At 55.5% G+C, this 51,305-nt stretch carries 51 protein-coding genes, 1 tRNA gene and 1 pseudogene; 18 read left to right on the forward strand and 35 right to left on the reverse strand.

The annotated features are described in order from the left end of the window. Positions 1–8: 8 nt before the first annotated feature. Positions 9–85 (forward strand) — tRNA-Val (locus tag ACW14G_RS10430). A 48-nt stretch (positions 86–133) separates the two neighbouring features. Here the strand turns inward: ACW14G_RS10430 and ACW14G_RS10435 are convergent. The 5 genes from ACW14G_RS10435 to ACW14G_RS10455 form a co-directional block, all read right to left on the reverse strand. Further along, complete coding sequence (locus tag ACW14G_RS10435; RefSeq protein ID WP_167575961.1) at positions 134–451, reverse strand: putative quinol monooxygenase; 318 nt, start codon at positions 449–451, stop codon at positions 134–136. Positions 452–607: 156 nt separating this feature from the next. Beyond that, positions 608–946 carry a thiosulfate sulfurtransferase PspE gene (gene pspE / locus ACW14G_RS10440; protein WP_249021881.1) on the reverse strand — a complete coding sequence of 113 codons (339 nt, stop codon included), beginning with the start codon at positions 944–946 and terminating at the stop codon, positions 608–610. A 131-nt stretch (positions 947–1,077) separates the two neighbouring features. Continuing rightward, on the reverse strand, positions 1,078–1,707 hold the full coding sequence (locus ACW14G_RS10445; protein ID WP_249021882.1) for a carboxymuconolactone decarboxylase family protein: 630 nt from the start codon (positions 1,705–1,707) through the stop codon (positions 1,078–1,080). A gap of 130 nt (positions 1,708–1,837) precedes the next feature. Next, positions 1,838–2,821, reverse strand: coding sequence for an aldo/keto reductase (locus ACW14G_RS10450; protein WP_249021883.1), 984 nt, complete (start codon positions 2,819–2,821; stop codon positions 1,838–1,840). 16 nt (positions 2,822–2,837) lie between these two features. Further along, the gene (locus ACW14G_RS10455) at positions 2,838–3,365 is read right to left on the reverse strand and encodes an NAD(P)H-dependent oxidoreductase (RefSeq protein WP_163447445.1); all 528 of its coding nucleotides are present in this window, start codon (positions 3,363–3,365) and stop codon (positions 2,838–2,840) included. Positions 3,366–3,507: 142 nt separating this feature from the next. On the opposite strand from ACW14G_RS10455, the gene ACW14G_RS10460 reads away from it, so the two are divergent. Both ACW14G_RS10460 and ACW14G_RS10465 read left to right on the forward strand, forming a co-directional pair. Then, positions 3,508–4,461 carry a LysR family transcriptional regulator gene (locus ACW14G_RS10460; protein ID WP_249021884.1) on the forward strand — a complete coding sequence of 318 codons (954 nt, stop codon included), beginning with the start codon at positions 3,508–3,510 and terminating at the stop codon, positions 4,459–4,461. Positions 4,462–4,606: 145 nt separating this feature from the next. Beyond that, on the forward strand, positions 4,607–5,908 hold the full coding sequence (locus tag ACW14G_RS10465) for a uracil/xanthine transporter (RefSeq protein WP_223802526.1): 1,302 nt from the start codon (positions 4,607–4,609) through the stop codon (positions 5,906–5,908). A gap of 89 nt (positions 5,909–5,997) precedes the next feature. On the opposite strand, the gene ACW14G_RS10470 is transcribed toward ACW14G_RS10465, so the two are convergent. After that, entirely contained in the window at positions 5,998–6,204 is a 207-nt protein-coding gene (locus ACW14G_RS10470; protein WP_163447442.1) for a glycogen synthesis protein GlgS, read from the reverse strand. A gap of 250 nt (positions 6,205–6,454) precedes the next feature. On the opposite strand from ACW14G_RS10470, the gene ACW14G_RS10475 reads away from it, so the two are divergent. After that, complete coding sequence (locus ACW14G_RS10475) at positions 6,455–6,595, forward strand: hypothetical protein (RefSeq protein ID WP_100250004.1); 141 nt, start codon at positions 6,455–6,457, stop codon at positions 6,593–6,595. A gap of 53 nt (positions 6,596–6,648) precedes the next feature. Here the strand turns inward: ACW14G_RS10475 and ACW14G_RS10480 are convergent, their stop codons facing one another. From ACW14G_RS10480 to ACW14G_RS10510, 7 genes and pseudogenes are all read right to left on the reverse strand, one after another. Then, entirely contained in the window at positions 6,649–7,515 is an 867-nt protein-coding gene (locus tag ACW14G_RS10480; protein ID WP_223802525.1) for an oxygenase MpaB family protein, read from the reverse strand. 17 nt (positions 7,516–7,532) lie between these two features. Further along, positions 7,533–8,408 (reverse strand): NAD(P)-dependent oxidoreductase, encoded by an 876-nt coding sequence (locus ACW14G_RS10485; protein WP_249021885.1) that lies wholly within the window; start codon positions 8,406–8,408, stop codon positions 7,533–7,535. Between the two features lie 128 nt (positions 8,409–8,536). After that, positions 8,537–9,467: pseudogene (locus tag ACW14G_RS10490) on the reverse strand (MurR/RpiR family transcriptional regulator). Continuing rightward, positions 9,433–10,383 (reverse strand): ABC transporter substrate-binding protein, encoded by a 951-nt coding sequence (locus ACW14G_RS10495; protein WP_249021886.1) that lies wholly within the window; start codon positions 10,381–10,383, stop codon positions 9,433–9,435. The pseudogene ACW14G_RS10490 and the gene ACW14G_RS10495 overlap by 35 nt, the downstream one beginning before the upstream one ends. Positions 10,384–10,391: 8 nt before the next feature. Further along, a complete protein-coding gene (locus tag ACW14G_RS10500; RefSeq protein WP_249021887.1) occupies positions 10,392–11,444 on the reverse strand; it encodes a FecCD family ABC transporter permease in 1,053 nt (350 codons plus the stop codon). Further along, positions 11,441–12,466 (reverse strand): FecCD family ABC transporter permease, encoded by a 1,026-nt coding sequence (locus ACW14G_RS10505; protein ID WP_249021888.1) that lies wholly within the window; start codon positions 12,464–12,466, stop codon positions 11,441–11,443. The genes ACW14G_RS10500 and ACW14G_RS10505 overlap by 4 nt, the downstream gene beginning before the upstream one ends. Further along, positions 12,466–13,287: an ABC transporter ATP-binding protein gene (locus ACW14G_RS10510; protein ID WP_223802520.1), complete on the reverse strand. Its 822-nt coding sequence runs from the start codon at positions 13,285–13,287 to the stop codon at positions 12,466–12,468. Before ACW14G_RS10510 ends, ACW14G_RS10505 begins: the two co-directional genes overlap by 1 nt. A gap of 513 nt (positions 13,288–13,800) precedes the next feature. Here ACW14G_RS10510 and ACW14G_RS10515 point away from each other — a divergent pair. Together ACW14G_RS10515 and ldtC are read left to right on the forward strand one after the other, a co-directional pair. Next, positions 13,801–15,882 (forward strand): TonB-dependent siderophore receptor, encoded by a 2,082-nt coding sequence (locus tag ACW14G_RS10515; RefSeq protein ID WP_249023325.1) that lies wholly within the window; start codon positions 13,801–13,803, stop codon positions 15,880–15,882. A gap of 146 nt (positions 15,883–16,028) precedes the next feature. Beyond that, the gene (gene ldtC, locus ACW14G_RS10520; protein WP_163447473.1) at positions 16,029–16,988 is read left to right on the forward strand and encodes a L,D-transpeptidase LdtC; all 960 of its coding nucleotides are present in this window, start codon (positions 16,029–16,031) and stop codon (positions 16,986–16,988) included. An 88-nt stretch (positions 16,989–17,076) separates the two neighbouring features. On the opposite strand, the gene bhsA is transcribed toward ldtC, so the two are convergent. After that, on the reverse strand, positions 17,077–17,334 hold the full coding sequence (gene bhsA, locus ACW14G_RS10525; protein ID WP_064545779.1) for a multiple stress resistance protein BhsA: 258 nt from the start codon (positions 17,332–17,334) through the stop codon (positions 17,077–17,079). Between the two features lie 245 nt (positions 17,335–17,579). On the opposite strand from bhsA, the gene ACW14G_RS10530 reads away from it, so the two are divergent. Further along, the gene (locus ACW14G_RS10530) at positions 17,580–18,215 is read left to right on the forward strand and encodes a TetR/AcrR family transcriptional regulator (RefSeq protein WP_163447433.1); all 636 of its coding nucleotides are present in this window, start codon (positions 17,580–17,582) and stop codon (positions 18,213–18,215) included. Positions 18,216–18,271: 56 nt separating this feature from the next. On the opposite strand, the gene ACW14G_RS10535 is transcribed toward ACW14G_RS10530, so the two are convergent. The 11 genes from ACW14G_RS10535 to ACW14G_RS10585 form a co-directional block, all read right to left on the reverse strand. Further along, on the reverse strand, positions 18,272–18,808 hold the full coding sequence (locus ACW14G_RS10535) for a glycine zipper 2TM domain-containing protein (RefSeq protein ID WP_074398785.1): 537 nt from the start codon (positions 18,806–18,808) through the stop codon (positions 18,272–18,274). A 259-nt stretch (positions 18,809–19,067) separates the two neighbouring features. After that, on the reverse strand, positions 19,068–20,372 hold the full coding sequence (locus ACW14G_RS10540) for an NAD(P)/FAD-dependent oxidoreductase (RefSeq protein ID WP_167575976.1): 1,305 nt from the start codon (positions 20,370–20,372) through the stop codon (positions 19,068–19,070). Between the two features lie 273 nt (positions 20,373–20,645). Then, positions 20,646–21,188, reverse strand: coding sequence for an alpha/beta hydrolase YcfP (gene ycfP, locus ACW14G_RS10545; RefSeq protein WP_163447431.1), 543 nt, complete (start codon positions 21,186–21,188; stop codon positions 20,646–20,648). A 38-nt stretch (positions 21,189–21,226) separates the two neighbouring features. Continuing rightward, positions 21,227–22,252 (reverse strand): beta-N-acetylhexosaminidase, encoded by a 1,026-nt coding sequence (gene nagZ, locus ACW14G_RS10550; RefSeq protein WP_455648581.1) that lies wholly within the window; start codon positions 22,250–22,252, stop codon positions 21,227–21,229. After that, positions 22,240–23,082: a thiamine kinase gene (gene thiK, locus ACW14G_RS10555; RefSeq protein ID WP_455648586.1), complete on the reverse strand. Its 843-nt coding sequence runs from the start codon at positions 23,080–23,082 to the stop codon at positions 22,240–22,242. Before thiK ends, nagZ begins: the two co-directional genes overlap by 13 nt. Next, the gene (gene lpoB / locus ACW14G_RS10560; protein WP_249023327.1) at positions 23,063–23,701 is read right to left on the reverse strand and encodes a penicillin-binding protein activator LpoB; all 639 of its coding nucleotides are present in this window, start codon (positions 23,699–23,701) and stop codon (positions 23,063–23,065) included. Before lpoB ends, thiK begins: the two co-directional genes overlap by 20 nt. Positions 23,702–23,723: 22 nt before the next feature. Beyond that, a complete protein-coding gene (locus ACW14G_RS10565) occupies positions 23,724–24,098 on the reverse strand; it encodes a YcfL family protein (protein ID WP_163447428.1) in 375 nt (124 codons plus the stop codon). Positions 24,099–24,101: 3 nt separating this feature from the next. Next, entirely contained in the window at positions 24,102–24,458 is a 357-nt protein-coding gene (gene hinT / locus ACW14G_RS10570) for a purine nucleoside phosphoramidase (RefSeq protein ID WP_163447427.1), read from the reverse strand. A 128-nt stretch (positions 24,459–24,586) separates the two neighbouring features. Continuing rightward, complete coding sequence (locus ACW14G_RS10575; protein ID WP_163447426.1) at positions 24,587–24,910, reverse strand: YdbL family protein; 324 nt, start codon at positions 24,908–24,910, stop codon at positions 24,587–24,589. A gap of 11 nt (positions 24,911–24,921) precedes the next feature. Further along, positions 24,922–25,113, reverse strand: a complete 192-nt coding sequence (locus ACW14G_RS10580; RefSeq protein WP_163447425.1) for a YnbE family lipoprotein — start codon at positions 25,111–25,113, stop codon at positions 24,922–24,924. Then, complete coding sequence (locus tag ACW14G_RS10585; protein ID WP_249021890.1) at positions 25,113–27,752, reverse strand: YdbH family protein; 2,640 nt, start codon at positions 27,750–27,752, stop codon at positions 25,113–25,115. The genes ACW14G_RS10580 and ACW14G_RS10585 overlap by 1 nt, the downstream gene beginning before the upstream one ends. A 310-nt stretch (positions 27,753–28,062) precedes the next feature. Here ACW14G_RS10585 and ACW14G_RS10590 point away from each other — a divergent pair, with 310 nt between their 5' ends. Then, positions 28,063–29,052 carry a 2-hydroxyacid dehydrogenase gene (locus ACW14G_RS10590; RefSeq protein ID WP_163447423.1) on the forward strand — a complete coding sequence of 330 codons (990 nt, stop codon included), beginning with the start codon at positions 28,063–28,065 and terminating at the stop codon, positions 29,050–29,052. Between the two features lie 123 nt (positions 29,053–29,175). Then, positions 29,176–29,616, forward strand: coding sequence for a heat shock protein HslJ (gene hslJ, locus ACW14G_RS10595; RefSeq protein ID WP_249021891.1), 441 nt, complete (start codon positions 29,176–29,178; stop codon positions 29,614–29,616). Positions 29,617–29,619: 3 nt separating this feature from the next. On the opposite strand, the gene ACW14G_RS10600 is transcribed toward hslJ, so the two are convergent. Next, the gene (locus ACW14G_RS10600) at positions 29,620–29,886 is read right to left on the reverse strand and encodes a putative hemolysin (RefSeq protein WP_064545809.1); all 267 of its coding nucleotides are present in this window, start codon (positions 29,884–29,886) and stop codon (positions 29,620–29,622) included. A gap of 308 nt (positions 29,887–30,194) precedes the next feature. Here ACW14G_RS10600 and nifJ point away from each other — a divergent pair, with 308 nt between their 5' ends. Together nifJ and ompC are read left to right on the forward strand one after the other, a co-directional pair. Continuing rightward, entirely contained in the window at positions 30,195–33,722 is a 3,528-nt protein-coding gene (gene nifJ, locus ACW14G_RS10605; protein WP_249021892.1) for a pyruvate:ferredoxin (flavodoxin) oxidoreductase, read from the forward strand. Positions 33,723–34,077: 355 nt separating this feature from the next. Beyond that, complete coding sequence (ompC, locus tag ACW14G_RS10610) at positions 34,078–35,223, forward strand: porin OmpC (RefSeq protein ID WP_455648582.1); 1,146 nt, start codon at positions 34,078–34,080, stop codon at positions 35,221–35,223. Between the two features lie 40 nt (positions 35,224–35,263). Here ompC and ACW14G_RS10615 read toward each other — a convergent pair whose 3' ends face one another. From ACW14G_RS10615 to ACW14G_RS10625, 3 genes are read right to left on the reverse strand one after another with little or no spacing between them, the layout of a single operon-like run. Further along, positions 35,264–35,548 (reverse strand): heavy-metal-associated domain-containing protein, encoded by a 285-nt coding sequence (locus ACW14G_RS10615; RefSeq protein ID WP_064545815.1) that lies wholly within the window; start codon positions 35,546–35,548, stop codon positions 35,264–35,266. Further along, the gene (locus tag ACW14G_RS10620) at positions 35,545–35,901 is read right to left on the reverse strand and encodes a hypothetical protein (RefSeq protein WP_157093548.1); all 357 of its coding nucleotides are present in this window, start codon (positions 35,899–35,901) and stop codon (positions 35,545–35,547) included. Before ACW14G_RS10620 ends, ACW14G_RS10615 begins: the two co-directional genes overlap by 4 nt. Beyond that, positions 35,879–37,024, reverse strand: a complete 1,146-nt coding sequence (locus tag ACW14G_RS10625; RefSeq protein WP_249021895.1) for a transglutaminase-like domain-containing protein — start codon at positions 37,022–37,024, stop codon at positions 35,879–35,881. Before ACW14G_RS10625 ends, ACW14G_RS10620 begins: the two co-directional genes overlap by 23 nt. A gap of 501 nt (positions 37,025–37,525) precedes the next feature. Here ACW14G_RS10625 and ACW14G_RS10630 point away from each other — a divergent pair. Next, positions 37,526–39,226 carry a penicillin-binding transpeptidase domain-containing protein gene (locus tag ACW14G_RS10630; protein WP_411908089.1) on the forward strand — a complete coding sequence of 567 codons (1,701 nt, stop codon included), beginning with the start codon at positions 37,526–37,528 and terminating at the stop codon, positions 39,224–39,226. A gap of 23 nt (positions 39,227–39,249) precedes the next feature. On the opposite strand, the gene ACW14G_RS10635 is transcribed toward ACW14G_RS10630, so the two are convergent. After that, on the reverse strand, positions 39,250–40,155 hold the full coding sequence (locus ACW14G_RS10635; protein WP_455648583.1) for an alpha/beta hydrolase: 906 nt from the start codon (positions 40,153–40,155) through the stop codon (positions 39,250–39,252). A 287-nt stretch (positions 40,156–40,442) separates the two neighbouring features. On the opposite strand from ACW14G_RS10635, the gene ACW14G_RS10640 reads away from it, so the two are divergent. Genes ACW14G_RS10640 through ACW14G_RS10650 form a run of 3 tightly spaced genes read left to right on the forward strand, consistent with a single transcriptional unit; the run spans position 40,443 to position 43,259 of the window. Then, positions 40,443–41,510 carry an ABC transporter substrate-binding protein gene (locus tag ACW14G_RS10640; protein ID WP_455648584.1) on the forward strand — a complete coding sequence of 356 codons (1,068 nt, stop codon included), beginning with the start codon at positions 40,443–40,445 and terminating at the stop codon, positions 41,508–41,510. Then, entirely contained in the window at positions 41,497–42,504 is a 1,008-nt protein-coding gene (locus tag ACW14G_RS10645) for a FecCD family ABC transporter permease (protein WP_249021898.1), read from the forward strand. The genes ACW14G_RS10640 and ACW14G_RS10645 overlap by 14 nt, the downstream gene beginning before the upstream one ends. Then, on the forward strand, positions 42,501–43,259 hold the full coding sequence (locus tag ACW14G_RS10650) for an ABC transporter ATP-binding protein (protein WP_249021899.1): 759 nt from the start codon (positions 42,501–42,503) through the stop codon (positions 43,257–43,259). The genes ACW14G_RS10645 and ACW14G_RS10650 overlap by 4 nt, the downstream gene beginning before the upstream one ends. Here the strand turns inward: ACW14G_RS10650 and ACW14G_RS10655 are convergent. From ACW14G_RS10655 to ACW14G_RS10670, 4 genes are all read right to left on the reverse strand, one after another. Further along, a complete protein-coding gene (locus ACW14G_RS10655; protein WP_249021900.1) occupies positions 43,234–43,974 on the reverse strand; it encodes a substrate-binding domain-containing protein in 741 nt (246 codons plus the stop codon). The genes ACW14G_RS10650 and ACW14G_RS10655 overlap by 26 nt on opposite strands. Positions 43,975–44,041: 67 nt before the next feature. Continuing rightward, a complete protein-coding gene (locus ACW14G_RS10660) occupies positions 44,042–44,878 on the reverse strand; it encodes a shikimate dehydrogenase family protein (RefSeq protein WP_249021901.1) in 837 nt (278 codons plus the stop codon). Next, complete coding sequence (locus ACW14G_RS10665; RefSeq protein ID WP_163447411.1) at positions 44,868–46,217, reverse strand: MFS transporter; 1,350 nt, start codon at positions 46,215–46,217, stop codon at positions 44,868–44,870. The genes ACW14G_RS10660 and ACW14G_RS10665 overlap by 11 nt, the downstream gene beginning before the upstream one ends. Positions 46,218–46,307: 90 nt before the next feature. Beyond that, positions 46,308–48,158: a bifunctional sugar phosphate isomerase/epimerase/4-hydroxyphenylpyruvate dioxygenase family protein gene (locus ACW14G_RS10670; RefSeq protein WP_455648585.1), complete on the reverse strand. Its 1,851-nt coding sequence runs from the start codon at positions 48,156–48,158 to the stop codon at positions 46,308–46,310. A gap of 133 nt (positions 48,159–48,291) precedes the next feature. Between ACW14G_RS10670 and ACW14G_RS10675 the strand changes: the two genes are divergently transcribed. Next, complete coding sequence (locus ACW14G_RS10675; RefSeq protein WP_223802506.1) at positions 48,292–48,930, forward strand: TetR family transcriptional regulator; 639 nt, start codon at positions 48,292–48,294, stop codon at positions 48,928–48,930. Positions 48,931–48,938: 8 nt separating this feature from the next. On the opposite strand, the gene fumD is transcribed toward ACW14G_RS10675, so the two are convergent. Then, positions 48,939–49,154: a fumarate hydratase FumD gene (gene fumD, locus ACW14G_RS10680; RefSeq protein WP_163447408.1), complete on the reverse strand. Its 216-nt coding sequence runs from the start codon at positions 49,152–49,154 to the stop codon at positions 48,939–48,941. Positions 49,155–49,405: 251 nt separating this feature from the next. Here fumD and ynhH point away from each other — a divergent pair, with 251 nt between their 5' ends. Both ynhH and pykF read left to right on the forward strand, forming a co-directional pair. Then, a complete protein-coding gene (ynhH, locus tag ACW14G_RS10685) occupies positions 49,406–49,612 on the forward strand; it encodes a protein YnhH (RefSeq protein WP_425337848.1) in 207 nt (68 codons plus the stop codon). 7 nt (positions 49,613–49,619) lie between these two features. Beyond that, positions 49,620–51,032, forward strand: coding sequence for a pyruvate kinase PykF (gene pykF, locus ACW14G_RS10690; RefSeq protein WP_163447407.1), 1,413 nt, complete (start codon positions 49,620–49,622; stop codon positions 51,030–51,032). The last annotated feature ends 273 nt before the right edge of the window (positions 51,033–51,305 follow it).

Raw genomic sequence — 51,305 nt, forward strand, 5'->3', positions numbered from 1 at the left:
GCAACAATGCGTTCGTAGCTCAGTTGGTTAGAGCACCACCTTGACATGGTGGGGGTCGTTGGTTCGAGTCCAATCGAACGCACCATATCTCCTCGATATGGCGCTTTTCTTCTCTCTCTTCTGCGAATCAATCTTACAGTTTTGTTAATCGCTGTACGTTGATGCTTTCCAGTTTCCCATCCAGAATTGCCAGAAAATCATCATGATAGGGCATCGCTACGTGCTTTTTCAGATCGGCTTCCGACTTCCAACGCTCAATAAAAATAAACGACACACCACCTTCATTTGCCAGTTCGCGGACATCGGGAATCGCCCGGCTTTCATGCAGATCGTACTGTAAGCACCCCGCTTCCTGATGCGTGAGAGGCACCATCGCCTGCGCAGCTTTTCTGATGGTATCGATATGTTCCTGGCGGGGCGTCAGGGTAGCAACAATCTTAACTTCGCTCATGTGAGATCCTTCGTGCGTCAATAACAAAATCGGGTGGTTGCACTGGGGAACCACCCGGATACCTGAACTATTGAGGCTAGCAACGTCGTCTCGATTACGCCAATCTATCTTTTATCAACGGGAAAGCCGCTAGCCTACCGCGAGTGGAGAAAAGCGCTATTTTACCAGGGGCTGTTTTTTCTCGATATCTTTCAGGCCGCCTTCATTAACTGCATTTTTATAGCCCATTTTTTGCAGCAGCGTTTCCGCTTTGCCTGACTGATTACCGGTGTTGCAGTACAGATACAGCGTGTCATTCTTATCCTGCGTCACTTCCCCAATGCGTTCAGCCAGCTGCTTAAGCGGAATATTCACCGCGCCCTGCACGTGCGTCTCCTGATACTGCTCCGGAGTACGCACATCAATCCAGTGTTCCGCAGCCCAGGAGGCAGTGGACGTCAGCAGCACAGCGCCAGCAAGCAGCATGTTTTTCAGTAATCGGGTTGGTTCAGACATGATATTTCCTCATTATTGAATGTCATGTCGAATTATAGCCCTTTGTTTTATATGGAATAGGCGAAAAACTCGGTAAAAGGTGACCTGAGTCGTGGATAGGCCTTTTTACCGACTGCTCGCCGTTATGCCGGCTAATTAAGATACTGCGCCAGCACCGCGCGAGCATTAGCCGCAATATCGGGCGCGCATTTTTCCGCTAGCACGGCGACAAAGGCGTGAAGCTGTTCCGGCGTGATACCGTTGTTGCAGCTAATCGCGTAATGGCTTTTCAACTGACTCTCCGCCCCGGGTATCGCCGCCAGAGCCGAAATGGTTGCCAGCTCGCGCGCGGACCAGCTCAGTACATCGCGCTGGAAGATATCACCAAACAGATGCGCCTTCAGGTAGACATCAATAGCGGGGGCAAAATCGAATAACGGCCCGCTAACCCTCTGCCCCACCAGCCGAGTCTGATTTTCCGTCCCCGCCGCCAGGCTGTCCCAGTTTTCGGGCAGCGGTGTCGCGGTGTTTCCTTCCTGATCCACGATCCCTCTTGCCTGACGGGCTTTGACCACTGACATAAAGCAGCCCAGCGCATTCAGGCTACGCGGGAAGCCACAGTAGGCGTATAGCTGTACCAGAACCTCTTTGATTTCATTTATCGATAAACCGGCATCCAGCCCCTCATTCAATGCCTGCGTCAGTTTGTCTATGTCGCCGCGCGCGGTGAACGCCGCAATTGGGATCATCGCCTGTTGTTGATTATTCAGTGAGTTTTGCATTGTCTTTTCTCCGTGAGGGGGCCGCGTCCCCATTAGCAGGTAAGTGCGAACAGTATAGTGAGCTCATTTGCGCATGATTAGCGCGGATAATCAGAACTGGCCTATGATTCAATTTCATAAATCCAGGTCGTTATTTGCCAGAGAACCGCAGGATTTCAGCCGGATAGCGTTCGCCCTGAATCGTAATATTGGCCCCTGCAATGCGCTGTAAATCCTGTACATCCAGCCGCACATTGAGTGCGCCAATGTTTTCTTCAAAGCGACTCAGACGACGAGTGCCAAACAGCGGGACAATCCACGGTTTTTGCGCCAACAGCCACGCCAGGGCAACCTGCGCGGGAGTGGCTTGATGACGTTCGGCAATTTCGCGAATCAGCACAATCAAACGCTGGTTACTGGCACGCGCCTCCTCGGTAAAGCGAGGCGTTTTGGCACGAATATCATTGCTATCAAATACCGTTTCAGCATCTATTTTTCCGGTTAAAAAACCTTTCCCCAATGGACTGTAAGGCACCAGACCAATACCCAATTCTTGCAGCGTGGGTAGCACCTGTGCTTCAGGCTCGCGAGTCCACAAAGAGTATTCACTCTGTAACGCCGCCAGAGGTTGAACCGCATGAGCGCGGCGAATAGAAGCTTCGCTGGCCTCGGACATTCCGAACCAACGTACTTTTCCCTCCGTTATCATATCTTTTATCGTTCCTGCGACATCCTCCATCGGAACATCAGGGTCGACACGATGCTGATAGCAGAGATCGATATAGTCTGTGCCCAGACGCTTCAGACTGCCCTCCACCGAGCGGCGAATCTGTTCTGGCCGACTGTTTACGCCTCCCCTATGCTCACCGGTTCGTTGATCGATATCCCAGCCAAACTTGGTGGCAATTTTGACCTGGTGGCGCAGCGGCGCAAGCGCCTCGCCTACCATCACCTCATTGGTCCATGGGCCGTACACCTCAGCGGTGTCAAAAAAATCCATCCCGCGAGCCACCGCGCTGCGCAACAGTTCAATCATCTGCCCCCGGTCCGGCAGATCGCGTGCTTTGCCATAGCCCATTGCCCCCAGCGATAGTGCGGAAACCTCCAGTCCTTGCCCCAACTTACGTTTGATCATTTCTCGCTCCTCTGCATTATTTCTCTGCCAGTAGCGTCGCGAAACGGGCCTGAAAATCGGCGACCTTATCTTGATTACCGCTCGCCACCTCATAAAACGCCAGCGGCTTGCAATAGTGCATCCCCACGTAGCGAGCGCTGGCCCTCATCGGCGTCAGTACCTCTTCCATGGTGTTATTCAGCAGACCATCATGCGAGTAAGTAAACTCACTGGCGCCTGCAGTTGTCACTATCTGCAGCTGCTTATTTTTTAACGCCGTACCGCCCGTACCAAACGCCCAGCCGTACGTCCAGACTTCATTGAGATAGGCTTTGAGCATCGGTGTCAGATTAAACCAGTGGGTGGGATAGAGAAAAACCACCCGTTCCGCCTCGCGGTAAGCCGCCTGTTCAGCGACAACATCAATGGTCGCCACTTCATCACCGTATATCGTCTCAAGGTTACGAACCGTCACGTTGTCTGCGTTTTCTGCCGTTCGTTGCAGGGCGCGGATCACCCTTGATTGGGAAAAATAGGGATGGGAAACAATCACCAATGTCTTCATAGCGTCTTCACCTTATCGCGTTCATCTTGAATGACAGGCAGTATGCCGCCGATGATTGATAACCTTAATAGCGTTTATGGTTGAATCGCCTTCAACCTAAAGTTAATAATGGTGAGCCATGAATCCCGTTCAGGAGACGACAATGGAACTCTCGCAACGCGTTCGCGCGATGACATCCTTTATCGATGCTGCCGATGCCGGTAGCTTCGCCGCCGCCGCGCGTCTTCAGGGGGTAAGTACTGCAGCCATAAGCAAAAATATCGCCGGGCTTGAGCAAGCGCTAGGTGTCCGCCTGATGAACCGCACGACACGAAAGCTCAGCCTGACTGAAGAAGGCGCGGCGTTTCTCCAGCAAGCGCGTATCGCTATCGCCGCACTGGATACTGCCGTCGATACGGTAGTGGCAGGCAAAATGGAAACCCGTGGACATGTGCGTATATCCACTAGCGCCGCTTTTGGCCGCGAACAGCTCCTGCCCGCGTTGCCGGGACTACGTCAACTCTACCCCGGGTTATCCGTAGAAGTGGATTTTGACGATCGGGTGACCGATATCGTCCGCGATGGCTACGATCTGGCCATCCGCGGCGGGCGTATCATCGACTCCTCGCTGATTTCGCGCCCGGTATGTCAGCTCAACATGGTGCTGGTCGCCTCTCCGGATTATCTGGCAGAGTACGGCATACCGCAGACACCAGAGGATCTCAAAAAGCACCATCTGATCGCCCGTCGATTTCTCGGCGGACGGGTATCTCCATGGGGATTCAGTGGCAAAGACGGTAGCCTGACCATCCTTGAGCCCGACTCGGCCATTATCACCCTGTCCGCCCCAGAAGCTCAGCTTCAGGCAGCCCGGCTCGGGCTGGGGATTGCGCAGGTGGGGGTCCATCATGCCATCACGCACCTGCAAACCGGTCAGTTGAAAGTATTACTTTTTGGCCAGCATGATCCTGGCAGCTATGAAATGGTGATTCAGTATCCACATCGAGCGCTGATTGCCCCCCGCGTACGGGTAACGATTGAGTATCTGCTGGATACCCTGAGGCAGGATCCCTCGCTGCATTTCCCGCTTTCCAGACTGGCGGAGTTCGCGGTATAGGCAATAATGAATATATTCATCACACAAATAATGCATTTCATGCTGCCTGGGCGGCATTTCATTCCGCTTTTCAGGCCGTTAGTGCTGATTTTTCCCGAGGAGTGACAGAAAAGCATACAGTAGCGTTTATTTACGGATGTGCCCTATGCCGATTTCTCTCTTGTCACGCGAAAACCTGCTGTCCGGTTTTCAATGGTTCTTCTTTATCTTCTGCAATACCGTGGTGGTTCCCCCTACGCTGGTTTCCGCCTTCCACCTCCCGCAAAGCAGCCTACTGATGTTGACGCAGTACGCGTTCCTGACCACCGCCGTTGCCTGTCTGCTGCAAACGTTCTGCGGCCATCGCCGCGCTATTATGGAAGGCCCTACCGGGCTGTGGTGGGGAACGATTCTGACGATTACGCTGGCTGAAGCATCGCGCGGAACGCCGCTAAACGATATCGCCAGCAGTCTGGCGGTAGGTATTGCGATCTCGGCAGTGCTCACCATCCTCATCGGTATCAGCGGGCTGGGAAACCGGCTGGCGAAGTTGTTTACCCCAACGGTGATGGTCACCTTTATGCTTCTGCTCGGGGCACAGCTCACGGCGATTTTCTTTAAGGGCATGTTGGGGCTGCCGTTTGGTATTGCCAGGACTACCGTTAGCCTGTCACTCGCCCCGTTTCTTCTTTCGGTCGCGGTGATGCTGTTTGTGATTGGCCTGATTATTTTCCTGCCGCCGCGTATTTCGCGCTATGCGCTGCTGATAGGTACCGTGGTGGGTTGGGCGGTGTGGCGGATATGTTTTGGCGCCGCAGAGACTGCATTTGGTGAACTGCACTGGCAGTGGTTCCCGCTCGGCAGCCATGGCGCGCTGTCGCCGGGGATTATTCTGACCGCCGTAATGACCGGACTGGTTAACATCAGCAACACCTATGGCGCGATTCGCGGTACCGACGTATTTTACCCATCGGCTACGGCTAGCGGTGCGCACTATCGCCGCAGTTTTATCGTCTCCGGCATCATTACCCTCGTGACCGTGCCATTTGCCGTGATCCCCTTCTCACCCTTTGTTTCTTCCGTCGGATTGTTAACCCAAACTGGCGATAGCTCGCGACGCTCCTTCTTCTACGGTGGAATGCTGTTCCTGTTGGTCGCACTCATCACCCCACTCACCCGCTTCTTCTGCGCCATCCCGTTGGGCGTTAGCAGCGCGGTGATGCTGGTTTCCTATCTGCCGCTGCTCTACTCCAGCCTCGTTTTCAGCCAACAGGTCAAGTTTACCTCGCGGAATATCTATCGCCTCGCCCTGCCGCTGTTTGTTGGGCTATTCCTGATGAGTCTGCCACCCGTGTATCTGCAGGATGTCCCGCTCACTCTCCGCCCGCTGCTCAGCAACGGCCTGCTGGTCGGTATCCTGCTGTCGGTGTTGCTGGATAACATCATTCCGTGGGAGCGTATCAGATAAAGGTTCCAGATAGCGGTGTTATCTGGAAACAACAACGGGCACTGAAAGTGCCCGTTTGAATAAGAACGGGCCATTCGGCCCGCTAATGATTAACACATTTCCAGCGCTTGCGCTTTGGCCCTTTCAGCCTGCTTTCGGTAATGGTCATATCGCGCGCAGAACCAGATTCTCTGCTGCTCGTTCATGTTGCCGGTGATCGTGCTGATGTCGATGGGGTGGCCCACCGCGTACATATGCGCAAAGCTGCGGGCCAGAAAATCAAAATTGTTTAATGCCTGTAGTTCCTGTTTCTGCATTGCATATCCCTCCGATCTGGTACTCGTTTTTAAGGTTATATGCTTTCCTGTTTCCAGTATTCGCCTGTTATCGATATCTCTTTGAACACTGCGTGCGTATTTCAGCAGCGCTACGTCACATTTCGGCAATGAGGCCGGGACAAGGATGACGGTTCGTGCTGAATAGGCGGTCACGTCCATAAGCGGGTACATCAATCAACATTTTTGCAATATACTGTGACAAGTGTAGAACAGAGTGAGTAGATAACGAATGGAAATTGATCTGGATAACCTGGTCTTCGACGGCCTGGAAGAAGCGCAAGAGCGCAATGCGGAACGTCTGGACGATGCAGACAAAAAAGCGCAGGCGATTATTGCCGATGATGACTGCGGCGACGCCTGCAAAATCTGATAAAAATGCCGGCACTGAGTGCCGGCTTTTTTTCGCTCACTTTTCTACTTTCATCAACGCTGCATACGCCGCATCGCGCAATGATAGGCGCCATTCCGTACCGAGCGACGCAGGACGGCCGCAATCAGATGCACGCTACCGCGAACCACACGCTGTTCCACCGGGTTCAGCCGTAAATCCAGCATCTCCTGGGCCCAGTCGGGCAGCAAATCGATACCGGCTTTCATAAAAATCCTCCCCGCAGGCTGCGTGAAACGACCAGGCAGCCGGGTGGTCATCAAAACCCTTGCCACTTCCCGGGTACGCGCATCGCAGCGCAGTTGCGGGCGCATCTGCTCAAGATAATCCGCCACCGCCTGGGGCGTTTTGGGCACATTACGCGCCCCCAGTTTTTCGGCAATGCTGGCCGATTCAATAAAGTATTGTGCCTGCCGCGCGGGCGAGACCACCGTACGCCGATAGCGCAGGTGCGAGGCCATAAACGAGCTGCATTCCGCTACGTGGACCCAGGTCAACAAATCCGGATCGCTGGCGGCGTATGGCGTACCATCAACGTCGGTACCGCTAATACGCATGTGGATGGCTTTCACTTTCGCGATCAGCCGTTCGGCATCCGGTTCCGTGGCAAAGGTGGTGGCGGAAATAAACTGGCTGGTTCGGCGCAGACGGCCAAAGATATCCTCGCGGAACGACGAATGATCCCAAACACCTGCCAGCGCCAACGGGTGCAGCATCTGCAGCAACAGCGCGCTGATGCCGCCGCACAGCATCGACGTAAAATCACCGTGCACCGGCCAGATGGCCGACTGGGGGCCAAACAGCCCCGGTTCGCCGACCGGGTGCTCGAAATCAATTTCCTTGAGCGCCATCCCCGTCAGGCCCAGCACCTGATGCTCAATTCGCTGGCGTAGCCATTCCATTTGCGCCCCCTTCGTCGTCAGGCCTTACGCGCGTTATCCAGCCACGCGTAGACCGCCGCCAGATCCTGTTTAGCCAGCCCGTTTTGCGCGGCATTTTCCCACAGTGCGGCGATATCGCTCATCATCGGCATTGTGCCCTGCGGGGCATTTGCCAATGCCAGGCGTGCGTCTTTCAGCGCATGTTGAAGCTGCATCTGCGGGGTGTAATCCTCTTTGCGGATCATCTCCAGCTTGCCCTTCACATAGGGTGCCGCCAGCGGGCCGCCTTCCAGCGTTTCCCACAGCTGGTTTGGCGTAAAGCCAAACTGTTTTGCCAGTTGCATGCTCTCTGCGACGCCCTGCATCATGGCGATAAGCCAGGCATTAATCACCAGCTTCATTTTCTGGCTGTTGCCCGCCTCGCCGTACCACTGGGTGCCGCGAGAAATGGCGTCGAATACCTGCTGTGCGGCACCGGCGCGCGTCTGGTCGCCGCTTGCCATCACCAGGATTTGCGCGTTTTCAGCCGGCGCTTTAGTGCCAGAAACCGGCGCATCGAGATACAGCATATCCGGGCGCAGCGCATGGAGCAGCGCAATCGCCTCGGCGGTTTCCTGAATACCGATGGTTCCCATCTGGCAGAACGTCGCGCCCTGCGGGCACGACGGCGCAATGGTGCGGATAATGGCTTGCGTGGCGGCACCGTCGGTGAGCATCGCAATAATGACTGGCGCATCGGCTACGGCCAGCGCCGCATCGTTGCACAACTGAAGACCGTTGGGTTGGAGATCCTCCCCTCGCCCAGGCGTGCGGTTCCAGCCGTACACCGTGAATCCTTTTTTGAGCAGGTTGGCGGCAAATGCGTGCCCCATTGCGCCTAAACCCAGAACCGCTACCGCAGGCTGTGCCTTCATTTCTCTCTCCTCATATGTTCGGTCGTTTTTTGTAGCCTGATGATTTTCCGACCAAAAAGCAACCGGAGAATCCTGCGGCCCATCATAGTTTCCGACCGTGAGGTGTGGCATTAGCAAAGCTTGCGCGATTACCCTTTCCGCCCGCCGGATTTACCGATGGCTTTGTGAAGATCGTTTATACGTTTCATCGAACGAATCGTGCGCTGCGACGCGGTGGATGCCACCGACAAAACCAGCATTTCCAGACACACCATCACCGTACCATGTAGCGGTACCCGGCCATTTTCGCCGCGCGGCACGTGGATCACCACTTGCGACATCTCGCTAAATCGCGAGTCGGTCGCCTGGGTCAGCAAAATCGTTGGAATACCTAACCGCTCGGCCTCCCGAAGCGTGGTCAGCCCCTCACGGTGCGGTGACTTCTGGCCCATCATAATCAACACATCGCCGCGCTGCAGCGAGATCAACTGCTCGGCGAGGCTAAACCCCGTGCGATTCAGCACGTAAGACGGCAGGCCGATACGGTTGAATAACCGTGCGGTGTACTCACTTAAAATACCCGATGCGCCAATGCCAAACAGCGCCACCTGGCGAGCTTCACTCAGTAACGCTACCGCCTGAGCAATCGCCGCACGGTTATCCGGCGTCGCCAACATCTCGCAAGCGCGCAGATGCCCTTCCAGCACGAAGTCAATGCTTGAGCTGACATCGCTGGTGAGTGCCGCGACGGTGGTGACCATTTTTTCTGCAGAACTGATGGTCGGGCCAAACCAGTGCTGCATGGTTTGCTTGAGGTCGCGCAGCCCGGCAAAGCCTAGCGCCTGGATGGCGCGGACCACCGTGGCGTCGGAGGTTTGCGTGGCGGCGGCGATTTCCATCGCCGTGTGGTCAAGCACCGCTTCGCGATTGTCATCAATCCAGTGAACGACCGCCAGCAAACGCGGCGAGAGTTGGGGGGCACGGCTGCGCAGACGTTCGCCAAACAAATCCACCCGTCGCTTTTCGTGACGGGCTACCGGCGGGCTCATTTGACCTCCTGCGGAATCGGTCTTCCGGCAATATGCGACTGCACTTCCGCCACCAGCAGGCTTAAAGCGGCATACGAGTTAGAAATGACCTCTTCGCGCGGCAACAGCACATAATGTCCGCTGCGACACGCACGCATAAAGTCACACCAGCCCGGCAACACTTTTTCCATCTCATTGCGCTCATCCTGCGGTTTACCGCCGGTATCAGAGCGCCAGGTGGCAAAAACAAAATCAGCGTCAAGATCCGGCAACTGCTCGGCGCTCACATCCATACGCTCACCGTCCGGAATGCGCTCAATCAGCGCAGGGAAACGGAAGCCCGCATCACGCAGCACGCGGCCAAGAGCATGGTAAGAATGATGAACCGTTACCTTGCCGTTATTGGCCTGAATCACCGAAACGGTGATTTTCTGCGTATCCACGGTCTGTTTCAGCTGTTGGATTTGCGCCTGATAGCGTCGGTCGAGTATCGCCAGACGCGCCTCAGTGCCGGTCAACTGCGCCAGCTTGCGGTAAATCCGCGGCGCGCTACCCAGCAGATGGTCAATACTCACCGTCGGTGCAATCTTCGCCAGCTGTTCAATCGGCACGTTACGGTTTGGCTCGGTGATGATCAGATCCGGTTTCGCCGCCGCCACCGCTTCAAGATCAATGTCAGCGGTACCAATAAATTTAATGTCGCTATTATCGAAATCCACACCGGTCAACTGCGCGCTTGAACGCAGATAGTGGCTGCCGTCCGGACGCGTGCGCCCATGACTCGCTACCGGCGGTACGCCGAGCTCAATCAGCGGAATGGTAATATCAAGATCGTGCATAGAAACAATGCGCTTCGGGTGTGCCGGCACCTGCACGACACGCCCGAGATCGTCGGTGAATGCCTGCGTTTGCGCACCAGCCACCGCGCTTATCAGCCACAAAGCGGGGAATAGCCCTCGAAAAGTCATCCTGAACCTCATAACGCGTCGCGACGACGCCACAACAGTAAAATAAAAAAGGGGCAGCCAATCAGCGAAATAATGATTCCAGCCGGAATTTGTAACGGGGCAAACGCCAGTCGACCAATCGTATCGGTCAATAACACCAGCAACGCGCCAATCAGCGCGCTGCCGGTCAGCAGCGACACCTGGCCGCCGGAAAGAAGAAAACGCGCCATATGCGGCGCCATCAACCCGACGAATCCAAGGCTCCCCACGCACGAGACGCTCGCTGCCGTCAGCAGAACCGGCGCAAGGAAACGCAGCAGGGTCAGCCGCGCCAGGCGAACGCCGAGACTGCTGGCAACCTGATTGCCCAACATCGCCACATCCGCCGCTCGAGCGCTCAAGTAGAGGATGACCACCGCCGGTAGCGCCCACGCGACGGCCACCGCCAGCAGCGACCAGGTCGCCGCATGCAGGCTACCCGCAAGCCAGGTCATCGCCGTTTGTACATCACGAATATCCGCCGTGGTGACAAACAGCCCCATCGCCGCCGACAGCGCCCACGACACGCCAATGCCAATCAAAATAAAGCGCGGGCGCGAGAGATCGCGCGCCAGTACCATCACCAGCAGTGCGACCAGCATGCCACCGAGCATTCCCGCAAGCGGACGCCATGTCAGGCTCAGTGAAGGAAAAGCCAGAATCAATGTCAGCACCACCACGCTGGTGCCCTCTTTCACGCCAATCAGCCCTGGGTCAGCCAGACCGTTGCGAGTGATCGACTGCATCGCGGCCCCGGCCAGCCCAAGCATGCCGCCGCAGAAGACAGCCATCAGCAGGCGCGGCAAGCGAATATCGCGCACGATATACACCTGCTGAGCGCTCAGCACGTCCGGATAAAACAGCGCGCCGCCAATAGCGCTGGTGGGAATCGGCAGCGATCCGCGCGTCACGCCGTAGATAACCAACAGCCCCACCGCCAACGCCAGCATGGCAGCTATCTTTACCAGTCGGGGACGCAGCAGCACACGAAATGGCCCCCACGTCAGAGGACGAAAACCCGCTTTGCGTAACGCATGCCTCATTTAAAAAACCTCACGGCAATGACGATAAAAATCGGCGCGCCAACCAGCGCGGTCATCACGCCGGTCGCCAGCTCCTGCGGCGCCAGCAGCCAGCGGGCCAGAATATCGGCCAGCAGCAGCAATAATGCGCCGGTCGGTAGCGCCAGCAGCAGCGCGATACGGATATCCTGCCCGGCCCAGCGGCGAATGGCGTGCGGCACCACCAGCCCGATAAAGCCGATTGGACCGGCGATGGACACCGATGCCCCGCACAGCAGCGCAATCGCCAGCACGCCCAGTATGCGCGTACGGGTTACCGCAACGCCCAGACTGCTCGCCACGCGGTCGCCGAGCGCCAGAATATTCAGCCGGGGGGCGAGGAACGCCGCCAGCCCCAACCCCAGCAGCGCCGGAAAACTGGCGACGCGCAGCGTATGCATGCTGACGCCCGACAAATCGCCCGCCAGCCAGGTCCGCATGGCCTGTAGCGTCTGCTCGTCGAGGATCAGAATCGAGGCGGTCACCGCCGAGGCAAACGCCGACAGCGCCACGCCACAGAGGGTAATCTTCATCGCCGTCGCCCCTGCGCGACCGGAGGAAGCCAGCAGCATCACCAGGCCGAACAGCAGTGCTGCGCCGCCAGCCGCGGTCAGAGGGCGGCTGACGCCCCATTCGCCGAACGAGATCCCGGCTGCCGAACAGGCCACCACCGCCAGCGTCGCTCCGGCGTTCAAACCGAGAATATGCGGTTCACCCAGCGGGTTGCGGATTATCGTTTGCAGCAGCAGCCCGGCGACACCCAGCGCGGCCCCGGTCATTAGCGCCGCCAGCAGACGAGTGAGACGCAGACTCACGATGATACGGTGGTCAAAATTGTGCGGGTCATAATGCAGTAGCGCATCAATCACGACACGCGGCGCAATTGCCCGCGCGCCCAGTCCAAGATGGATCACCGCCGCAGCACATAACAGGCAGCCGAGTACCGCGAACGCGGCTGACGGATAACGATCGCCTCGACGCGTAAGTACGCTTTGTATCGACATCAGACGGTTACCGGTTGGGCGCTAAAGGGCATAAAGAGGGGCTTACCGCTTTGTGGGTTATGCAGCATCTGCACGTCAACATCGAACACCTGCTTAATCAGCGCGGGCGTGCAGTCCTGCGAGTCGTGAATTACGCCCGCAACCTGCCCCTGCTTCATAAACACCAGCGTGTCGGCATAGTTCACGGCGAAATTAAGGTCGTGCAACACGGTAATGACCGTTCGTCCATGTTCGCGGGTCAGCTGTTGTAGCAGTTCAAGAATTTCCACCTGGTAGCGGAGATCAAGCCAGGTGGTGGGTTCATCCAGCAGGATAGTCGGCGTTTGCTGCGCCAGCGCCATGGCTATCCAGCAGCGTTGGCGCTGGCCGCCGGAAAGGCTGTCCACCGTCAAATGCGCGTACTCAAGCGTGCCGGTCAGACGCAGCGCTTCTTCCACCGCACATTCATCCTCCGGGGACCACTGGCGGATGAGCCCCTGCCAGGGATAGCGCCCGCGCGATACCAGTTCAAACACCGTCAGCCCTTCCGGCGTGAGCGGTGATTGCGGCAGAAGGCCCAACTGGCGCGCCACCTGCTTCGTCGGCTGCTGATGAATATCTCGCCCATCCAGACGCACGCCGCCTCCGAGCGGTTTCAGCATCCGCGCGATGGTATTCAGCAAGGTTGATTTACCGGAACCGTTCGCTCCCGCCAGCACCGTCATTTTTCCGACGGGCAGCGTCAAACTAACGTCATTGACAATACGTTGGCCGCCATAGCCGGCGCACAGGGACGCCAGTACAATCCCGCGTTCCTGCGGGTTTTCTTGCCGCTGAGGCATATTTCTTTCTCTCCGGCCGCAACGACGTGGTATCGTTCTGCACCTTAAATAAATCTCATTCTCTTTTGATCATGCTATGCCGTCATGTAGTAGTCAATAGCGCTACATTACCGCTTTATTTCATCAGGCTTTTAGCCCCTCACTCACCTCTATGGTTAAACCATTAGAAATAAAATCATTTAATTTCAATTCATTAAAAGAACACCGCATGACATTTTGGCCCTGGAATGCCGGCATAACCCGCATTGCATAAATTTGTCATCGACTGCATTTACTACTACATCACCGCATGATTGAATGATTCTCAATTACATATCCGGAACATTTTTGGCGATGTGAACGGGTAGCTTTCGCAATTCAGGGCAATGATTTTTTAATTTTGGCTGCCATCTATCGGCAGTTTTTTTATGGGAAAACAGACAGATGACACACTTCTCCCCGACGTTCACGGGCACAACCGGGCGCGCGCTATTTTCACTCCTCTTTCTGGGGGCCGTCAGTTCGCCTTCGCTGATGGCGGCTGAAAAAACCACACGTAGCGACGACACCAAAAAAGAAGAGGCGATGACGGTTATTGGCACGACCGCGCAGGCGGACCAGACCGTCACCGACGGCTATCAGCCCTTGAGCAGCGCTACCGCTACGCTAACGTCGATGCCACTGCTCGATATTCCGCAGGTCGTCAACACGGTGAGCGATAAAGTATTAGAAGATCAGCATGCCACCTCGCTGGACGAAGCGCTGTATAACGTGGCCAACGTAGTGCAAACCAACACCCTTGGCGGCACTCAGGACGCGTTTACTCGCCGCGGCTTTGGCGCCAACCGCGACGGTTCGATTATGACCAACGGTCTGCGTACCGTGCTGCCGCGCAGCTTTAACGCCGCCACATCGCGCGTGGAGGTGCTAAAAGGCCCCGCTTCCACGCTGTACGGCATCCTCGACCCCGGTGGATTAATTAACGTGGTAACCAAGCGCCCAGAGCGCACTTTCTCCGGCGATATTTCAGCCACGTCCAGCAGTTTCGGCGGCGGTAGCGGACAGATTGACGTTACCGGCCCCATTGAAGGCACCCAACTGGCCTATCGTCTGATTGGCGAATATCAGAATGAAGATTATTGGCGTAACTTCGGCAAGGAGCGCAGCAGTTTTATCGCCCCTTCCCTGACCTGGTTTGGCGACGACGCGACGGTGAACCTTTCATGGTCGCACCGTAACTACAATACGCCGTTCGACCGCGGCACCATTTTCGATCTGAATACCGGTCAGGCGGTCAACGTACCGAGCAAGGTACGCTTCGACGAGCCGTTTAACATTACCGATGGCAATTCCGATCTGGCGCAGCTCAACGCCGAGTATCGTCTGAACAGCCAGTGGACCGCGCGTTTTGACTACAGCTTTAGCCAGGATATGTACAGTGATAACCAGGCTCGCGTGATGGCCTACGATGCCAAAACCGGCAACCTGACCCGCCGTGTAGACGCGACGCAAGGCTCGACCCAACGAATGCATGCCACGCGGGCCGATTTGCAGGGCAATGTGGTGATTGGCGGTTTCTATAATGAGTTGCTTACCGGCATCGCCTATGAAAATTATGACCTGCTGCGCACCGATATGATCCGCTGCAAAAACGTCAAGAATAGCCTCAATATCTATCACCCGGTGTACGGAACGCTGGATAAATGCACCACCGTATCGGCGGCCGATAGCGATCAGCGTATTCAGCAGGAAACCTATGCGACGTATTTGCAGGACGCGCTCTATTTGACGGATAAGTGGATTGCCGTGGCGGGCGTGCGCTATCAGTACTACACCCAGTACGCAGGAAAAGGTCGTCCGTTCAAAGAAAACACCGACAGCCGGGACGAAAAGCTGACGCCGAAGTTTGGCCTTGTGTACAAGGTGTCCCCCACCGTTTCGCTGTTCGGCAACGTTGCGCAGTCGTTTATGCCGCAATCGTCCATCGCCAGCTATATTGGCGACCTGCCGCCGGAAGAGTCCACGGCTTATGAAGTGGGGGCTAAATTCGACCTGTTCGACGGCGTGACGTCTAATATCACCTTCTTTGATATTCACAAACGTAACGTGCTTTATACCGAAACCATTGGCGACGAGACCTACGCCAAAACCGCGGGCAAAGTACGCTCGCGCGGGATTGAGGTGGATGTCGCCGGTTCGTTGAGTGAAAACCTTAACGTCATTGCCAGCTACGGCTACACCGATGCTAAAGTCGAGGAAGATCCGGAATACGCCGGTAAACCGCTGCCCAACGTACCGCGCCATACCGGATCGCTGTTCCTGACCTATGACATTAACAACGTCTATGATAGCAACACGCTCACACTCGGCGCTGGAGGGCATGCGTTGAGCCGCCGCTCCGGTACCAACGGCGCAGATTACTACCTGCCCGGCTACGCGGTCGCGGATGTCTTTGCCGCCTACAGGATGAAGCTACAGTACCCGGTTACGTTGCAGGTGAACGTGAAGAACCTGTTCGACAAGACCTACTACACCTCATCGATTGCCAGCAATAATCTGGGTAACCAGATTGGCGACCCACGCGAAGTGCAGTTTACGGTAAAAATGGCCTTCTGATTCCGCCAACGCCCAGCCCTCTCTTAGCCAGAGAGGGCCAACCTTTACATACTCTTTCAATCCCGCATCACTTCCCTACAGTCCGCTTACGCATAATAGTCGCTTTAACTTTTAGACAACATTTTTGACTTTGAGGGATTAGAGTGATGCGTCAAACTCTGCAACTTTCACGCTGGCTAGCAGGATTGCTTCTTGCCGTCAGCGTTGCGCTGCCAGCCAGCGCCAACTCCTGGCCACTGCCGCCGCCGGGCAGCCGCCTGGTGGGCGAAAACCGTTTTCACGTCGTCGACAACAGCGGTGGCTCACTGGAAGCCATCGCCAAGAAATATAACGTGGGTTTCCTGGCGCTGTTGCAGGCCAACCCTGGCGTCGATCCGTATGTGCCTCGTGCGGGCAGCGTACTCACTATCCCGCTGCAAACACTGCTACCCGACGTACCGCGTGAAGGCATCGTACTAAATCTGGCCGAGCTGCGGCTGTACTACTACCCGCCGGGCAGTAAAACCGTAACCGTCTACCCTATCGGCATCGGTCAACTTGGCGGCACCACGGTGACCCCCACCATGGTCACCACCGTTTCAGATAAGCGCGCCAACCCAACCTGGACGCCAACCGCCAATATCCGCGCGCGCTATCGCGCTCAGGGTGTTGAGCTGCCAGCGGTAATGCCTGCCGGACCGGATAACCCGATGGGGCATCACGCCATTCGTCTTGCGGCCTACGGCGGCGTGTATCTGCTACACGGCACCAACGCCGATTTTGGTATCGGCATGCGCGTCAGCTCAGGCTGTATTCGCCTGCGTGATAACGACATTAAAGCACTTTTCGATCAGGTTACGCCAGGCACGAAGGTAAACATCATCAACACGCCAATTAAGGCGTCGATTGAGCCAAACGGCGTTCATCTGGTGGAAGTTCATCAACCGCTGTCCGAGCATATTGATGACAACCCTCAGACCCTGCCAATTGTGCTTAACGCCGGGATGAAAGCCTTCAGCCAGAACCCTGCTACCGATAGCGAAGTGATGAAAAAAGTGATGGATGTGCGCTCCGGGATGCCGGTCGATGTCACCCGTCATCACGATGTTGCGCAGCAAAATATGTAGTTGAAAAGCAAAAGTAAAAGGCCCTGAGCGTATTCCGCTCAGGGCCTTTTTTATGGCAGTGGCATAAGCATTATGAGGGTTTTAACGCTTATTTGTAGATTACCGCAGTACCGTGGAGGGAGTTCGGACCGCTAACGGAAGTGATGCGGAAAGATTTCGCACCCATTTCATCGGCTTTCTGAGACAGTTCTTGTTCCAGAGACGCCAGGTTCGGGCCTGCAGATGCGGCAATATTACCGACTTTGTGCTGATCTGCTGGAGTGGATTGCACTTCAACAGCGGCAAAGCTTGCAAATGACAGTGAGCTAAGGACTGCGGCGATAGCCAGGGTTTTTACGTTTTTCATAATTTTTACCTTGCAGATGAATTTTTGTAGGTCAGACGTTATTAACTTAACGATCGATAAATTAATAATAATGAGATCCAGGTCACACGTCAACGGATTTTTATAACGATCATTTATTTAATTAGAATTCATATATTTTTCATATGAATATGTTGAATTCTTTTTTGCGACGGAAGCGCTGGCCCCCGCCGATAATTATTTTTATAATGAGCATTCACTAAACACCGACTGAGGTAGGCGGCACGATGACAACTGACACGCAAAGTTGCGCGAAAAAAGGCCGTGGTCGACCTAAAGTATTCGACCGGGAAGCGGCGTTGGATAAAGCCATGACGCTGTTCTGGCAGTATGGCTATGAAGCAACATCGCTTTCCGATCTTGTCGAAGCCACCGGCGCCAAGGCGCCGACGCTGTACGCTGAATTTGTGAATAAAGAGGGGCTCTTCCGCGCCGTACTCGATCACTACATCAGCCGTTTTGCGTCGAAAAATGAAGCCTGTCTGTTCTGTGAAGACCAGACGCTGCTGGAGGCGCTTCGCCACTATTTCACTGCCGTCGCCACCTGCTTTACCAGCAAAGACACGCCGGCGGGCTGCTTTATGATCAACACGTCTGCCGCCCTTGCCGCATCTTCCAAAGAAATTGCGAAGACCATTAAGTCGCGTCACGCGGTGCAGGAACAGACGTTATACAAGTTCTTACAGCTGCGTCAGGCGCGCGGGGAAATCCCGGCAGAAAAAAACGTCGCCGAGCTGGCGCAGTTTCTGAGCTGTATTTTGCAGGGAATGTCGATTAGCGCCCGTGAAGGGGCGAGCTTTGAAACGCTGATGCAGATTACCGAAACCACCCTCCGCCTCTGGCCACAGATGATTGCCGTATAAAAAAAACGCCCCTCAGTCTGGGAGACGGAGGGGCGAATCAGCACACTCACACTTTTTTAGGCTTTATTCAGTACCAGCTGACCATTGCTATCCAGCGGGATCTGGCTGCCGGGTTGTTTATCCATACGGATTTTGCCCTGCTGGTCGCCGATTTTGTAGGTCACATCATATCCGAGCGTTTTCTCAGACTTGTCGTACACTGTTTTACAACGCTGCTCCGTCGTGGTGTAGGTGTCGTTATTCTGCATCGCACCCTGCACCTGGTTACCTGCATAGCCGCCGCCTAAAGCACCGACGACGGTTGCAACATCTTTACCGCGTCCGCCACCAAACTGGTGCCCGATGACCCCACCGGCAACGGCGCCCAGCACCGATCCGGCGATGCGGTTTTCATCCTGTACCGGACGACGGTGCGTAACCGTCACGTTGCGGCACTCCTGACGCGGGTTTTTAACGGTTTCCTTGATTGGCGTAGCGGAGATCACCTGCGCATACTGCGGGCCACGATCGAATACGTTCATGCTCGCTACGGCGGCAACCCCGAGAGCAGCTGCAACGCCAATACCAATACCCGCCAACATTGATTTATTCACGGGACTTCCTCCTTTGTTGCTATTGCTAACAATTGTGCAACTTAAGTCAAACCATGACTATCAGACAAAAACTCAAAAGCAGGATTTTATGTGGGATTAGAGATGTTTGAGAGAATTCTGAAGGTAGAGACAGGTAACAATTGAAAGCGCTGATAAGCGCAGCGCTTTGGGCGGAACATTGGCGCTCATTGCCGGATGGCGCTGCGCTTATCCGGCCTACATGCATAACAACATGCAGGCCGGGAGCCTTAAAACGCGATTAGTGCAGTTTCAGGCGCGGACGGATCACGCGGTTGATACTGCCTACCAGCATCATCAGGCCGGTTTTCACGTAACCGTGCAGCGCAATCTGGTGCATACGGTACAGCGAGATATAGACCATACGCGCGATACGCCCTTCGATCATCATCGAACCACGCATCAGGTTACCCATCAGGCTGCCGACGGTTGAATAGTTGGAGAGCGATACCAGTGAACCGTGATCCTTATAGGTATACGGCTTCAGCTCTTTACCCTTCATCTGCGCCAGAATGTTGTTCAGCGCACAGGTCGCCATCTGGTGCGCAGCCTGGGCGCGCGGCGGCACAAAGCCCCCTTCCGGACGGGCGCAGGAAGCACAGTCGCCGATAGCGTAGATATCCTGATCGCGGGTGGTTTGCAGCGTCGGCTCAACCACCAGCTGATTGATGCGGTTAGTTTCCAGGCCGCCGATCTCTTTCATGAAATCTGGCGCTTTAATGCCCGCCGCCCATACCATCAGATCGGCCTGAATATATTCACCATCTTTCGTGTGCAGACCGCCTTCATCGGCGCTGGTCACCATGGTCTGGGTCAGCACGCGTACGCCCATTTTAGTCAACTCGCTGTGCGCAGCGCCGGAAATGCGCGGCGGCAACGCAGGCAGAATACGTTCACCGGCTTCCACCAGCGTGACGTTCAGCGCTTCGTTATTCAGCCCTTTGTAGCCATAGCTGTGGAGCTGTTTCACCGCGTTGTGCAGTTCAGCGGACAGCTCAACACCGGTCGCCCCGCCGCCAACAATGGCGATATTCACCTTGCCGTTCGCGCCCAGGTTAGCGGAATATTTCAGGAACAGGTTCAGCATTTCCTGGTGGAAACGACGCGCCTGGTGCGGGTTATCGAGGAAGATACAGTGCTCTTTCACGCCCGGGGTGTTGAAGTCGTTTGAGGTGCTGCCCAACGCCATCACCAGCGTGTCGTACGCCAGCTTGCGCTCAGGCACCAGCAGTTCGCCCTTCTCATCGCGCAGTTCTGCCAGGGTGATAGTTTTCGCTTCGCGGTTGATATCCATCACCGAGCCCAGCTGGAACTGGAAGTGATGATTACGCGCATGCGCCAGATAGCTCAGCGCATCGACACCCTCATCCAGAGAACCGGTCGCCACCTCGTGCAACAACGGTTTCCACAGGTGGCTATGGTTGCGATCCACCAGCGTAATTTTCGCTTTTTTACTCCGGCCAAGCTTGCGACCCAGCTGAGTAGCCAGTTCCAGGCCGCCAGCGCCGCCACCTACAATTACAATTTTCTTCATTGGCGTAGTCACGAGACCCCCTTAAAATTTATTAACCAATTGTTAATTAAAAGTTATTAATTTAGCTCTTAGTTAACAACAGGTTACTCACAAGAAACCATTCAGCTGCAATGAGAATAACATGAATGGTGCATTGGTCATACCAAAATTGATGTGTATCAAGTTTTATCGCGCAGAAGTTGAGCGAACGGCATTGCGGTGAGCGAAATGGGAGTCAGCGGGGTTAAAAATTAACAAAAAAAAGCCCCGGCAACCTAAAGCTGCCGGGGCTCCTCAGACGAAAATTTAGCCTAACGTTTTGAACGCTTTAATCCGCTGCAGATGCGGCGAAATATTTTTAAACTTGTGACCCTGTTCTTCGTCCCAGATGATCTCATAGTAGTGATGCAGCACGTCTGCTGAACGCTGGCTATCAAGCGCATCGTCGTGGCGAGAGAGAATGGCCAGGCAACGGTCACGGTTCTTCTCGCGGAAGTTGTTCACACATTTGGTGGCAATATCCACGTACTCTTCCGGGCGATCGATCTTGCCGTCCATATTCTCGTTCGGGAACAGGTTCGGGTTAAACATCACCTGGCGAATATCGCACAGAAAACCAATACGCTCCGCCCAGTAGCCGCCCAGCCCTACGCCGCAAATCAGCGGCCGCTCATCGGCATTCAACTGCAGCATTTTGTCGACTTCTTTCAGCAGATGCTGCATGTCATGCTTGGGGTGCCGCGTGCTGTAGCTAATCAACCGCACATCCGGGTCGATAAACTGCAGTTGCAGCACTTTCTCATGGTTACCAGGGCTATTGGAGTCAAAACCGTGTAAATAGATAATCATTGCGTCCTCACCACACCATTACTCCCACACCGGGAGGGTTAATGACCAGCCTTCACTTCCTGCCAGCGTTCGTGGAGTTGCTCCAGCTGAGCGCTAACTGTTTTCCAGCGGGCGGAGTCCATCAGTTCCTGACGGCTAAATGAACCTTTATGATACAACTTCGTAACACGCTCTGCGTTGATCGGCGACAGGTTATCCAGCACGCTCACCGCACCTTTACGATTATTGCAGACGAGGATCATATCGCAACCTGCGTCGAGCGATGCCTGGCCGCGTTCAGCATAGCTGCCCATAATCGCCGCGCCTTCCATTGACAGGTCGTCAGAGAAAATCACGCCCTCAAAACCCAACTCGCCGCGCAGCACGGTCTTCAGCCAGTGCGCAGAGCCGCTGGCAGGACGCGGATCAACGGCGTCGTAAATGACGTGCGCCGGCATAATGGCGTCGAGCGCATTTTCGCTAATCAGCGTTTTAAACACCACCATGTCTTTCCCGCGGATTTCCGCTTCCGGACGCGGATCGTGCGGCGTCTCTTTGTGCGAATCGGCAGTGACCGCGCCATGGCCTGGGAAATGTTTACCCGTGGTTTTCATCCCGGCAGCGTGCATGCCGTCAATAAAATGACGCGCCATCAGCAGCGCTTTCTGCGGGTCCGCATGATAAGAACGCTCGCCAATGGCGGTACAGATGTGGCCCACGTCTAATACCGGCGCGAAGCTGATATCAATATCCATCGCGATCATCTCACTGGCCATCAGCCAGCCCGCATCGACCGCCATCCGGCCACCGTCCTCTTCCCCCAGCACCGCGGCAAACGACTGTGCGGCCGGTAAACGGGTGAACCCTTCGCGGAAACGCTGTACGCGGCCCCCTTCCTGGTCAACAGCCACCACCAGTCGGTTACGCGAGGCGCTGCGAATCTGGCGAACCAGTTCACGAAGCTGCTCGGGGTCGTGGTAATTACGGGTAAACAGAATTAAACCGCCCACCAGCGGGTGCGACAGAATCTCACGTTCTTCGGCATCCAGCTCGTAGCCTTCCACATCCAACATTACTGGCCCCACACGGCCTCCTTATTGTTCTTAAGCTGCTGCCAGATTTCATTGGCCAGCGTGATAAATTGTTCGTCACCGGTCTGTTGCCAGCGACACTCGAACCAGCCCGCCATCAGCATCAGCACCCACGGACGCCAGCGTAATGTCTGTTGCCACAGGGCGTCCGGGGACATATGCGCCAGTCTGGCATAGGCCTCAATCAGTTGATAGCGTTGTTGATTGTCCGGCATCCACACCGCAGCCAGCTCCAGCGCGATATCGCCATCGCCAGCGTATTCCCAGTCGATGAGCCTTAAGCCGCCTTCGGAGTGCACAATATTGCCAGCGTGGACATCCATATGCAGCGGTGCCAGCCGCAACGGTCGCGGCTCCTTCCGCTGGCGCAGCCGTTGTAAGCTGCGCAGCCAGAAAGGCGTGCGGCGTGACGGGCTGCACTGCTGCCAGTACCGTTCTAACAAAGGCAAGAGCGCCAGCCGCCAGCCAAATCGGGGCTGCTGGTGCAAATCATACAGGAGAGTCGCCAGCGGTTGATGCGCCGGAAGCACGCTTTTGATCTCTCCGGCTAAAAAATCAACTGCCATCCAGCCGCGCGTATAAAAAACAGGCTTTGGCGCCAGCGTGGCGGGTAGCTGACGAAGGGCGTGATATTGACGGAGGAATTCGTGTTCCGGCGCGTCGGGCGCATGATGCTGACGCAGTACCAGCCGCCGTTCACCGTGTTGAAGAATACAGCTGCTGCCGCTCAGCCCCGCGTATTCGGGGCTGGCGACGATGTGATAGTGCGGAAATTCACGTGACAGCAGTGCGTCACGCGAAAGCTTACTGTTGCGCAACCGCACCTTTACCTGACCAGACGATCTCACCGGTTTGTACCAGCATCAGCTGCATTTGCAGCGTCGGCGCGTTCACGTTGCCGGTAGCGTTAGAGTAAAGCACGTACTGAGCCCCCACGTTACGGGCAATGCCCATCGCTTTACTGCGCGAACCCAGGCTGTCCTGCGGCGACAGTCCTAACTGCTGCTTAGCCACCGCCAGCTGTTGGGCCGACACCAGGGTAAACTTGCCGTTACCTGCCAGCGCGTTACGCAGCGCGTTAGTCGCTTCCCCGGAGTTCAATGAACCGTTGGTGCGGTTGTTAACGCTGTCGACCAGCAAAATGCTGCCCGCGGTTACGCCGCCGGTTTGCAGCATTTTGCCAACCAGCGGCTGTGCTGCGCCGTTCCAGTCATAGTGCCGTACGCGCGGCGTGGGCTGCGCAGGCGTTTCACCGCCGTGCTCAATCGGACCTGGCTGCTGCGGAATCGTCGGCACGCTCGGTACCGTTGGCACCGGCTGCTGCGGCTCAGCAGGCTGTTGTGGCTGCTGCGGATTCGCCGTATCGACTGGTGCCGGTTGTTCGCGCACCGCACACCCTGCCAGTATCAGTGCCAGCGAGGCCATCAACGCATAGCGACCCAATTTACTCATTCCAGTTTACCCCTCACAGATAAAGATAAAGTCGGGCTTTATGCGCCCCTAAACCGTTAGCAGTCCCGTACAGCGTGACCGACCCCATTGCAGGAATCGTAATGCTGCGCGGCGCTTCCAGCGGGTGCATTTCCAGCCCTCTGGCGTCATACCAATAAAAACGATAGTGAACGGTGACCGGCTGCCGCCTTTCGTTGAACAGTTTTGCGCTGGCGGTCGCCTGAATATCCGACGACGTCAGCTCAGGCTTTTCCGCGCTGATACCTGCCGCCAGAACGTTAGACTCCATCACCAGCGTCTGCTGTTCACTGACGGCGATTTCCGGGCGCGAATGACACCCGCTCAGCAGCACCGTACCTAACAAAAGACCCAGACATGCCGATTTCATAGATTAGCCTTTATGCGCCAGCATCGGCCCCAGCGGGCGGCCGCCCAGCAGGTGCATATGAATGTGGTAAACTTCCTGCCCGCCATGGCGATTGCAGTTCATGATCAGACGATAACCGTCTTCGGCAATCCCTTCCTGTTGTGCAATTTTCGCCGCCACGGTAATCATGCGCCCCAGCGCCTGCTCATGCTCGGCGGTGACGTCGTTAGTGGTGGCAATCAAGGTATTGGGGATAATCAGAATATGCGTCGGCGCCTGCGGAGAGATATCGCGAAATGCGGTAACCAGCTCGTCCTGATACACCATATCCGACGGGATTTCACGACGAATAATTTTGCTGAAAATGGTTTCTTCTGCCATACGGAATTCCTTTATTATTCTCATATGCCGTCGGTAAAATCGTTGCCGACGAACAGGTTAGATGCCAGAGTATGAGCGAGTTACGCCACTTCTTTCAACCGTAATACGATTTTTCTTACCTCTGGTCGTTACTTACGCACCCACTGGCCGTTAATGCCCTGCACGTATTCACCCGGCAGCGCTTTATCGATCAGCTTTTTCCCCGCCAGCCGTGCTACCTCCTGCTGAGAGAGATTGTTGCTCAACGCCAGCTGCTGATAGCTTTCGCTGCGGGCCTGATTAATGTTCTTCACTAGCGCCAACGTTTCGCTGTCCTTAGCCAGCGCCGCCAGATAGCCGCCCTGCGTTTCCCCTACCCGGCCCTGTGTTCTCGCCTCTGACAGCGTTAACGCGAACGCCTGAACGCTAAACAGACCCAACAGCAGAACCGCGATAATACGCATTTTTCTCATGGTGGCGGCCCTCAGAATAAGTCGCTACGCGATTTCAGCAGATCCTCAACGTCCTTATCGGCCTTGATGCGGATCTCGTGCTCAATCTTGACGTTCATATTGATGGTAATCGGTTCTTTCGGCGCAGCCACCTCGATGCGCGGTACGCAGCCTGATAACAGTGCCGTTGCCGCGATCCCCAGGATGGCGATGGATAATTTCATTAGTGCTCCTTACATTCCGTGCCGCTGCGACACGGTACGCCGGGAAGGGTCGCGTGTTGCTCAAGCCATGACTGAAGTTTGTCGCCAAAGCGCAGGCTTCGCCACAAATCAAAAACATTCTCCTGGTGCGTGTAATTCAGGCGCACCGTACTGCGTTTCTCGTCCATCACCCCGGTACCGGTCACCGTCGCCTGCAGCGTCAGCATACCCAGACTATCGAGATTGATCCGCGTCCACGAGCGGGAGATTTCCATATAGCGTAGCCAGTTGATTGCCGCGCCCGCGGCGATATTATCGTCGGCAACCGCGTCCGCGGTGTCTTTATCCAGGCGCAGCGTCATCGGGCCGGGATTATGCAACCAGCCATCCTTAATAATCCATTTGCTGTCGTTCAGCCACAGCGGTAGCGCGCCGTCAACCGGGCCGGACATGGCAAACTGTTTCGGGTTCACCGCGCTCACCAGTTCGCTGGTAGAAATATGTTGTAAGCGCAGAAGCGCGGCGTCGCACTGCGGCATGCGCAGCTGCTGCATCGTGACCTTCCCACCCAGCACATCCACGCTGACATCGCTCAGCTGCAGCGGCGCCTCTTCACTCCACGGCCAGGTACCCTGCAGATCGGCGGTTACGTTGCGTGCAGTGACCTGGTTAATAATTTCCGCAATGCGCAGCGACACCGGTCGCCGCGTTCCCAGCTGCCAGACGCCGGCTTTTAAGCGGAACGGCAGCACAAAATCGACGCCGTTGATCTCGTTATCCGGCATCCACGCGCTACCGTTGTGTAGCACGCCGTGACCACCGGCCTCAAATCCTTGCCCGGCGGCGGCAGAGAACGCAACCTGCGCGTACAGCGAACCGTCGCGCAGCTTCATTTTCCAGTCCGGCGGTACCAGCGGCTGGAACACCTCCAGCGACTGTTTTGGCCACCACGCCTGGCCACGTAAACGCTCGCCGTCCCAGCGTCCCGTCACCCGCACCGGCCCAATTGCCTGCGCCTTCAGATCGCCTTTAAACTGGAAGAAGGTCGGATCGCGCCCTTCCACGCTAAACGTCAGCGCCGAGGCAGGCAGCATGCTGCCGCCGGTAAAGCGCGTTTCGCTGGCATCAAGCGCCAGCGCACCTGTAAAGGAAGGATGTTGTTCATCGCGGATCCAGTGAATGGGTTGTTCCAGCTTGAGACGCGGCTTATCAATGGTCATGGTGCCATATTGCAGCTTATCGAAGCCGGTAGAGAGCGTATTCAACACAATGGCGCTGTCACGCCACTCGCCGGTCCCGGTCACATCCCAGCGCGCCTGCATCGGCGTAAAGTGGCCGTCCCCCCAATATCGCCAGCGCCAGGTGCCTTTATCGGGCATGAAATTGTCAGCCTGGCCGTCCAGGTGCAGCACAAAATCCCCGGTCTGCTGTTCATGCGCGCGCAGAATGGCCTGTAGGCGTCCATCAATGCCCTGCGTTGAAATTTTCACTCCCGCCAACGGCCAGCGCACTTCATCAATATTTAGCGCATCGATTACCCGCCCGCGCGAACGCAGCAACGCGCCCGGCTGGAACGCCAGTACTGGAGTAACCAGCGGGCCGCTAAGGTGAGCGGGCAGTTTTGCGTAAAAGATCAGATCGCCCTGTTTCGCTTCCCCCACCAGTTGCAGCGGCATGTCGCTGTTATCCATGCTCAGCACGCCCGGCCCGACGTTCAGTACCGCCACGCCTTTCCCGGCATCACCCGCGGTCAGAACACTAAGGCGGCCGGTCACCTGCGTTTTATCTACGCCCTGTTGCCAGTTTTCGAGCTTCACCCCCACGCGGCCGCTGAGCGGGATACCTGCCTGATACGGCCAGTTCCAGCGCCCATCGCTGATGGTGAGCAGTTGTTCCGTTAACGTCCAGGGCAGATCGACTAAGGGATCGTCCTCGCCACGCGCCATCATCACCAGTTGCCCCTGATTACCGTCCCAGTTGAGTTCCGCATCAACCAGCGAAGGCACCTGCGGCACCTGGAAGGTAGACTCGAGGTGCCCTTTTACCGGTAACCCGTCCGGCACCAGCGGCATCGTGAACTCACCGAGTAATTTAACCGGCGGCTCTCCGTCGATCAGGCTGGCGTGAAATTCGTTTACCGTCAGCGCCTGCCCATGCAATCGTGCGCGCAGACCAACCTGTTCGCCCGTATATTCCACATCCTGCCGCTGAGATGTCAGTGAAACCTTGAGCTTGCCCTGCCATTTTTCCCACGGCGAGACGCTGAGCGCGTCGATGGTCAGCCAGGTGTTGGGCAGCATTGACTGCCATTCCGCCAGCGTGCGCGGCGCGCCGGGAACCGTATCGTTTTGCGGCAGCTTGCTAAAGCACAGAGAATTGAGGTTGGCCGATGCGGCGTGCAGTCGCCAGCGGCTTGGATGTGACAGAGTCACGTCTTTCAGGGTCGCCAGTTCGCAATCCCCCGCCAGATAGCGCAAATCGGGAATGTGCAGGGCCGAACGCGTCAGCCGAGGGCTTTCGTTAAGCGCAATACGCGTGCCTGCCGGAAGCCAGATACCCACCAGCGTAGGAACCCAGTACCCTAGCGTCATCAGCAATGTGAGCGGCAGAAGTACTAAAAGCAGGAGTAGCGCAATAATGGCTTTATATTTACCCTTCATGGGTGCAGTCATATCCTGATTGAACAAGCGGTGATGCCAGACCGCGCAGCGGGCAGTCCAAAGGCGCATATTGTGTCATGTCAGACCAGAGAGTGAAAGCCGCTGTGATGTTTTAAGAATAGCTGCTGCAAAATAAAACGTGAGGGATTTCAGTTGATTCTGATTGAGAACCGTCATTCGCGCCCCCATTTAAAGCGGGTATACTGAAGGGAGTTTCTTTACGAATCCTTAGCTTTCAAAACATTTTTATATTTTGTAAGAATTTTTGAATTATGCTAACTTGACTCTAAAATCATTGGAGAAAAGTCTCATGAAAATCGCCGTTTACAGTACTAAGCAGTACGACAAAAAGTACCTGCAAAATGTTAACCAGGCATATGGCTTTGAGCTTGAGTTTTTTGATTTCCTGTTAACGGAAAAAACCGCCAAAACCGCCCATGGCTGTGAAGCGGTCTGTATTTTCGTTAACGACGACGGTAGCCGTCCGGTGTTGGAAGAGTTGAAAAAGAACGGCGTGAAGTATATCGCGCTGCGCTGCGCGGGCTTCAACAACGTCGACCTCGACGCAGCGAAAGAGCTGGGTCTGCGCGTGGTTCGCGTGCCCGCTTACGATCCGGAAGCCGTGGCCGAGCACGCCATCGGGCTGATGATGACATTGAACCGCCGCATTCACCGCGCCTATCAGCGTACGCGTGATGCTAACTTCTCGCTGGAAGGGCTAACCGGATTCACCATGTTCGGTAAAACCGCAGGCGTGATTGGCACCGGGAAAATCGGCGTCGCGGCACTGCGTATTCTGAAAGGCTTTGGTATGCGCCTGCTGGCGTTTGACCCGTATCCTAGCGCTGCTGCGCTGGAGCTGGGCGTTGAATATGTCGACCTGCCGACGCTGTTTGCCGAGTCCGACGTGATTTCCCTGCACTGTCCGCTCACCCCTGAGAACTATCATCTGCTGAACGCCAGCGCGTTTGAGAAGATGAAAGATGGCGTGATGATCGTCAATACCAGCCGTGGCGCGTTGATTGACTCTCAGGCCGCGATTGAAGCCCTAAAAACGCAGAAAATCGGCGCACTGGGGATGGACGTATATGAGAACGAGCGCGATCTGTTCTTTGAGGATAAGTCTAACGATGTGATCCAGGATGACGTATTCCGCCGTCTCTCAGCCTGCCACAACGTGCTGTTCACCGGCCACCAGGCGTTTCTGACTGCTGAAGCACTGACCAGCATCTCAGAAACCACTCTGCAAAACCTGCAGCAGATCGATACAGGCACTGATTGCCCTAACGCTATCGCCTGATACACCACACTCCCCGGCTACGGTCGGGGAGCATTTTCGGATAAGCCCCACAGACACCTCCCGCAGTACAGTTATGCTTCAAACATATTCACACCGCAAATGATTAATAAGAAGTCCTGTACTATGAAGAACGTATTTTTCGTGCTGGCTGCGGCCGCCCTTCTCTCTGGATGCGTCTACAACAGCAAAATGTCAACGAACGCTGACCAGCTTCAGCATCACCGCTTTGTTTTAGAGAGTGTGAACGGTAAAACGGTGAGCAGCAAAGGCGCCCCGCTCGAGCTGAGCTTTGGCGAAAAGCAGCCGATTCTTGAAAAGATTTATGTGTCGGGCAACATGTGTAACGGCTTTTCCGGCACCGCGACCCTGCACAAAGGCGAGCTAAAGACGAGCGAGCTCGCCATGACGCGCAAACTTTGCAGCGACGCCCAGCTTAATGAGTTGGATGCCACGTTCAGCAACATGCTGCGTCAGGGCGCGCAGGTTGATTTAACCGAACAACAGCTGACGCTCGCCACAGCGGACCAGACGCTGGTCTATCGCCTGGCCGATCTGATGCATTAAGGCTTAGTAGCTGCCGCAGGTGCCGGTAGCAAGAGACTGTTCGCTGCAACGTTTACCGTTTGGCAGCGCGCACATACCGATACTGGAGCCGTCCAGCTGGCGCGCGGCGGAAAGTGACCCGCCAATCATCGCGCAGTTCGCTTCGCCCGAGCTGGACATTGCCGCTCGCATTCCCGGCGTCACGTGTGCCGCCGTTGCCTGCTGAACAGGTTCACTGCTGCACGCGGATAATAATAGCGCCGCACACCCGACTAAAAACGCAGCTCGCATCTCTTCTCTCCGTATCGCAAAAATAAGAACAAACCTAAGCATCATAGGCAGCGCTGGCCGCTCCGTCGAGAGACGAAGTGCGCATTTATGCGTTGTAGAAACATTTTCTCGCAATTTTGTGGCTCAAAACATTCGTATCATTGATACAGACGCGCCCCAAGGACACAAAAGCAAAAATGATTCAGCGCCGGGTTTGCTAAACTTCACTTAACATCATCCCTAAGAGCGATGTGTCAATTAAGGACAAATTCCCGGTTGATGGGTAAACCCGTGAACCTATTTTTTGCGCAATGTAAGGTGTCATATCAATGATCACAATTGACGGTAATGGTGCGGTCGCCTCGGTTGCGTTCCGTACCAGCGAAGTCATCGCCATTTACCCGATCACGCCGAGCTCAACCATGGCTGAACAGGCTGACGCGTGGGCGGGAAACGGGCTTAAAAACGTTTGGGGCGACGTCCCACGCGTGGTAGAGATGCAGTCCGAAGCTGGGGCCATCGGCGCCGTGCATGGGGCCTTGCAGACCGGCGCACTGTCGACCTCATTTACCTCATCGCAGGGTCTCCTGCTGATGATCCCCACGCTGTATAAGCTGGCCGGGCAATTGACGCCGTTTGTGCTGCATGTGGCGGCGCGCACTGTCGCGACCCACGCGTTGTCTATTTTTGGCGACCATTCCGACGTGATGGCGGTACGCCAGACCGGCTGCGCCATGCTGTGCGCCGGTAGCGTGCAGGAAGCGCAGGACTTTGCGCTGATTTCACATATTGCGACGCTCAAGAGCCGCGTGCCGTTTATTCACTTCTTCGACGGGTTCCGCACGTCGCATGAGATTAACAAAATCGTGCCGCTGGCCGACGATACGATCCGCGGCCTGCTGCCGCAGGAAGACATCGCCGCACACCGCGCCCGCGCCCTGAACCCGGAGCATCCGGTTATTCGCGGTACCTCCGCAAACCCGGACACTTACTTCCAGTCTCGTGAAGCCACCAACCCGTGGTACAACGCGGTTTACGATCACGTTGAGCAGGCGATGAATGATTTTGCCGACGCCACCGGTCGAAGCTATAAACCGTTTGAATATTACGGCCATCCGCAGGCGGAACGCGTTATCGTTATTATGGGGTCGGCGATCGGCACCTGTGAAGAAGTGGTGGATGAACTGCTGACGCGCGGCGAAAAAGTGGGTGTGCTGAAAGTGCGCCTCTATCGTCCGTTCTCGGCGAAACATTTATTGCAGGCGCTGCCGGAAAGCGTACGCAGCGTCGCGGTGCTTGACCGCACCAAAGAGCCGGGCGCTCTGGCCGAGCCGCTGTATCTTGACGTGATGACCGCGTTGGCGGAAGCCTTCAACCAGGGCGAGCGTGAAACGCTGCCGCGGGTGATTGGCGGCCGCTATGGCCTGTCGTCAAAAGAGTTCGGCCCGGACTGCGTGCTCTCGATTTTCCACGAGCTGTCGCAGGCGAAGCCAAAATCGCGCTTCACCGTCGGTATTTATGATGATGTCACGAACCTCTCCCTGCCGCAGATGGAAAACACCCTGCCATCTCACGCGCGGCTGGAGGCGTTGTTCTACGGATTGGGCAGCGACGGCAGCGTGTCGGCGACCAAAAACAACATCAAAATTATCGGTAACTCTACGCCGTGGTTTGCTCAGGGTTACTTCGTCTACGACTCTAAAAAGGCCGGTGGCCTGACGGTCTCGCACCTGCGCGTGAGCGATAACCCGATTCGCTCTGCTTATCTCGTCGCACAGGCCGATTTTGTCGGCTGTCACCAGCTACAGTTTATTGATAAATACCAGATGGCCGAGCGCCTGAAGCCTGGCGGTATTTTCCTGCTCAATACGCCGTACAGCGCCGATGAAGTGTGGGCGCGACTACCGCAGGAAGTGCAGGCGGTGCTGAATCAAAAGCACGCGCGCTTTTATGTGATTAACGCCGCCAAAATCGCCCGTGAATGTGGCCTGGCGGCACGTATTAATACCGTGATGCAGATGGCGTTCTTCCACCTCACGCAAATTCTGCCGGGCGATAGCGCGCTGATGGAGCTGCAAAACGCCATCGCGAAAAGCTATAGCAGCAAAGGTCAGGATCTGGTTGAGCGTAACTGGCAAGCGCTGGCGCTGGCCCGAGAATCCCTGTTTGAAGTGCCGCTACAGCCGGTCAACGCCAGCAGTCCAAACCGCCCACCGGTGGTTTCTGACGCCGCGCCAGACTTCGTTAAAACCGTCACTGCCGCCATGCTTGCTGGCCTCGGTGATGCCCTGCCGGTGTCCGCGCTGCCGCCGGATGGCACCTGGCCGGTCGGTACCACGCGCTGGGAAAAACGCAATATCGCCGAAGAGATCCCTATCTGGAAAGAAGATCTCTGCACCCAGTGTAACCACTGCGTGGCCGCCTGCCCGCACTCGGCGATTCGTGCAAAAGTAGTCTCACCAGACGCGATGGAAAACGCCCCGGCGTCTCTGCATTCGCTGGACGTGAAATCGCGCGATATGCGCGGTCAGAAATATGTCCTGCAGGTTGCGCCGGAAGACTGCACCGGCTGTAACCTGTGCGTTGAGGTATGCCCGGCGAAAGACCGTCAGAACCCAGAGATCAAAGCCATCAATATGATGTCGCGTCTGGAGCATGTTGAAGAAGAGAAAGTGAACTATGACTTCTTCCTCGACCTGCCGGAAATCGATCGCACCGCACTGGAACGCATTGATATCCGTACTTCACAGTTGATCACCCCGCTGTTTGAATATTCCGGCGCCTGTTCTGGCTGCGGTGAAACACCGTATATCAAGCTGCTGACGCAGCTGTACGGCGACCGTATGCTGATTGCCAACGCCACCGGCTGTTCGTCTATCTACGGCGGTAACCTGCCCTCTACGCCATATACCACCGACGCGAACGGCCGCGGACCAGCGTGGGCTAACTCGCTGTTTGAAGATAACGCCGAGTTTGGTTTGGGCTTCCGTTTAACGGTCGATCAGCATCGCCAGCGTGTGATGCGTCTGCTGGACGGCTTTGCGGAACACATCCCTGCTGAGCTGAACGAAGCTTTGCATACGGACGCCACGCCAGAGGTGCGCCGCGAACAGGTGGCGGCGTTGCGTAGCGCATTAACCGGCGTGGAAGGTGCGGAAGAGCTGCTGACCGATGCTGACGCGCTGGTCGAGAAGTCTATCTGGCTGATTGGCGGCGACGGCTGGGCCTACGATATCGGCTTCGGCGGTCTGGATCATGTGATGAGCCTGACCGAGAACGTCAATATTCTGGTGCTCGATACCCAATGCTATTCCAACACCGGCGGCCAGGCTTCAAAAGCGACGCCACTCGGCGCGGTGACCAAGTTTGGTGAGCACGGTAAACGTAAAGCACGGAAAGATTTGGGCGTCAGCATGATGATGTATGGTCATGTCTACGTGGCGCAAATCTCACTGGGCGCACAGCTTAACCAGACGGTGAAAGCGATTCAGGAAGCCGAGTCCTATCCGGGTCCGTCGATTATTATCGCTTACAGCCCTTGCGAAGAGCACGGTTACGATCTGGCGCTCAGCCACGATCAGATGCGCCAGCTTACCGCTACCGGCTTCTGGCCGCTGTTCCGCTTCGACCCACGTCGCGCCGACGAAGGTAAAATCCCGCTGGCGCTGGATTCCCGTCCGCCGTCAGACGCGCTGGCCGAGACGTTAATGAACGAACAGCGTTTCCGCCGTTTGAACAGCCAGCAACCAGACGTCGCCGAACAGCTATGGAAGGATGCGGCAGAGGATCTGCAAAAACGCTACGACTTCCTCGCCATGATGGCCGGCAAGGCGGAAAAACCGACGCCGCAGGAATAACCGAATTAAGGTCATTCTCAAACCATAAAAAAAGCCCGAATATCAATTCGGGCTTGTCATTTTAAGATGACGAAGAATATTAAAGACACACGGCAACATAAATACGTTGTGTGACAAAAAGGCATATAACGGCTGTAGCTTACGTCAGCGATTTTTATTTGTATAATTTTTATTTTATATATATCCGCACAAATCATTCACGATAATTATCATCATTTCAGCAGAATTATATCCTTTAGATTTTACTCATGCTGTAACAAATGTTATTTACCATATCAGATTCGTCTCTATTAGCATGACTGTGCTTTCTTATTCAGAAAGTGCGCGTATAAAAAATACTAAAGGAATATATTCAATGAACAGAAAAGTACTGGCCCTCGTTATTCCTGCCCTGTTAGCCGCAGGCGCAGCTCATGCCGCAGAAGTTTATAATAAAGACGGCAACAAATTAGACATCTATGGCAAGGTAGATGGTCTGCATTATTTCTCCAGCGATTCTAAGAAAGATGGCGATCAGACTTACGTCCGCTTCGGTTTCAAAGGTGAAACTCAGATTAACGATATGCTGACTGGTTACGGCCAGTGGGAATATAACGTCCAGGCAAACTCAACTGAAGGTGATGGCGCGAACAACTGGACTCGTCTGGCGTTTGCAGGTCTGAAATTCGGCGATTACGGTTCATTCGACTACGGTCGTAACTACGGCGTGCTGTACGACGTTGAAGGCTGGACAGATATGCTGCCAGAGTTCGGTGGCGACTCCTACACCAACTCTGACAACTTTATGACTGGTCGTGCTAACGGTGTTGCAACTTACCGTAACACTGATTTCTTCGGTCTGGTTGATGGCCTGAACTTTGCTCTGCAGTATCAGGGTAAAAACGAAAGCCAGGGCACCGACGACGTAGGAACCAATAACCGTGGCGATGTTAAGGATAGCGATGTGCGCTACGACAACGGCGACGGCTTCGGTATCTCCACCTCTTACGACTTGGGTATGGGTGTCAGCGCTTCCGCTGCATACGCAACCTCAGATCGTACAAACGATCAGATCAACGGAACTACAGCTGGCGGCGATAAAGCTGACGCATGGACTGTAGGTCTGAAATACGATGCTAACAATATCTATCTGGCATCAATGTATTCTGAAACTCGTAATATGACCCCGTACGGCAACGACACCGGTGTTGCGAATAAAACGCAGAACTTTGAAGTTACCGCACAGTACCAGTTTGATTTCGGCCTGCGTCCGGCAATTTCTTACCTGCAATCTAAAGGCAAAGATCTGTACACCGGCAACAACAATGTGAGCGCAAACTCCGTTGGCGACAAAGATCTGGTTAAATACATGGATATTGGCGCGACTTACTACTTCAACAAAAACATGTCCACCTACGTTGATTATAAAATCAACCTGCTGGACGGCAACGATTCCTTCTATCAGGAAAACGGTATTTCTACCGACAACATCGTTGCGCTGGGTATGGTTTACCAGTTCTAATACGATTAAAAAACCCGCCGCCATGGCGGGTTTTCTTTATTTACTGCACCACGCTTTCGCCGTGGATTTCCCCTTTAAATCCGGTTTTGGCAATCGCTGCTAATAGCCGCTGATTATCAAAATTCTCCGGCACCACCACTTCCGCCTGACGCGTTTTCAGCGAAGCTTTCGCCTTAATCACGCCATCGGTGCTGCGCAGCGCCTGGTTAATGGAAATCACGCACAGCGGGCAGTTCATTTCGCCGACATCAATGGTGACCAATTTATCGGCCGCCCAGCCCAGTGGCGTAAACATCAGTAACGCCAGACACACGGCTTTTTTCATTCCATCCACTCCCAGATCCAGGGTAATACATAAGGATAGGTAATCAAGGCCAGCACTAACGGCACCGCCAGCCAATACAACCACACCAGCACCCGACGGCTTACGACGTTAACGCATACCGGTTTCGACGACAGATGCAGACGCCAGAATCCGCGCGCCATCAGACCAACGGCGACAATAATCATCGGGATTTGCAGCCAGGACGCCCCCGGAATACCCACCAACCCGGCAGCGGAAACCCCAAACACCAGATACAGCAGCGGCCCAATGCAGCACAGCGTTGACGCGCCCGCGGCTACGATCGCCGCGAGCAACGTTAACACGCCGCCCTTAATGCTGTTCGACGCTGACATAGTCGTAGCTAAAAGCAGCTGGGTCGTAGAAATTCAGCGGATCGCCGTCGACTTCCGCATACGGATAGCCCAGGTTATTCACGTCACCCTGCTCCGCGGCTGGCGACAGTGCGAAATCACGCGCATGGTTGAATCCCACCCAGTTCATTTCCCAGTTACCAAACAGATAATCGTTCACCGCGGTGACCGACGGGTCGCCATTCTCTTTTTTCTCTGTCAGACGCATTTTGGTCACGTCTGCCGGGTCTGCTGGCATCCAGCCGAAACCGGCTAACCAGAACATCGCGCGACAGTGTTGACCGCCGCTGATTTTGGCCACGCCTTTATCGTCGGCGCTGCCAAATGCTTTCGTGGAGTATTGATTAAGCTTGCGGCTCGCGCCTAAACGGATGCCAAACATTTCACGTGCCGGAATGCCGACCGCACGGCACAGTGCGACAAACACCGAGTTAATGTCGGTACATTTGCCACCGAGCTTGCCGGTTTTCAGGATCTCCCCGACATCGCCGGTTCCGCAACCTATGACCGCGTCATCACGATGCATATGGGTGCTGACCCAGTCATGAATCAGACGCGCCTGTTTCAGCGGCGCTTTTTCGTTGCCGATAATTTTCAGCGCGGTCTCTTTCACCAGCCCATCCACCGGAATATGCGCCGTCGCCTGCAGGAAAGGTTTAATCTCATCGGGGATCACCGCCCCTTCCCCCGGCAACTGCCAGTCAGTGAGACGGTTGTCTTTCAACACTTCCCAGTCGCGGGTTTCAATTTCCATCTCCACGTTAATATCCAGCGGTCCGTTTGAGGCCGGCCACGTCACGTACAACATTTTCGCGCCATAGCGATTATTGGCATTCAGCGTGGCACTTTGATAGTTGCCGCTGAAGGAGAGATTGATCAGTTGCTGGAAGGCGGTCTCTTCCGGGATGGGGATCCACAAATTCACCTTCCCGGAAGAGCCTTCCGGTGCCTTCAGGCTATAGGTTTGGGTCATAATGAAGCGGCGGTATTTGCCGGAAGCTGAGACAGCAGGCTGAGCCTGCGTTTCTGTTTTAGCAAAAACCGGGCTCACCAGCCCCAGCGTTGAGAGGGCTGCGGCACCTTTCAGGAAGTTACGCCTTTGCATTGTGTATCCTTCATCACCAGAAAAAGCTGGCGCTTAACCCCGCACCTGCGGAGGTTGGCCGCTATTATGCGGCCATGTATTCATCACCACAATGAATAAGAGGCCATAAAATCCCTTATGGTTAAAATGTCTCAGGCCAGAACAGCATGATGTTATAAAAATGATAAAAACGCAGGCCTACAGATTATTCTGATTAACGCCTTTTCATAAGAAAAATACCCATATAATTTCAGAGGTAAAGTATCTCGTTGCAGGTTCATGCTTGTCGCTATTCTTCACGATTTACCCCTGATTTGCTGAGCATACCGTGCGTGAATAAGCCCGTGACGATGAAATAATATGTTAACTTAATGGCTTGTTATCAATAGCATTAGCTGTAAACTGTTTCGCGAAGTCGCCTGTAAATGGGTATTTATATTGCATTAATGCGGCCATTGATAAATCCCGGCCGGTGGGCAATTTAAAATAAAAAATAAAAATTCATGTGGTTTTATGTTACAAATGAAAAGAAAATCAACAGAAAAACAAAATAAAGACTCATTTATTACGTCTCGTTACACAATAATTTGTCTGGGCATCCTTGGCTGCCTGGGGGTTTTATTGGTTAGAGTCGCCGACCTGCAATTTTTAAATCACCCTATGCTGGCAAAAGAGGCCGATCAGCGTTCACTGCGCACCGTAGTGTTGCCGACAAACCGCGGCACGCTGGTCGACCGCGATGGCGAGGCGCTCGCCATGAGCGTCCCGTCACGTGACGTTGTGGTCGATCCGGTCAAAATTGTTGAGGCCAGTCCGAATTTCCGCGATGCAAAATGGCAATATCTCGCTTCCGCGTTGAATACCACCCCCGATCAAATTGCGAACAAAATTTATCAGAATGCGCACCGTCATTTTCTATTCCTGGGACGCAAAGTTGAGCTTGGGATTGCGAAAGATATCGCCGATCTGCATATAAAAGGTATCAGCGAGGTGTATGACGACAGTCGTTTCTACCCTATGGGGGAAGCGGCAGCGCCTTTAATCGGCATTGTGGGGGCCGATAATAATGGCCTGAACGGCGTAGAACGTGGCTACGATTCTATTTTACAGGGCGAACCGGGCAAGGAAATTTATCGTAAAGACGCTAATGGCGGTATTATTAACGTCCTCGATTATGACGCGCCAAAACAGCCGCCAACCGTTCAACTCAGCATTGATAAATTTGACCAATATACGCTGTACAGCAAACTGCGCGACGGCGTGCTGCTGAATAAAGCGGACTCAGGCGCGGCGGTGCTGGTCAAAATTGATACCGGTGAGATCCTGGCTATGGCTTCTTACCCCTCGTACAACCCCAACAATTTCGATAACGCCACACAAACGCAAATGCGTGATGTGGCGATTAACGACAGTTTCGAACCCGGTTCCACGGTCAAGCCGTTGGTAATTATCGAGGGGCTGGAGAGAAACATTATTCAGCCAAATACTTTGCTGGATACCACCCCTTATCGCGTCAATGGCCATCTGATTCGCGACGTGGGCCATTGGCCACAGCTTACGCCAACCGGTATTCTGCAAAAATCGAGCGATATCGGCGTTTCTCATATTGCGCTAGCGATGCCGGCACAGGCGCTGGTTGATACCTATCAGGCGTTCGGTCTCGGCAAACCCACTGGCCTGGGGCTTAGCGGGGAAAGCGTAGGCTATTTTCCGCTACACCGTCGGCAGTGGGCCGATATTGAACGCGCGACCTTCTCCTTCGGCTACGGATTACGCGTCACGCCGCTGCAGATAGCCCGCGAATACGCCACCCTGGGCTCGTTTGGGGTCTATCGTCCCCTGTCGATCACCAAAGTGACCCCGCCGGTAATGGGCCAGCAGGTGGCCGATCCGTCGATCGTCAAAACCGTGGTACATATGATGGAAAGCGACGTGCTTCCCGGCGGCAGCGGCGTGCGGGCGGCGGTGCCGGGGTATCGGCTGGCGACCAAAACAGGGACCGCTGAAAAACTGGGCGATAGCGGCAAGTATGACGGCGGCTATGTGAACTACACAGCAGGCGTCGCGCCGGTTAGTCACCCGGAGGTCGCACTGGTCGTGGTCGTTAACAACCCCACTGCCGGCACTCACTTCGGCGGTTCCGTCGCGGCGCCGATTTTCGGCAACATCATGGGTCCGGTATTGAAGAATATGAATATCGCGCCGGACGCGCTGATACAGTAAGCCCCCAAATTTGGCTGCGGTGTTTATCGTTCCCGCAGCCATTTTTCATACTGCTCAGGCCACGCGAGAGTTTGGGTTCCAGCCCTGCCCATCCCAAAGCCATGCCCCCCGGAAGGATAACGATGCATTTCTACCGATACGCCTTCACGGAGGCAGGCCGTCTGTAAAATTAAGGTGTTGTGCGGATCGGACACCGAATCATCTTCCGCCTGGACCAGAAACATCGGTGGAGTCGTTGGCGTCACGTAATGTTGTACTGACCAGGCGGCATCCTGCGCCTGCGTCGCATTCTTCCCCACCAATACCCGATGCGTTGACGTGTGGCTGTAAGGTTTCTCCAGCGTCACGATGGGATAAATCAGCGCCGCGCCATCAGCTCGCGCCGGTAGGCTGTCCAGCACATCAAGCGGCGTATAGCTGCGCTCGTCAGCGCACGTTGCCGCCATTCCCAACAGATGCCCTCCGGCGGAAAATCCCAGCACGCTCACCCGCTTCTCCCGCTGACGGATGATGCGCAACGCCCGCTGGGCATCCTGTAAAGCAACGCGAGAGCCGTCGTGCCAGCCTTCTCCCGGCAGGCGGTAGCTGAGTATATAAGCGGTATAACCTCGGGCTACCAACCAGCGCGCGGCGGGCCAGCCCTCCTTCGCCATCTCAACGCGGGTATAACCACCGCCCGGTGCGACCAGCACACCGTGCCCATTCGCCCTGAACGGCGTCAGAATCGTGAGGAAGGGAACGGCAATATGACGCTGCGCCCCATGCACGCTCAGTTGCACTGGCCCCGTTGGACCGCCGCCGCCGGGCGGAATTCCCGGCCATAGTGGCAGCATCTCTGTCGAGACGTCTGAAGGCGTGGATAAAGACAGCCCCGCCCTCGCTGCCAACAGCGTGGCACTCAAACCGAGAAGAAATTGACGACGCCGCATAGTGTCACTCTGACGCGAAAGAGTTTTCAGTTAAGCAGATAAATAAGAGGGAAAAATGAAGACTGTCGGGCTAAATTCAAAAAAAACCTCGAGCTGTAGATTTATACAGAATCTTCATTGCCAGGGTTCTACGCACCGCTATAGGAATGCGGTAATCCCCTGCGGCTCTTTTCGTCGCTGGGTATTTTCTCATAAGCCATTCGGGGTATTCCGCCCACAGGATTTGCATTTTTCTTCGTTATATAATCAAATACACATCGATTAATTCCCTCCTCGATGAGCAATACATGTCTACATTACAACGTTTACTCCTGAGCTTGACGCTGGCCTGTGCCAGTCTGACAGCCGCAACGCCTGCGCTGGCCGAGCGCACCGTCACCGATCAACTTGGTCGCAAAGTCACCCTGCCTGATACCGTGAATCGTGTTGTGGTGCTCCAGCACCAGACGCTCAACCTGCTCGTGCAGCTCAACGCCGCCGACGATATCGTCGGCGTATTAAGCAGTTGGAAAAAACAGCTCGGGCCAGAGTTCGCGCGCTTTATGCCCGGCATTGTCAAACTGCCGATGCCCGGCGATCTGACCCAGGTGAATATGGAAAGCCTGCTGGCGCTGCATCCGCAGGTGGTGTTTATCGCCAACTACGCGCCAGCGGCGATGATTCAGCAGATAACGAACGCCGGGATCCCGGTAGTAGCCATTTCTCTGCGCCAGGACGCGGCGGGTGAGAAAAACAAAATGAATCCCTCGATGGCCAATGAGGAACAGGCTTACAACGACGGGCTCAAGCAAGGTATTCGGCTGATTGGCGAAGTGGTCAACCGCACCGCCCAGGCGGATGCATTGATAGACTACACCTTTGCCGCACGCGCCCGATTTAACGCGCCGGTCGCGGATATTCCGGCGGCGGAAAAAGTGCGTGTCTATATGGCCAATCCGGACCTGAACACCTACGGTTTCGGTAAATACACCGGCCTGATGATGCAACATGCCGGAGCGATGAACGTCGCCGCCGCCACGGTAAAAGGCGCGCGTCAGGTTTCGCTGGAACAGGTATTGCAGTGGAATCCGCAGGTGATTTTCGTGCAGGACCGTTATCCCGAGGTGGTCAAGCAGATAGTCAACGACCCGCAGTGGCAAGGCATTAACGCGGTGAAAAATCATCGCGTGTGGCTGATGCCGGAATACGCGAAAGCCTGGGGCTACCCCATGCCGGAAGCATTAGCCATAGGCGAACTGTGGATGGCGAAAAAGCTCTACCCGGAACGCTATAAAGATATTGATGTCGACGCGCAGGCTCAGGATTACTACCAACGCTTTTATCGTACCGACTGGCGGCCAAATGCGCATCAGTAGTCACACCAAAACGATACAGGCTGGCCTGATGCTGCTCACTCTGGCCGTGGCGGTGTCTTCTCTCTGTCTGGGCCAATACAAGCTGTCGATAGGCCAGGTGCTGGCTCAGTTTGCTCAGCCGCATAATACGTTAACGATCGCCCATCAGATTGTCTGGGACGTTCGCCTACCGCGTATTTTGCTCGCCCTGCTGGCCGGCGGCGCGCTTGGCCTGTGCGGTGCCACCTTACAGGGCGTATTCCAGAACCCGCTGGTGGATCCGCACATTATCGGCGTCACCTCCGGCTCCGCGTTTGGCGGGACGTTGGCAATTCTGCTCAGGCTGAGTATGCCGCTGATGATGGCCACCACTTTCTTCTTTGGTCTGCTGGCGCTGATGCTGGTGTATCTGCTGGCAGCACTTCAGGGTCGAGAGAACACGCTGGTACTGATTCTCGCGGGGATCGTGCTCAGCGGTTTCTTTGCCGCGCTGGTCAGCCTGATGCAGTACCTGTCGGATACTGAAGAAGTGCTCCCCAACATCGTCTTTTGGCTGTTGGGCAGTTTCGCGACCGCCAACTGGCACAAAGTCCTGTTGTTGACCCTTCCAGTGATCGCCGCCGCGCTGGTGCTGTACCGGCTGCGTTGGCGCATCAACCTGCTGTCGCTGGACGACAAAGATGCCCGCGCGCTGGGCGTCAGCGTCACCGCACTGCGCCGCGGCGTACTGCTCTGCTGCGCACTGCTGGTTGCCGCGCAGGTGGCGGTCAGCGGCAGTATTGCCTGGGTGGGGCTGGTGATCCCACATCTGGCGCGGATGCTCTGCGGTGCCGATCATCGTCGTTTGCTCCCCTGTGCCTTCTGGATGGGGGCCTGTTTTATGATTGTGGTCGATGACCTCGCGCGCACGCTGACCGCCGCCGAGATTCCCATTGGGATCATTACCGCGCTGGTCGGCGCCCCCTTATTTGCCGTGATGCTGGTACGGGCCAGCCGTAAAGGGATGCTGAAATGACACCGACGCTAACGCTATCGCAGCTGGAATATGGTCATCAGTCTGCGCTGTTTACGCCGCTGAACCTGCATTGCCAGCCCGGTGAGATATGGGCAGTCCTTGGCGCCAACGGTCGCGGTAAAAGTACCTTACTCGATACCATTACCGGCGTTTTACCGGCGCTTTCTGGCAGCGTGAAGGCCTCCGGCGGAGTGGGGATCGTGCCGCAGTCATTCCGTCCGGCCTTCGGCTGGCGGGTAAAAGAGGTGGTGCTGATGGGGCGTGCGCGACATATCGCCCTTTTCGCTCAGCCGCAGAAAGAAGATGAACGTCAGGTGCTTGATGCGCTGGCACAGCTAAATATCGCTGACCTGGCCGAGACGCTATTCAGCACCCTCTCTGGCGGCCAGCAGCAACTGGTGATGATCGCCCGCGCGCTGGTCGGCGCCAGTCAGAATATCCTGTTGGATGAACCCTGTTCAGCGCTTGACCTGGGCAATCAGCAAACGGTATTGCAGCTGATTAGCGATCTGTCGCACAACCAGTCGCGCACGGTGATGTTTACCACGCACGATCCCACGCATGCGCTACAGGTCGCCAGCCACACGTTGCTGCTGATGCCGGGTAACCAGTGGTTGGCCGGGCCAACGCCGGAGGTGGTGCAGGAAGAGAATCTCCAGCATGCTTACGGCGTGCAGGTTCGTCGGCTCCAGCTTGAGGGGTATCCGTCTCCGGTGGTGACGCCGCTCTTTAGCATTCGTCGGCCGGCGACATAAACCCGGCGTCACGTAAACAGCGCTGCCCCTCTTCACCGAGAATAAACCGGCATAACGAGTGCGCGGCGTCATGCTCATTCAGCAGGGTCAGATAGTAATCACAGTAGATGTTCCACGGCGCAGGAATCGTCACACATCGTATTTCTGCCTGATTCGCCAGTGCCGCCGCATAGTGCGCATAGCCGATAAACAGATCGGCGTGCCCTTCATCAATCAACCATCGACTGGCGATGACGCCGTTCGGTAGCGTGAGCGAATCGCGGCCGCCAACCAGCGGTATTGCGCGCTGTTTTAGCGCGTGACCCAATCCAGGATGGCTCTGTTCAATACGCTCAAACAGCTGCCACGTATAGTCGCCGGAAGGATCGCACTGCGGTGTGGAGGTTCCCAGCCGCAGCGTTGTATCCGCCAGCAGCTCCAGCAACGTTTTCCCCGTCGTCTGCGGCGTATTTCGAACAGTCAACATCAGCTTATTACGGGCAAACAGATGGAGACCGCGGGCGCGCCCCGCAGCACAAAGCGTTTGCGGATGCTGACGGTTCGCCGAGGCAAACAGCGAGCACCGCTCGCCATTCTCGATCCGTTCACGCAGAAGCCCCGCCGGGCCAAAAACCAGCGAAACCGGAATACCGGTCTGCGCGGTAAACGCCGCCTGGAGGGGAATCAATGCGCGGCGAAGGCTTCCCGCCGCCATCAGTGTCAATGTGGAGTGCATAAGCGCAAGGTCATAGCCCGAACATAAGCGTTATATTATCCGGGCTATTACGCTATTGACCAGCACTTTAGTAGCGAATTTCCGCCAGCGCCTGCAGTTGCTCCGGCGTCGCCACCGGCAGATGGAAGAAGTCCAGGTAGGCCGGGATCATTTCAAACAGCATATCGGTACCTCGCTGCACCGGGCAGCCGCGGGCCATCGCTGCCTGTAGCAACGGTGTGTATTCCTGCTTCATCACCACCTCGCCGACAAATGTCCCCGCATCAAGACGTTCGACATCCAGCGGAAGCGGATCGCCGGGCGACATACCAAGCGGCGTTGCGTTGACCACCAGCGAATGTCCCGCCGGATCGCTCGCCATCACCGTCAGCTTCAGCTGCGGATAGTGCGCGATCAAACGATCGGCCAGCGCCTGCGCCGCGCTTTCGCGGGCATCCACCAACGTCAACGCGCTAACGCCTGCCGATGCGAGCGAGGCGGCAATCGCTGACCCCACGCCGCCGCTGCCCACCACCAGCGCTCGCGCGCCAGTAGTGCGAAACCCCTTGCGCTGAATACCGCGCACAAAGCCGTCGCCATCAAACATATCGCCGGTCAGCGAACCGTCGGCTTCCCGGCGAATCGCGTTGCAGGCTCCGGCAATCTGCGCGGTGGGGCTCATCCGGTCGACCAGTTCACAGGTGGCGATTTTATGCGGCATGGTCACCAGCGCCCCCGCGATATTGGTGAGTGAAAACAGCGTGGGGATCAGCGCCGCATAGTCTTCCGGCTTCACCCCCATCGGCACCACTTTGACATCCACGTCCTGGTCGGCAAACCAGGGGTTGTAGATCATCGGCGCTTTAAAACTTTCGGTTGGATAACCCAGATGAGCAATTAACCGCGTATGCCCACTAATTTGCATGTGTCCCCTCCTGCTCAGGCAGATCCAGTTCGATGCGCTTCACGTCACCGAGAATAAACACATACGCCACCACGCCGAGCAGCGCCGCGCCGCCGATGTAAACCAGGGCGTAGAAGAAATTGCCAAAGGCGGCAACGATAAAACCGATCACCAGCGGCGTGAGAATACCCGCCAGATTGGCGCAGAAGTTAAACAACCCGCCGGTCAAGCCGCCCAATCCTTTTGGCGCCATGTCGGAAATTAAGGTCCAGCCAAGGCCGACCATCCCCTGCCCGAAGAAGGCAAACGACATGACCAGGATCACCGCCGTGTCGCTCGAGAGCCAGTTGGCGCTGATAATACTGCTCGCCATCAGCAGGCCGGCGATAATCGGCAGCTTACGGCCCAGATTGGCGCTGCCGGTCGCTTTCAGCAATTTGTCAGACACCCAACCGCCGAACATCACGCCGCCCGCCGCCGCCAGGAATGGCAGAATGGCAAAGAAGCCAACCTTCAGCCATGGCATATGACGTTCGGTAGCCAGATAGGTCGGGAACCAGGTCAGGAAAAACACCAGCACGGTATTGCCCGCAAACTGACCAATACTGGCACCAATAATCTGCCGTTTGCGCAACAGCTGGCGGACCAGCGGCCAGCTAAAGGCTTTACGCTGCTCGGCGCCGGTGGTCATGCCGCCGCCCGCGGTGATGTACTCGCGCTCCTGCTGACTCAGACGGCGGTCCTCATGCGGTTCGCGATAGTGACGCCACCAGACCAGCGCAAACAGCAGCCCGACCACGCCAACGGTAATAAACAGCGTGCGCCAGCCAAAACCATCCATGATCCAGAACAGCAGCGGCGCGAAGCAGGCCAGTCCGAGATATTCACCAACGGTATAAACGGCGGTCGCTTTTGCGCGCTCGTGTTGCGGAAACCACGCGCTGACCACCCGGCTATTGACCGGAAAGCACGGCGCTTCGCTGACGCCAAGGCCAAAACGGCACAGCAGCAGCGTTTTCAGCCCCACGGCGAAACCGTGGAACAGCGTGAACAGCGACCAGAAGCTAAGGGCCAGGAAATAGGTCACCTTATTACCAAACCGGTCGAGGAACATACCGCCCGGAATTTGCGCCAGCGCATAGGTCCAGGCAAAGGCGGAAAAGACAATCCCCATCACCGCCGCGCTGATACCCAGCTCCTGAGTGAGCTGCGGCGCGGCGATGCCCAGCACGGTGCGGTCGAGATAGTTAATCATGGTCCCCACTGCCAGCAGCGCCAGAATACCAATGCGCCGCCGGGAGCGGGGTACCGCGTTAACCGCCTCAGCGGTAGCCACGCGATTTTGGCCGAGTGAGTTCATAGTGTTTACCTGTCGTTGTCGAGTGCAGATGAAAGTTTATAGTTATGGTCTGTCCTTCGCCGTCAGCGTACCGGGTGGTACATCTTTCCGCTAACGGTACTGCATAGCCGCCAGTCGCACAGCGGCATTGACCGCGCCATATTGCGCGTAGCCGTGGCGTCTTTCGGTTAATTCAAAGAAGAAGCGTCCTTCGCTGAACGGCCAGGTGTAGCGATGTAAAAACTCGCCGCCGGCACCGTCGCGATCGTAGAGAATCTGCTGACGCTGCAAGGTTTCCACCTGGGCCGCGTCGCCGAAGCGCGCCTGTAAATCCTCGTAATAGTTGGCCGGTACCGGCAGCGACAGCGAGGCCGCCAGCGGCTGATTTTCCAGGAAAGTGGGCAGATCGTCGCTGGCGAACGCCGCATGCTGTAAACCGGCCCCCTGATAACACGCCACCGAGCGGGCAATTTGCGTCGCGCGGCTTTGGGAAATATTCAGCGCCAGGCGCACGTTGCCCTGCGGGCTTTGCACCGCCAGGCTGCGCACCAGACCGTAAGGGTCGGGCATGGTCTGCTCATGTTCCAGCGTGAACCCCAGCACCGCACGGAAGAACATCACCCAGTTATCGCGGCTGTCAGCCTCCATACCGAGCGCCAAATGGTCGATACCTAAAAGCTGTCCGTCGGTCGCCGCAGCGGTAAGATTGAAATCCTGCGCGTAGATATCTTTCTCATCATCCACCAGATAAACCAGACTGCCGTCCGGCGCGCACACCGCCGGGATGGTACTCTCATTCGGCCCGACCTCTCCCTGCCAGGTCGCATAGCCGTAAGCTCTGGCGCGGGCGACGATCGGCGCGCTGGCGCTGACGCGCAGAGCCATCGCACACAGTGAAACGCCGTGGCGTTGATAGAAGTGATCGGCCCAACTGTACGGTTGATAGTTAATAATCACCCGTGCACCGCCGTTGCTCCACAGCGCGACCTGTTTGGAACGGTGCATCCCTGCCAATTGAAAACCCATGCCATTGAGCATGACGCCCAGCTTTTTCGCCTCAGCGGGGCTGGCGGCAAACTCAATAAATTCGATGTCTTTAAAGGTTGGGAGATCGGCGGTGTGAAAGAGTTCGGCGTCGCTTTCTCCCAGCGCGCGGCGGGTTTGCTCCTCCAGCCACAGCAGCGAGCGGTAACCATCTTTCGCCGTCGCGCCGTTCGGTGAGGCGCGGAAACCGTCGTTAAAGATTTCCAGCGACCATGGCCCACGGTAGCCTAAGCGGGTCAACTCACGGGTAAATTCCACCAGCGGCAGTTCACCCTGCCCCGGGAAACAGCGGAAATGGCGGCTCCACTCGAGCACGTCCATTTTCATCAATGGTGCGTCGGCGAGCTGGAGGAAAGTGATTTTGTCCATTGGCACTTCGTGCAAGCGGCTAAGATCGTCGCCGAGCGCCAGAATATGGAAGCTGTCGAGCACAATGCCCATCGCCGGGCTATCCACCGCTTTCACCCGCTCCCACGCCTGATACCAGCGGTTTACGTGGGCCCCCCACGCCAGCGCTTCATATCCAATACGGATATTTTCCTGCTCCGCGAGCGTCGCCAGCGCCCGCAGGTCAGCCACCTGCTGTTCGAAATCGGCGGAGCTGTCAGCCTGCACGTTGCTGCACAGCAGCAGCGTGTCGCACCCCAGTTCATGCATCAGCGCAAACTTGCGCTTCGCTCGCGCCAGGTTGGCCGCGAACTGGGCCCGTGTGCCGCCCTCAAAATCGCGAACCGGTTGAAACAGCGTGATTTTGAGCCCCAGATCGTCGGCCATGTTACGGACATCCGCTGGCGTACCGGTATAATAGAGCAAATCGTTTTCGAAGATTTCAACGCCCTGATAACCCGCCGCTGCAATCGCGCTCAGTTTTTCAGGCAGGGTTCCGGAAATGGATACGGTAGCAATAGAACGCAACATAGTTTCACCTGGCTCACGCTGTAACAGTTGCATCGAATATGAATCATTTGGTTCAGCGACGCCAGAATTGGTTGCTAAATTGTGATCATTGTGTGTATTTTTTGTGCCCGGTAAAAAATGAACAGGAGTTGTTATGTCAGCCATTGCTCAAGATGATGCACAGTCGCTAAAAACACGGATTTTTACCGCCGCCATTGCGGTGTTCGCCGAGCATGGGCTAGCTGGCGCACGCATGGAGCAAATTGCCTCCGAGGCGCAGACCACTAAACGGATGGTGGTTTACTACTTCAAAACCAAAGAGCTGCTGTACCAGGCGGTTCTGCAATATGTTTATTCGCGCATTCGCGAAACGGAACAACAGCTCGGGCTGGAGAACCTGCCGCCGGTCGAGGCGCTGGTACAATTGGTGAAATGGAGCGTTCGCTATCATGTCGAACATGCGGACTTTATGCGGATTATCTGTATGGAGAATATGCAGCGCGGAAAATGGCTGCTGGCTTCCGGCGATTTAAAGCGCCTGAACAAAAGCGCCCTCTCCCTGCTGGAGCAAATTCTACACCGCGGACAAGAACTGGGGATTTTTCAGCCCGCGCTCGAGGCCCGCGACGTTCATCGGCTCATCAGCAGCTTCAGCTTCTATCAGGTGTCGAACTTCTACAGCTTTAATAGCCTCTATCTTGAAGGTCCGCTTCCGGATATTGATGATGAAGCGCTCATTCGCCATCACAGCGATCTGGCGGTGAAATCGATTCTGCGCTTCGTTATCGCCTAATCAGCGAGTTACGGCTGCCCTGAAAGCGCCGTGACCACTTTTTGCATCGCTTCACGCGTCAGCTCAGCGCGCTGGACCTTATTATTCGCCAGCGCCGTGCGCAGCACCCCGGCAATCACAATATGCTTAGGTTCCTGGCCTAAATCGCGCATTTCCAGCACCACTTTGCCCACTACGCGACACATTTCCTGGTATAAAACGTCGTCTTTCGCCTGATTTCCCATCGTTTACGCTCGCTAATTTCCATTAATAATCAATTTATTATTGGTTCGTTTCGCCCAGAAAGCAAATTCACGCCAGTCAGAATGCGCGAGCAAACCGCGTGTTGCGCATCGCCAGTGTTACATTTTCACAAAAAAATCGTTTTTGTTTTGTTAATTAGCTAGTTTTGTTTTTGAAACAGCGTTTTTATTTTCTTTTTTCGCCATAACATCGTATAATCCGCCGCGTTTCTTTCTTGAATGGTTTCAGCTCATTGGACTACATCAATAAACGATTAAAACATCGCCTTTTTGACTATGCTGAACCTCTAGCACACTTTCCTCTGCACGCTTTTTTTATGTCACCTATTCTTATGGCGTGGCATAGCAACTTTCGTAATACAGGTTTGACTCCGTGGCCGTGCGCGCATGGAGCGAGAATTCAAAATCCTAATCCTTCTCAATCTCAACTTAAAGACTAAGACTGTCATGAAAAAGACCAAAATTGTTTGCACCATCGGGCCGAAAACCGAATCCGAAGAGATGTTAGGCAAAATGCTCGACGCGGGCATGAACGTTATGCGTCTGAACTTCTCCCACGGCGACTATGCTGAACACGGTCAGCGCATCCAGAACCTGCGCAACGTGATGAGCAAAACCGGTAAGAAAGCCGCTATCCTGCTGGATACCAAAGGCCCGGAAATCCGTACTATCAAGCTGGAAGGCGGTAACGACGTTTCCCTGAAAGCTGGCCAGACCTTCACTTTCACCACTGACAAATCTGTTGTCGGTAACAGCGAAATCGTTGCTGTCACCTACGAAGGTTTCACCAAAGATCTGTCCGTTGGTAACACCGTACTGGTTGACGATGGTCTGATCGGTATGGAAGTCACCGCTATCGAAGGTAACAAAGTTATCTGTAAAGTGCTGAACAACGGCGACCTGGGCGAAAACAAAGGCGTTAACCTGCCGGGCGTTTCTATCGCTCTGCCGGCACTGGCTGAGAAAGACAAACAGGATCTGATCTTCGGCTGCGAGCAAGGCGTTGACTTCGTTGCAGCTTCCTTTATCCGTAAACGTTCTGACGTCGTTGAAATCCGTGAGCACCTGAAAGCGCACGGCGGCGAAAACATCCAGATCATCTCCAAAATCGAAAACCAGGAAGGCCTGAACAACTTCGACGAAATCCTCGAAGCTTCTGACGGCATCATGGTTGCTCGTGGCGACATGGGCGTTGAGATCCCGGTTGAAGAAGTTATCTTCGCGCAGAAGATGATCATCGAAAAATGTATCCGCGCGCGTAAAGTGGTTATCACTGCGACCCAGATGCTGGATTCCATGATCAAAAACCCGCGTCCGACCCGCGCTGAAGCTGGCGACGTGGCTAACGCCATCCTCGACGGCACCGACGCAGTGATGCTGTCCGGCGAATCCGCGAAAGGTAAATACCCGCTGGAAGCGGTCACCATCATGGCGACCATCTGCGAACGTACTGACCGCGTGATGACCAGCCGTCTGGAATTCAACAACGACAGCCGTAAACTGCGCATCACCGAAGCCGTTTGCCGTGGCGCGGTTGAAACTGCAGAAAAACTGGACGCACCGCTGATCGTGGTTGCCACCCAGGGCGGTAAATCCGCACGCGCTATCCGTAAATACTTCCCGGATGCCACCATCCTGGCGCTGACCACCAACGAAACCACTGCACGTCAGCTGGTGCTGAGCAAAGGCGTTGTCGCTCAGGTTGTCAAAGAAATCAACTCTACCGATGATTTCTACCGTCTGGGTAAAGAAGTCGCTGTCGAAAGCGGTCTGGCACAGAAAGGCGACGTAGTTGTGATGGTTTCCGGCGCGCTGGTTCCGAGCGGCACCACCAACACCGCATCCGTGCACGTACTGTAATAATTCACATACTTATTATAGTTTGCCTAAAAAAGCGCCCCTCGGGCGCTTTTTTTATACATTCTGATAACGAAGCTCAATAAATAATCCAATAGGCTGTCACTATTTAAACTTCGATTATCTAAGATGAATCCGATGGAAGTCCTCTGTTTTCACACACTTTTTCCCCGTAAAACCGTAAAGTCGATGCTTCTTTGAGCGAACGATCAAAAATAAGGGAAATCGCATAAAAAAATATTCTCAATATAAAAAAGTTTGTGTAATACTTGTAAC

This window comes from Kluyvera sp. (assembly GCF_965301105.1).

What these genes read in the sequence shown, in the direction of transcription:
- ACW14G_RS10465 (WP_223802526.1), top strand. Translation starts at nt 4,607, where the DNA reads ATGCCGATTTCTCTCTTGTCACGCGAAAACCTGCTGTCCGGTTTTCAA.
- ACW14G_RS10500 (WP_249021887.1), bottom strand. Translation starts at nt 11,444, where the DNA reads ATGAGGCATGCGTTACGCAAAGCGGGTTTTCGTCCTCTGACGTGGGGG.
- ACW14G_RS10575 (WP_163447426.1), bottom strand. Translation starts at nt 24,910, where the DNA reads ATGAGAAAAATGCGTATTATCGCGGTTCTGCTGTTGGGTCTGTTTAGC.
- ACW14G_RS10665 (WP_163447411.1), bottom strand. Translation starts at nt 46,217, where the DNA reads ATGAACTCACTCGGCCAAAATCGCGTGGCTACCGCTGAGGCGGTTAAC.
- ldtC (WP_163447473.1), top strand. Translation starts at nt 16,029, where the DNA reads ATGCGTCAAACTCTGCAACTTTCACGCTGGCTAGCAGGATTGCTTCTT.
- ACW14G_RS10565 (WP_163447428.1), bottom strand. Translation starts at nt 24,098, where the DNA reads ATGAAATCGGCATGTCTGGGTCTTTTGTTAGGTACGGTGCTGCTGAGC.
- ACW14G_RS10515 (WP_249023325.1), top strand. Translation starts at nt 13,801, where the DNA reads ATGGCGGCTGAAAAAACCACACGTAGCGACGACACCAAAAAAGAAGAG.
- ACW14G_RS10495 (WP_249021886.1), bottom strand. Translation starts at nt 10,383, where the DNA reads ATGACTTTTCGAGGGCTATTCCCCGCTTTGTGGCTGATAAGCGCGGTG.
- hinT (WP_163447427.1), bottom strand. Translation starts at nt 24,458, where the DNA reads ATGGCAGAAGAAACCATTTTCAGCAAAATTATTCGTCGTGAAATCCCG.
- pspE (WP_249021881.1), bottom strand. Translation starts at nt 946, where the DNA reads ATGTCTGAACCAACCCGATTACTGAAAAACATGCTGCTTGCTGGCGCT.
- ACW14G_RS10445 (WP_249021882.1), bottom strand. Translation starts at nt 1,707, where the DNA reads ATGCAAAACTCACTGAATAATCAACAACAGGCGATGATCCCAATTGCG.
- ACW14G_RS10620 (WP_157093548.1), bottom strand. Translation starts at nt 35,901, where the DNA reads ATGTCAGCGTCGAACAGCATTAAGGGCGGCGTGTTAACGTTGCTCGCG.
- ACW14G_RS10530 (WP_163447433.1), top strand. Translation starts at nt 17,580, where the DNA reads ATGACAACTGACACGCAAAGTTGCGCGAAAAAAGGCCGTGGTCGACCT.
- ACW14G_RS10455 (WP_163447445.1), bottom strand. Translation starts at nt 3,365, where the DNA reads ATGAAGACATTGGTGATTGTTTCCCATCCCTATTTTTCCCAATCAAGG.
- ACW14G_RS10660 (WP_249021901.1), bottom strand. Translation starts at nt 44,878, where the DNA reads ATGCAAATTAGTGGGCATACGCGGTTAATTGCTCATCTGGGTTATCCA.
- ACW14G_RS10580 (WP_163447425.1), bottom strand. Translation starts at nt 25,113, where the DNA reads ATGAAATTATCCATCGCCATCCTGGGGATCGCGGCAACGGCACTGTTA.
- ycfP (WP_163447431.1), bottom strand. Translation starts at nt 21,188, where the DNA reads ATGATTATCTATTTACACGGTTTTGACTCCAATAGCCCTGGTAACCAT.
- bhsA (WP_064545779.1), bottom strand. Translation starts at nt 17,334, where the DNA reads ATGAAAAACGTAAAAACCCTGGCTATCGCCGCAGTCCTTAGCTCACTG.
- fumD (WP_163447408.1), bottom strand. Translation starts at nt 49,154, where the DNA reads ATGGGAAATCAGGCGAAAGACGACGTTTTATACCAGGAAATGTGTCGC.
- ACW14G_RS10470 (WP_163447442.1), bottom strand. Translation starts at nt 6,204, where the DNA reads ATGCAGAAACAGGAACTACAGGCATTAAACAATTTTGATTTTCTGGCC.
- ACW14G_RS10435 (WP_167575961.1), bottom strand. Translation starts at nt 451, where the DNA reads ATGAGCGAAGTTAAGATTGTTGCTACCCTGACGCCCCGCCAGGAACAT.
- ACW14G_RS10625 (WP_249021895.1), bottom strand. Translation starts at nt 37,024, where the DNA reads ATGCAAAGGCGTAACTTCCTGAAAGGTGCCGCAGCCCTCTCAACGCTG.
- hslJ (WP_249021891.1), top strand. Translation starts at nt 29,176, where the DNA reads ATGAAGAACGTATTTTTCGTGCTGGCTGCGGCCGCCCTTCTCTCTGGA.
- ACW14G_RS10635 (WP_455648583.1), bottom strand. Translation starts at nt 40,155, where the DNA reads ATGCGGCGTCGTCAATTTCTTCTCGGTTTGAGTGCCACGCTGTTGGCA.
- ACW14G_RS10670 (WP_455648585.1), bottom strand. Translation starts at nt 48,158, where the DNA reads ATGTTGCGTTCTATTGCTACCGTATCCATTTCCGGAACCCTGCCTGAA.
- ACW14G_RS10615 (WP_064545815.1), bottom strand. Translation starts at nt 35,548, where the DNA reads ATGAAAAAAGCCGTGTGTCTGGCGTTACTGATGTTTACGCCACTGGGC.
- ACW14G_RS10640 (WP_455648584.1), top strand. Translation starts at nt 40,443, where the DNA reads ATGTCTACATTACAACGTTTACTCCTGAGCTTGACGCTGGCCTGTGCC.
- ACW14G_RS10485 (WP_249021885.1), bottom strand. Translation starts at nt 8,408, where the DNA reads ATGAAGGCACAGCCTGCGGTAGCGGTTCTGGGTTTAGGCGCAATGGGG.
- ACW14G_RS10600 (WP_064545809.1), bottom strand. Translation starts at nt 29,886, where the DNA reads ATGCGAGCTGCGTTTTTAGTCGGGTGTGCGGCGCTATTATTATCCGCG.
- ACW14G_RS10590 (WP_163447423.1), top strand. Translation starts at nt 28,063, where the DNA reads ATGAAAATCGCCGTTTACAGTACTAAGCAGTACGACAAAAAGTACCTG.
- nifJ (WP_249021892.1), top strand. Translation starts at nt 30,195, where the DNA reads ATGATCACAATTGACGGTAATGGTGCGGTCGCCTCGGTTGCGTTCCGT.
- ACW14G_RS10475 (WP_100250004.1), top strand. Translation starts at nt 6,455, where the DNA reads ATGGAAATTGATCTGGATAACCTGGTCTTCGACGGCCTGGAAGAAGCG.
- ACW14G_RS10510 (WP_223802520.1), bottom strand. Translation starts at nt 13,287, where the DNA reads ATGCCTCAGCGGCAAGAAAACCCGCAGGAACGCGGGATTGTACTGGCG.
- ACW14G_RS10460 (WP_249021884.1), top strand. Translation starts at nt 3,508, where the DNA reads ATGGAACTCTCGCAACGCGTTCGCGCGATGACATCCTTTATCGATGCT.
- ACW14G_RS10630 (WP_411908089.1), top strand. Translation starts at nt 37,526, where the DNA reads ATGAAAAGAAAATCAACAGAAAAACAAAATAAAGACTCATTTATTACG.
- ACW14G_RS10505 (WP_249021888.1), bottom strand. Translation starts at nt 12,466, where the DNA reads ATGTCGATACAAAGCGTACTTACGCGTCGAGGCGATCGTTATCCGTCA.
- ACW14G_RS10480 (WP_223802525.1), bottom strand. Translation starts at nt 7,515, where the DNA reads ATGGAATGGCTACGCCAGCGAATTGAGCATCAGGTGCTGGGCCTGACG.
- ompC (WP_455648582.1), top strand. Translation starts at nt 34,078, where the DNA reads ATGAACAGAAAAGTACTGGCCCTCGTTATTCCTGCCCTGTTAGCCGCA.
- ACW14G_RS10645 (WP_249021898.1), top strand. Translation starts at nt 41,497, where the DNA reads ATGCGCATCAGTAGTCACACCAAAACGATACAGGCTGGCCTGATGCTG.
- ACW14G_RS10650 (WP_249021899.1), top strand. Translation starts at nt 42,501, where the DNA reads ATGACACCGACGCTAACGCTATCGCAGCTGGAATATGGTCATCAGTCT.
- ACW14G_RS10450 (WP_249021883.1), bottom strand. Translation starts at nt 2,821, where the DNA reads ATGATCAAACGTAAGTTGGGGCAAGGACTGGAGGTTTCCGCACTATCG.
- pykF (WP_163447407.1), top strand. Translation starts at nt 49,620, where the DNA reads ATGAAAAAGACCAAAATTGTTTGCACCATCGGGCCGAAAACCGAATCC.
- ACW14G_RS10675 (WP_223802506.1), top strand. Translation starts at nt 48,292, where the DNA reads ATGTCAGCCATTGCTCAAGATGATGCACAGTCGCTAAAAACACGGATT.
- ACW14G_RS10655 (WP_249021900.1), bottom strand. Translation starts at nt 43,974, where the DNA reads ATGCACTCCACATTGACACTGATGGCGGCGGGAAGCCTTCGCCGCGCA.
- ACW14G_RS10585 (WP_249021890.1), bottom strand. Translation starts at nt 27,752, where the DNA reads ATGAAGGGTAAATATAAAGCCATTATTGCGCTACTCCTGCTTTTAGTA.